The sequence below is a fragment of the Cupriavidus sp. 291-E7 genome (genome assembly GCF_057798835.1).
In genome coordinates this window covers 282,869-338,002 of record NZ_JBYOJV010000002.1, presented here as the reverse complement: position 1 = coordinate 338,002, position 55,134 = coordinate 282,869, and the positions used below count along the sequence as shown (strand labels likewise).

The window sequence follows — 55,134 nt, the reverse complement described above, 5'->3', positions numbered from 1 at the left end:
CTTCCTTCAGCTCGCGCGCCACGCCCAGTTCCGGCGTTTCGTCGCGCTCCATGAACCCGGTAACCAGCGCGAACATCTTCTCAGGCCACGCGGCATTGCGCGCCAGCAGCAGTTTTCCTTCGTACTCGACCACGGCCGCCAGTACCGGCAACGGATTGTCCCAATGCACGAAGCCGCAGCCGTCCTGCACGCAGGCATGACGAAAGCGCCCGGACATGGGCAGGTGTTCCAGCTCCGCACCGCATTGGGGGCAGAATCGATAGGGTTGCATCGTGGGGCTCCTGGGACTTTCTGGTTATCGTCTTTCTGGAAATTCTCGGCCGATGTCAGGTGCAGGCAGCGCGGATATCGGCGGCAAAGGCTTCGACCGTTTCGGGCTGCAGGTCCCACGCGCACATCAGACGGCAACCGCCCGCGCCGATGAACGTGTAGAACAACCAGCCCTTGGCCCGCAGCGCGTCGATAGCCGGCAGCGGCAGTTCGGCGAACACCGCATTGGCCTCGGTCGGGAACATGATGCGCACGCCGGGGATATCGGCAATGCGCTGTTGCAGCAGCGTGGCCATCGCATTGGCATGACGCCCATTCTTGAGCCACACATCGTTTTCGAGCATGCCAAGCCAAGGCGCCGAGATAAACCGCATCTTCGACGCCAGATGACCGGCCTGCTTGACCCGGTACGCAAAATCTTCGGCCAGCCGGCGGTCGAAAAACACCACCGCCTCGCCCACGGGCAGGCCGTTCTTGGTGCCGCCGAAGCACAGCACGTCCACACCAGCACGCCACGTGATCTCGGACGGATGCACACCCAGCGAGGCCACCGCATTGGCAAATCGGGCGCCATCCATGTGCACGCGCAACTGGCGCCGCTTGGCGATGGCCGCAATCGCGCGCACTTCGTCCACCGTGTACACCGTGCCCACTTCCGTGGCCTGCGTCAGCGACACCACGCGCGGCTTTGGATAGTGGATGTCGGACCGGCGCGTTACCAGCGACTCCACGGCATCGGGCGTCAGCTTGCCGTTCTCGCCAGCCGCGGTCAGCAGCTTTGAACCGTTCGAGAAAAACTGCGGCGCGCCGCACTCGTCGGTTTCGATATGGGCCAGTTCGTGACAGATCACCGAATGGTATGACTGGCACAGCGATGACAGCGCCAGAGAGTTGGCCGCCGTGCCGTTGAAGACGAAGAAGACTTCGCAATCGGTCTGGAACAGGTCGCGGATGCGATCGCAAACCTTCTGCGTCCAGCTGTCGTCGCCATAGGCCTTCTCATGCCCGGTGGCATTGGCCTCAAGAAAGTACTTCAGCGACTCCGGGCAAAAGCCGGCGTAGTTGTCGGACGCAAACTGCTGCATGGCGGAAACTGCGGTGGTCATCTGGTCGAACCTTGCTGGGTGTTGTCTGTTCGCGCGTGCTATCGCTTTGCGTTACTTCTTGTCGAGCCAGAGCTCACCACCGGTAGCCCAGTTCTCGCGCTTGATGTCGGTGATGATGATGTCGACGGCCCCGGCCGAGCAGCCAAGCGTATCGCACGTGACGCGCGTGATTTCCTCGACGAACTTGCGCTTCTGCTCGACGGTGCGGCCTTCGAACATCTCTACATGAAACGTGGGCATTGCATGACTCCTTCGGATGTTGTTTTTCAGTCTTTGTAAGCGGGATCGATTTTATCGAGTCGGCGCAGCAGCGCGGGCCATTCCATCACACCCTCGATGGCACCGTTGTCGAACAGCTGCAGCGACGTCTTGTCCGCGATGGCCGGCGCCGGCTGTACGGTCGCGCTGCCGAGCTGGGCGCCCAACTGGATCTCGCAGGCCTTGATCAGCGTGGCCATCAGCACATAAGCCTCCGCTACGGTGCGGCCCACTGTCAGCGTGCCGTGGTTGCGCAGCAGCATGGCGGGATGGTCACCGAGCGATGCCGTCAGGCGCGCGCCTTCGGCTGGAGAGAAGGCCAGACCTTCATAGTCGTGATAGGCCATGCGGCCGTGGAAGCGCATCGCATGTTGCGACAGCGGCAGCAGCCCTTCGGCCTGCGCGGAGACGGCAATGCCGGCGGTGTTATGCAGGTGCATCACGCAATGCGCGTCGGCGCGCGCGGCATGCACCGCCGCGTGCAGCGCGAAGCCGGTGACGTTCACCGGATGCACGGTCTCGCCCACCACTTCGCCACGGCCGTTGATCTTGACCAGGTCCGACGCACGAATCTCGTCGAAGGCGAAACCGAACGGATTGATCAGGAAATGATCCGGCTCACCGGGCACGGTGGCGGAGATGTGGGTGTAGATCAGGTCGTCCCAGCGTTCCAGCGCTGCCAGCCGATAGGCGGCTGCCAGGTCCACGCGCACGCGCGCTTCCTCCGGACTGATGGGCCAGGTCGGGCCGGCGGCACGCCCTGGCTGCAAGGCAAAAGACATGGGGCTTTGGCTTTCGCGCCGCCCTGCAGCGCCGGCGCGAATGCGGCCAGGTCGAGTGAGCGGCGAAGCCGATACTGTAGCGCAGTCGCTAGCGGGGCGTGTGTCCGCCCGCCGGCCATGTGCGCCACATCCACAGGTAGATCACCGCGCCAGCCAGCAGCGCCAGCGCGGCCACGCCCAGGGAGGCGGCAAAGCCGCCCGTGCGCGCCACCAGCGCCGTTGCAAGCGGCGGTCCGGCAATCTGGCCGATGGCATACGCGGCCGTCATCAGGCCGATCAGTTTCGATGCTCGCGTACCCCACAGGCGGCGTGCCTCGCGCATCGCAAACGACACCAGCGCCGTGAACGGCAACCCCACCAGCAAGCTGCTCAACGCAAAGCCAGTCACGGTGGGCCACAGCGCCGCCACGCCCACGCCCGCCGCCTGCAGCGTGTACAGCACCATCATCATGCGCCGGTTGTCGTGATGCATGCCGACGCGCGTCGCCAGCCATGCACCCACCGCCACGCCAGCGCCGAGGATCGGCCAGAACAGGTCGGCCCAGACGGTGCCCGGCATCGCGTGCCGGGCAATGACCGGCAGGAACGTGGCCGTGATGATGTAGCCAAACCCGGCCAGCCCATAAGCGAGCGTCAACGCCCAGGTTTCCAGATCCAGGCGCGGCGTCGGGGGCGTCCCGTTCGCCGCCGCATGGCCGGTGGCATGCTGCGCCGCCGGGGCTGGCGACCCATAGACACGCCATACGGGCACCAGCAACAGCAACCCGAGGACGGCAAACGTGATCCATCCCCAGGTGGCCTGCCATTGCGCGGCCACCATGCCAAAGGCTGAAAGGCCGGTCACGACGATGCCAATGCCTGGGCCGCAAAACATGAGGCCGCCCAGTGTGGGGTGCCCCAGCTCGGCCAGGCGTTGCATGCACCAGGCCGTGCCGTAGACCATTACCAGCGCGCTGGCGATGCCGGCCACCGTGCGCCATGCCAGCCAGGCCGGCATGCCGCCAGGCAGCGCCATTGCGAGCGTGAGAACAACCGTCAACGCCAGCGCGCCGCGCACCATCCGCACCGGGTCTGGCCGAATGAACAGGCACAGCACCGCGCCCACCAGGTAACCGATGTAGTTCATCGTGGCCAGCGCGCCGCCCTCGGCCAGCGTCAGCGTGCCGTCGTGCAACATCATCGGCAGCAACGGCGTGAACGCGAAACGGCCAATCCCCATTGCCAGGGCAAGCGAGACCAATCCGGCCAGCGCCACGGCCAGCGGACCAGCCGTGTCCCGGCCGGCCTGTGCGGCGGAAGCCTCAGCGTTGACCAGGGGCATAGGGAGAAAAGGAAACGGATCGGAGCGTCATCGGGGGCGACTGGAGAATTCTTGCGTTGTTGACTATGCTATGCGCGAACGATCCATCACGAAAAATGAATAATTAAGATGAGACCCATCTTGATTCGAGGGGATAACGCAAATGGACCTGGCCGCACTTGAGATTTTCCGCACGGTGGTGGAAGCCGGCGGCATCACGCGGGCGGCTGAGCGCCTCCATCGCGTGCAATCGAACGTGACCACCCGGATTCGACAGCTCGAACAATCGCTCGGCGTCGAATTGTTTGTCCGCGACGGGCGCCGCATCGTGCTGACGCCGGCCGGCCAGACGCTGTTCGATTACGCCTGCCGCATCCTGCAGTTGTCCGAGGAGGCGCGTCACGCGGTGCAGCCTGCCCACCCGCACGGCCGGCTGCGGATCGCGTCGATGGAAAGCACGGCCGCCAGCCGCCTTCCCAACATCCTGGCCGCCTATCACCAGCAGTGGCCAGACGTGGAGCTGGAACTGGTGACGCTGATCACCGGCAAGGCGCTCGACGCGGTGCGCCGCTTCGAGGTGGACTGCGCCTTCGTGGCCGAGCCGCTGGGTGACCCGGATCTGGCAAGCCTGCCGGCGTTCGAGGAGGAACTGGTGATCGTATCGAGCACCAGCCACCCGCCGATCCGCACACCGGACGATATCGCGCGCGCCACGCTGCTGGCCTTCGAGAGCGGGTGCAACTACCGCACGCGCCTGGAACGATGGATTGGCCAGTGCGGCCGGAGCGCCAACCGCGTCATCCAGCTCGGTTCGTATCACGCCATCGTGACCTGCGCCGCCGCGGGCATCGGCGTGGGCATCGTGCCGCGATCGGTGCTGGGGCTCTACCGCAACCTGCCGCGGATCGGCATTCATCCGCTGGGCGAAACGGGGCGCGTGACCACCGTGCTGGCGTGGCATCCGTCGATGGGCGGCGCGGCCCTGTCTGCGCTGGCGGGCATGCTCGCCGCCGTGCCGGCCGATGGGCCAGGTACGCTCGACGACACACGCGCGGCGGCCTGAGAACGCGCATCGCCATGCAGGATGTGCCCGGTCGCCTACACTGAAAGTGGCGCGGCCACGGCATCCACGGCGGGCCGCGCCCCGCCATGACATATGCATTTGCGTCGCATCGGCAGCTTCATGCCGGACCCTGGGCGCACTGGCTGGCGCTAGCCTGCGTGAGCCTGGCATTGCTTGCCATCCCGGGCGTGCTCGCCCAAACGCCGGCACAACCGCCGGCCGCATCCGCACCAGCGGCCTCCCCCATCTATGTCATTCCCGTGCAGGGAGCCATCGGCCCGGCCAGCGCCAGTTTCGCCGTGCGCGGCATGGAGCGGGCCCGCAAGCAAGGCGCGCAGCTGATCGTGCTGCAAATGGACACGCCGGGTGGACTCGACAAATCGATGCGTGACATCATCCAGGCCATCCTGGCATCGCCGGTGCCGGTGGCCACCTATGTCTATCCGGGCGGCGCCCGGGCCGCCAGTGCCGGCACCTACATCCTCTACGCGAGCCATATCGCCGCAATGGCGCCCGGCACGAACCTCGGCGCCGCAAGCCCGGTAGCCATCGGCATCGGCGGCCCCAAGCCAGAGGCCGGCCCCGCGCCGGCGTCGGCGCCCGCCAGCGCGCCGGCCGCTGAAGACACGATGACGCGCAAGCAGATGCACGACGCCTCGGCCTATATCCGCGGACTGGCGCAGTTGCGGCACCGCAATGCCGAATGGGGCGAACGGGCGGTGCGCGAAGCGGTCAGCCTGTCCGCCGACGAAGCCGTGGCGCAGAAGGTGGCGGACATCGTCGCCGCCGATCTGCCCACCCTGCTGCAGCAACTGGACGGCAAGCAGTACACCGCGGCGGGCGCGGTGCGCACGCTGCACACATCGGGCGCGCCGATCGTCACGCTGGAGCCTGACTGGCGCAGCCGCCTGCTGGCGGTCATCACCGATCCCAGCGTGGCCTTGATCCTGATGATGATCGGCATCTATGGACTGATCTTCGAATTCTCCACGCCGGGAATGGTGGTGCCGGGCATCGTCGGCGCGATATGTCTGCTGCTTGGCCTGTTCGCGCTACAGATGCTGCCCGTCAACTACGCCGGACTGGCGCTGATCGCTTTTGGCGTGGCATGCATGGTGGCGGAACTGTTCCTGCCGACATTCGGCGCCGTGGGCATCGGCGGCATCATTGCGTTCGCGTTTGGGGCCGTGATGCTGATCGATACCGACGTGCCCGGCTTTGGCGTGCCGCTGTCGCTGATCGCCGGACTGTGCGGCATTTCGGCGGTGTTTCTGTTCGGCATGTCCACGCTGCTGTTACGCGCGCGCCGACGGCCGGTGGTCAGCGGCGCCGACACACTGGTGGGTAGCGTCGGGGTGGTGGTCGACCATGTCGAACATGGCGACGGCAATCCCGCCGATGGCTGGGCGATGGTACGCGGCGAGCAATGGCGCATCCACAGCAATCGCCCGCTCGCGCGCGGCCAACCGGTCCGCGTGACCGGGCGCCACGGCCTGGTGCTCGACGTCACCTCGATTCACGATGCCTGACACAACAAGGAGCCCAACATGGCATTCGGATTCAGCTTCGGCGGACTGATCTTCCTGCTCGTCCTGCTGGTGGTATCCGCGTTTCGCGTGCTGCGCGAATACGAGCGCGGCGTCGTATTCATGCTGGGCCGCTTCTGGCGCGTCAAGGGGCCGGGCCTGGTGCTGATCATCCCGGCCGTGCAGCAGATGGTGCGCGTGGACCTGCGCACCGTGGTGCTCGACGTGCCGCCACAGGACGTGATTTCGCACGACAACGTGTCGGTCAAGGTCAATGCCGTGGTGTACTTCCGCGTGGTGGACCCGGAGCGCGCGATCATCCAGGTGGCCAATTTCCTGGAAGCCACGAGCCAGCTGGCGCAGACCACACTGCGCGCGGTGCTGGGCAAGCACGAGCTCGACGAGATGCTGGCGGAGCGCGAGAAGCTCAACCTCGACATCCAGAAGGTGCTCGATTCGCAGACCGATGCATGGGGCATCAAGGTATCGAACGTCGAAATCAAGCACGTCGATATCAACGAGTCGATGGTGCGCGCGATTGCTCGCCAGGCCGAGGCGGAGCGCGAGCGCCGCGCCAAGATCATTCACGCCGAGGGCGAGCTGCAGGCATCGGAAAAGCTGCTGGAAGCCGCGCAGATGCTGGCGCGCCAGCCGCAGGCGATGCAGCTGCGCTATCTGCAGACGCTCACCCAGATCGCGGGCGACAAGAGTTCGACGATCGTGTTTCCGCTACCGATCGATATCGTGTCGGCCTTGACGGGGGGCGGAGGGAAGTAGATCCGGACTTCCACCCCGGGTCGGCACGATTGGCGCCACACCGCCGCCGGAGTTTCTTGCGCGCGGTTTCAGAACCGTCTCATTTGCACGGGGTGGCAGCGCACTTAGGATAGGCAATCCACTGCATTGCCTTGCGTATCCGTACGTCGTGCACCCGGCCACGACGTACCCCACTTCTCTTCATCACTGCAAAAGGAGACAACGTGCCGCGATTCATAAAACGCTTCCTGGACAAAACCCCACGGCACTGGAAGTTCCTGACGGCCGCTATGACGGCCTATTTCTGTTACCTGGTCTATTTGATGTACTCGGTGTTCTCGACCGCATCGAACCAGGCCTAGGACACGCACGGCACAAAAGAAAAGCGCCTGCATGGCAGGCGCTTTCCTCACGGCGACGTCAGGGTGTCGGTATCAAACCTTTGCCGATACCCACTCCGTCACACCAGCCAGTGCCTTCGGCAGACCCGTCGGATCGGTGCCGCCGGCCTGTGCCATGTCCGGACGGCCGCCGCCCTTGCCGCCAACCTGCTGGGCGACGAAGTTGACGAGTTCACCAGCCTTGACCTTCGACGTGGCGTCGGCGGTCACGCCGGCGATCAGGCTTACCTTGCCGTCGGCGACCGCGGCCAGCACGATGGCAGCGCTCTGCAGCTTGTCCTTGAGCTTGTCCATCGTTTCGCGCAGCGTCTTCACGTCGGCGCCTTCAAGCTGGGCAGCCAGAACCTTCAGGCCCTTGACGTCTACTGCCTGCGACACGAGTTCATCGCCTTGCGACGAAGCCAGCTTGCTCTTGAGCTTCTCAAGTTCCTTTTCCAGTGCACGGACCTGGTCCTGGACCTGGCCGATACGCGGCACCAGTTCCGACGGCTGGGCGCGCAGCGCGGCAGCCGCTTCGTTCAGGCGCGCGTCGAGCGACTGCAGGTAGTGCAGCGCGTTGTCGCCGGTGATGGCTTCCACGCGGCGGATGCCAGCAGCGACGCCAGCTTCCACGACGATCTTGAACAGGCCGATATCGCCGGTGCGTGTCACGTGAGTGCCACCACACAGTTCCTTCGAGGTGCCGATGGAAAGCACGCGCACATCATCGGCGTACTTCTCGCCGAACAGTGCCATTGCACCGCTCTTGACCGCATCGTCGAACGGCATGACGGCTGCCACGGTCGGAGCATTGGCCAGGATCTCGGCGTTGACGATTTCCTCGATCTGGCGGATCTGGTCGTCGGTCACCGGTGCGTTGTGCGAGAAGTCGAAGCGCGTCTTGTCGGGATCGACCAGCGAACCCTTCTGTTGCACGTGGCTGCCCAGCACTTCGCGCAGCGCCTTGTGCATCAGGTGGGTAGCCGAGTGGTTGCGCACCGTGCGTGCGCGACGGATCGCGTCGACCTGCGCCGCAACCTTGTCGCCCACCTTCAGCGCGCCGTTGGCCAGCGTGCCCTGGTGGCCGAACACATCGGCCTGGATCTTCGTGGTGTCGGCCACGGTGAAGACGGCGGCGCCCGCCACCAGCGTGCCCTGGTCGCCAACCTGGCCGCCGGACTCCGCGTAGAACGGCGTGTTGTCGAGCACGACCACGCCGGTCTGGCCCGGCTGCATCGTGTCGACCGATGCGCCATCGACGTACAGTGCCGCCACGCGAGCGCCTTCCATGCTCAGCGCGTCATAGCCGTGGAACACGGTCTTGTCGCCCGTGTATTCCAGGCCAGCGGCCATCTTGAACTTGCCCGCGGCACGCGCCTGTTCGCGCTGGCGCGTCATCGCCGCGTCGAACGCGGCTTCGTCCACCGTGATTTCCTGCTCGCGCGCCACGTCCTGCGTCAGGTCGAGCGGGAAGCCGAACGTGTCGTGCAGCTTGAACGCCAGTTCGCCGTCCAGCACCTTGCCGCCGCGCGTCTTCAGTTCGGCCACGGCGCTGTCCAGGATCGACATGCCGTTTTCGATCGTCTCGAAGAAGCGCTCTTCCTCGGCCTTGAGTACTTCCACCACGCGGCTCTGAGCTTCGGCCAGTTCCGGATAGGCTTCACCCATCTGCGCCACCAGGTCGCCCACGAGCTTGTGGAAGAACGGCGTCTTCTGGCCCAGCTTGTAGCCGTGGCGGATCGCGCGGCGCACGATACGGCGCAGCACATAGCCGCGGCCTTCGTTGCCGGGGATCACGCCATCGACGATCAGGAACGAGCATGCGCGGATATGGTCGGCGATGACCTTCAGCGAATTCTGGTTCAGGTTGTCGCAATGCGTTTCGCGCCCGGCGGCCTTGATCAGCGCCTGGAACAGATCGATCTCGTAGTTGCTGTGCACGTGCTGCAGCACGGCCGCAATACGCTCCAGGCCCATGCCGGTGTCCACGCACGGCTTCGGCAGGCGCGTCATATTGCCCTGCTCGTCGCGGTTGAACTGCATGAACACGAGGTTCCAGATCTCGATATAGCGGTCGCCGTCTTCCTCGGGCGATCCCGGCGGGCCGCCCCACACGTCCGGGCCGTGGTCGTAGAAGATTTCCGAGCACGGGCCGCAGGGGCCGGTATCGGCCATCTGCCAGAAGTTGTCCGATGCGTAGCGCGCGCCCTTGTTGTCGCCGATGCGCACAATGCGCTCGGTCGGCACGCCAACTTCCTTGGCCCAGATGTCGTAGGCCTCGTCATCTTCGGCGTACACGGTCACCCAGAGCTTTTCGGCCGGCAGCTGGTAGACCTTGGTCAGCAGCTCCCAGGCGTACTGGATGGCATCGCGCTTGAAGTAATCGCCGAACGAAAAATTGCCCAGCATTTCGAAGAACGTGTGGTGACGTGCGGTGTAACCCACATTCTCGAGGTCGTTGTGCTTGCCGCCGGCGCGGACCGAGCGTTGCGACGACGTGGCGCGCGAGTACGGGCGCTTGTCGGTGCCCAGGAACACGTCCTTGAACTGCACCATGCCCGAATTGGTGAACAGCAGCGTCGGGTCGTTCGCCGGCACCAGGCTGGACGAGCGGACCACGGTATGGTCCTTCGACTCGTAGAACTGCAGGAACTTGCTGCGAATGTCGGAGACTTTCATGTTGTATCGGGCGCCTCCCGCGTCGTGGCAGGGCGCAGTCAGTCAGGTTGGATTTGCAAACCGTTGATTATACGGGGAAGCCCCGTCCCGGGGCACTGGCGCGCCGTGCCCATGTTGGGCCGATGCACGGCCTGGCGCCGGTTGTCCGGTTATCGCCCACGGAACACCCGCCGGCGCCCCGCCCAGGTGCATCGGCATGTTGGGCGGGTGATAGAGTGCTGGCTCCTCAAGACCTGCCAGCCTTGTACCGCTATGGGAGCTTTAAGCCATCTTCGCGTCCTCGACCTGACCCGCGTGCTCGCGGGACCTTGGTGCGCCCAGAATCTTGCCGATTTCGGCGCCGACGTGATCAAGATCGAGCGGCCCGGCGCGGGCGACGACACGCGCATCTGGGGCCCGCCCTGGCTCAAGACGCCCGATGGCCGCGACACCGCCGAGGCCGCCTACTACCTGGCCGCCAACCGCAACAAGCGCTCGGTGACCTGCGACATCAGCACGCCGGAAGGCCAGCAGCTGGTGCGCGACCTGGCCGCGCAGAGCGACGTGGTACTGGAAAACTACAAGGTCGGCCAGCTCAAGAAGTATGGCCTCGATTACGAATCGCTCAAGGCGGTGAAGCCGGACATCATCTACTGCTCGGTCACCGGCTTTGGCCAGACCGGCCCGTACGCGCAGCGTCCCGGCTACGACTTCATCATCCAGGGCATGGGCGGCTTCATGAGCCTGACCGGCGAGCGCGACGACCTGCCCGGCGGCGGCCCGCAGAAGGCCGGCGTAGCGATTTCCGACCTGATGACCGGCCAGTACGCCACGATCGCCGTGCTGGCCGCGCTGGCCCACCGCGACCGCACGGGCGAAGGCCAGTACATCGACATGGCGTTGCTCGATGTGCAGGTGTCGATGCTGGCCAACATGAACACCAACTACCTGGCCAGCGGCCAGGCGCCCAAGCGCTGGGGCAACGCCCATCCGAACATCGTGCCCTATCAGACCTTCCACGCCGCGGACGGCTGGATCATCGTCGCGGTGGGCAATGACGGGCAGTTCCGCAAGTTTGTCACCGCCGGCGGCCGTCCCGAGCTGGCCGACGATCCGCGCTTTGCGACCAACCCGCAGCGCGTGGCGCACCGCGACGTGCTGGTGCCGATCCTGGCCGAGATGGTGGCCCCGCGCACCCGCGAGCAGTGGATTCTGGACCTTGAGCGCGCCGGCGTGCCCTGCGGCCCGATCAACACCCTCGACGAGGTGTTCGAGAACGAACAGGTGCTGGCGCGCGGCCTGCGCGTGGACCTGCCCCACCCAACGGGCGGCACGGTCAAGCTGGTGGGCAGCCCGATGAAGATGAGCGTCACGCCGCCCGAGGCGCTGCGCCACCCGCCGTTGCTCGGGGAGCACACCGATATGGTGCTGGACGAGACACTCGGCTACAGTGCCGAACACATCGCCGCCCTGCGCGCCAAGGGTGTGGTCTGACGTCGAGACCTGACCAGAACTTGACCGCGCCCGCCTCTGGCGGGCGTCGGGGCCGGTGATCATGACGTTTCCCCATTCCTAGGAGAATGCATGCTGACCGATGCCCTGCTCGCGTTCCTGCACTTCACGGCCATCTTCGTCCTGATTACGCTGATGGCCGCCGAAGCCGTGGTCCTGCGCCCGGACATGACCCCGGCCGCCGTACGCCGCCTGTCGCTGTACGACCTGTTCTACTTCCTCTCGGCGATGGCCACGCTTGCCACCGGCCTGCTGCGGCTGTTCTATGGCGCCAAGGGCATGGACTTCTACATCCATAACCCGTGGTTTCACGCCAAGATGACCGTTTTTGTCGTGATTGCGCTGTGCTCGCTGCCGCCCACGTTCGCGTTCGCCAACTGGCGCAAGCAGGCCAAGCGGCTGCCCGAATTCGTGCCCACGCCCGCCGAGATCAAGAAGGCCCGCCGCTGGGTCATGATCGAGGCCCACCTGGTTATCCTGCTGCCGCTGTGCGCCGTGATGATGGCGCGCGGCATCGGCATCCGCTGATTCGTCCGCCGTACATGAAGGCCGGGGCGCAACGTACGCGCCGGCCCACAGATTCCCGAAACACATCCACGCTGACATGCTGAAGACCCTGCTCACGGCCGTCCTGGCTGGCACCCTGGCCCTGACCGCCCCGGCGCATGCCGCCGCCGGCAACTGGCCAAACAAACCGATCCGATTCGTGGTGCCTTACCCCGCGGGCGGCCCCCTGGACACCGTGGCGCGCGCCATTGGCGAGAAGCTGCGCGACAGCCTGGGGCAACCCGTCGTGGTGGAAAACAAGTCCGGCGCCGGCGGCAACCTGGGCGCGGACTACGTGGCCAAGCAACCGGCCGACGGCTACACGATCGTGATGGGCGCCGTGGCCACCCACGCGATCAATCCGACGCTGTTCACGAAGATGCCTTACGACCCGGTCAAGGACTTCGCGCCAATCACGCTCGTGGCGGATGTGCCCAACGTTCTGGTCATGCATCCGGGCAAGGCCGCCGAGCTGCATATCAATAACGTGCGCGACCTCGTGGAATATGCGCGCAAGCACCCGGGCAAGCTCGACTACGCATCCGGTGGCAACGGCAGCGCGGGACACCTGTCCGGCGAGCTGTTCAAGAGCATGGCGCACGTCAGCATGGTCCACATTCCGTACAACGGCGCCTCGCCGGCACAGCTATCGGTGCTGTCGGGCCAGACCGACCTGATCTTCGATAACCTGGCGTCGGCATCGGCCAACATCAAGGCTGGCAAGCTCAAGGCGTTCGCCGTCACCACGGCGGGCCGCGCGGCCTCGTTCCCCGAACTGCCGACGATTGCGGAGGCCGGCAAGGGCCTGGGCCTGGAAGGCTTCGACATCTCCACGTGGTTTGGCGTCCTGGCTCCGGCCGGCACGCCGCGCGAAATCGTCGACCGGCTCAATCACGATATCGTGGCAATCCTGAAGACCGACGACATGAAGGCCCGCCTGGCACGCATCGGCGCACAGCCGGCGCCGACCACGCCGGAGCAGTTCGGCGCGCTGATCCAGCGTGAGCTGAAGAAGTACGGCCAGGTGGTCAAGGTTTCCGGCGCAAAGGTCGACTGACCGATCCACGCGCCTTGTCCCGCATACGCCAGAGACGGTCCTTGCCGTCCCTGGCGTCTTCCGCGGCATTGCGCGGCAGCAGCAGGCCCACCTGCACGATCTGCGGCCCCTCCATCCGCGTGACGGTCAGCCGCAGGCCGGCGATCTCCACCGCATCGCCCTCCACCGGCGGCGACGGAAAGACGGCCAGCATCGCTTCCTCCAGCGTCCGATCCTGCTCCTCCGGCTTCAGCGCGCGCGTGCCATAGAGCGCCGCCACGTCGGCAAGCCTGGCACGGGCATCCAGCAGAAAGTCGTGCGCCACCTGGTCCCACGCGGGCGGCGTGGCCGGCTTCAGGAACAGGCGCGACAGGCGCGGCATTGCCGGAGTGGGCGCGACGATCGATACGATGTCTCCCGCTCGCAGCACCACCTGGTCCAGCGGCACCATCGCACCCTCCCGCACTACCGTCACCAACCGGCTGCGCGCGGGTAATTCCACCTGGTCGGCGCGCAGGTCTTCCATTGGCGAATTGGCGGCCACCGCGAACTGCATCAATTCCATGCCCGGCGCGTGAACGCCGCGCAGACGCTCCCGCGACAGCGGTTCGTCGTAGGTCGGCCGCAGCACGCGCGCCAGTTGCGCGGCCAGCGCCACCGTGGTGCCCTGGCACAGCAGGCTGGCCAGCACCACGGCAAAGGCCACGCGAAACAGCAGGCCCGCGTCCTCCATGCCCTGCAGCAGCGGAAACAGCGACAGCACGATCGGCACCGCGCCGCGCAGGCCCATCCAGGCCAGAAAACCTTTTTCGCGGACGCTGAACCGAAACGGCAGCAGCGAGACGAAAACCGCCAGGGGCCGCGCCACGCACATCAGGAACGCGGCCACCGCCAGCGCCGGCCAGGCAATCTCCCAGATCCGGTGCGGCGTCACCAGCAAGCCCAGCAGCAGGAACATCGCCGACTGGGCCAGCCACGCCATGCCGTCCATCGCGCGCAGCGTGTCCTCGCTCACCGCACGGTCGCGGTTGCCGACGATCACCCCGGCCAGGTACACGGCCAGAAAGCCGCTGCCGCCGAATGACTGCACAATGGCCCAGATCATGCAGCCGGCGGAGCAGATCAGGATGGCCTGCAGCCCCTCGGCCACATTGATGCGCTCCATGATGTTGGCCATGCAATAACCGAGCCCCACCCCGAGCAGTCCGCCCACCCCAAACTGCACCACGAGCCTCAGCCCCAGCGCGCCGGGGGATAGACCCTGGGGCGCCGTGATCCATTCGATCAGCGTCAGCGTCAGAAAGATGGCCATCGGGTCGTTGATGCCCGATTCGATTTCGAGGACGCTGGCCACGCGGTCCTTGAGCCGGATGCCGCTGCTGTTGAGCAGCGAGAACACGGCCGCCGCATCGGTGGACCCGACGATGGCACCCAGCAGCAGCCCGAGCTTCCAGTCGAGACCGAGCATCCATGTTGCAAACAATCCCACCAGCACGGCGGTCAGCGCCACGCCGACGGTGGCCAGCGACAGCGACGGCTTCAGCGCCACCCGAAAGGTGGCAAAGCGCGTGCGCAAGCCGCCATCGAGCAGGATCACGGCCAGCGCAATGTTGCCTACCAGGAAGCTGAGCCAGGTATTGGAAAAGCGGATGCCGCCCGGCCCGTCCACGCCGGCAGCCATGCCCACGCCCAGGAAGACCAGCAGGAACGGCACGCCAAAACGCGCCGAGAACACCCCAAGCAGAATGCCCAGCGTCATCACCAGCGCGCCAATCAGGATGGCATGGTCGATGGCTTCCAAGCGCGCTCCTCTCGTGGTTCTTGTTCGGGGTTATCCGGTCATGCGAAAGCTTTCACGTCAGCTTTCGATCATAGGTTGCGGCAAGCCGCCGGTCTGTCCGCTTTCGTCCTGCCAGACACCAGTTCCGCACCGGCTTCCATCCGCGTATTCCCTGCAATTTCTCTTGCGTCGTCAACGACTTACCGAATCCTTTCAGACGTCTGCGTAGGGACATACCCTGAGGTTGCCACTTTATGCAGACATATGAAAGGTAGCTGAAAGGATGCGCTTTTACCTTCCACCCTGCCGCGATTGGGGAGCCTTTGTCGCGGCGATTTCAAAGAGTCATATCGAGGAGAATCATTTTGCGCATACGTAGCCAAAAGGACTTTGCCTCCGGCCTGATGTTTATTCTGGTCGGTCTGGGCTTTTCCTTCGTCGCCCGTGGCTATTCCATGGGAACAGCCGCCAAGATGGGACCGGGATACTTCCCGTTCTGGCTCGGCATCGTGCTCGCCCTGCTGGGCGCGCTGGTACTGTGGGGTTCGCTGTCTTCCAAGGCAGAACAAGATCACCTGGCCCGCTGGGACCTGAAGATCCTGCTGTGGATCCTGGGTGCCGTGGTGCTGTTTGGCCTGCTGCTCAAGCCGCTGGGCATGGTGCTGTCGGTCGTGGTACTGGTGCTGGTTTCCTCGATGGCCAGTCATGAATTCAGCTGGAAGGGTGCTGTCCTCAACGCGATCATCCTGGTGCTGATCAGCATGGGCGCATTCGTGTACGGCATTAACCTGCAGATGCCGGTGTGGCCGGCTTTCCTGGCAAGCTAAGGAGACGGCCCTCATGGAACTGTTAGCCAACCTCGGACTGGGCTTCTCGACCGCCCTGTCCTTCCAAAACATCGCCTACGCGTTTCTGGGCTGCGTGCTCGGTACGCTGATCGGCGTGCTGCCGGGCCTGGGCCCGCTGGCCACCATCGCGATGCTGCTGCCCGTGACCTACACGCTGCCCCCGGTGGCCGCGCTGATCATGCTGGCCGGTATCTACTACGGTGCCCAGTACGGTGGTTCCACCACCGCCATTCTGGTGAACCTGCCTGGTGAATCGTCGTCCGTGGTCACGACCATCGACGGCTACCAGATGGCACGGCGCGGCCGGGCTGGTGTGGCACTGGCCACCGCCGGTCTGGGTTCGTTCTTCGCCGGCTGCGTGGCCACGCTGATCCTGGCTGCCTTTGCTGCCCCGCTGTCGGAACTGGCGTTCAAGTTCGGTCCTGCCGAATACTTCTCGCTGATGATCCTGGGCCTGATCGGTGCCGTGGTGCTGGCTTCCGGCTCGCTGGTCAAGGCGATTTCGATGATCGTGCTGGGCCTGCTGCTAGGCCTGGTCGGTACCGACGTGAACTCGGGCGCGGCGCGCTTCTCGTTCGACGTACCTGAACTGACTGACGGTCTGAACTTCGTGTCGGTGGCAATGGGTGTGTTCGGCTTCGCGGAAATCATCGCGAACCTGGAACAGAAGGAAGCCCGCGAAACCTTCACGGACCACGTGACCAACCTGTTCCCGACCAAGGAAGACTTCAAGCGCATGATTCCGGCGGTGCTGCGTGGCACGGCGCTGGGTTCGGTGCTCGGTATTCTCCCGGGCGGCGGTGCGGCACTGGCTTCGTTTGCAGCGTACTCGCTGGAAAAGAAGACGTCGAAGTACTCGCATGAGTTCGGCAAGGGCGCCATCGAAGGCGTGGCAGGTCCGGAATCGGCAAACAACGCCGCCGCACAGACCTCGTTCATCCCGCTGCTGACGCTCGGTATTCCGCCCAACGCCGTGATGGCGCTGATGGTGGGTGCGATGACGATCCACAACATCCAGCCGGGTCCGCAGGTCATGACCAGCAACCCCGCGCTGTTCTGGGGCCTGATCGCCTCGATGTGGCTGGGCAACCTGATCCTGATCGTCCTGAACCTGCCGATGATCGGTATCTGGGTAAAGCTGCTGAAGGTGCCGTACCGTTACCTGTACCCGGCCATTCTGACGTTCTGCTGCATCGGCGTGTACTCGGTTCAGAACACCACGTTCGACGTGTTCCAGACCGCCGCCTTCGGCGTGATCGGCTACCTGTTCATCAAGCTCAAGTGCGAACCGGCTCCGCTGCTGCTGGGCTTCGTGCTGGGACCGATGATGGAAGAAAACTTCCGCCGCTCGCTGCTGCTGTCGCGTGGTGACTTCAGTGTGTTCGTGACGCGTCCGCTGTCGCTGGGCCTGCTGATTGCCGCTGCCGTCCTGGTGCTGATCGTGGCCATGCCGTCGATCAAGGCCAAGCGCGAAGAAGCGTTCCAGGAAGAGTAAGAACGTTTCATCGCAGTACAAAAAAGGGCGCCCTTGCGGCGCCCTTTTTCATTGCCGCGCGCGGCTCAGTCGCCAAACAGATCGGCGCAGGCAGCGCGAATCGCCTCGGTCACATGAACGCGGCCGTGGTCGCGCCGTTCCAGCATGCCGATGGTGCGCACCGTGGGTTCTCCGCCGGCCCGCAGCGGCAGGATGCGCAGCGCCTTGTCGTCGCGCCAGCGGGCACGCTTGAGCAGTGGCACCACGGTCACTCCCACTTCCTGCCGCACCAGCTCCACCAGCGCCTCGATCGAGTTCAACTCCAGGTATTCGTTGGTGCGAAGGTGCGCGCGGCGCAGGGCACGCTCCACCAGCGCTCCGGTGCGCTGGCTACGGTCGAAACGCAGGAACGGGTTGGCAGCAAGTGCCTGCCGCGCATCGTCGCCCTGGCTGCCACGGGCGGCAATCGCCACCAGCGGCTCGTCATAGAGCGGCGTCCAGTGCAGCGTGCCGGCCAGGCGAGCGGAGCCTTCCACCACGAACGCTGCATCGAGCTCTCCACTTTCCACCATTGCGGCCAATTCGAAAGACTTGGCGCCGATCAGCCTGACATCGAGCGCCGGATAGGTCCGCTTCATCTGCGCCACCACGTGCGAGAGACCGCCCATGACGGAGACCACCGCACCCACGGCCACGGCGCCAGCCATCGCTTCCGTGTCGGCCAGCGGCACGCGCATGTCGTCATAGAGCGACAGCAGGCGGCGGGCCTGGGGCAGCAGCGCACGCCCGTCGGCATTGAGTACGGCCACGCGGCCGCTGCGATCGAACAACTCGCGGCGCAGCTCCTCCTCCAGCGACCGCATCTGCAGGCTGACGGCCGCCTGCGTCACCGCCACCTGGCTGGCGGCAGCCGCAAAGGACCCGTGCTCGGCCACGGCCACGAAGGTTTTCAGGAAGCGAATCGTGCTCATTGTTGGTGCATGTTTCCGGGCTGCCGGCGGGGGCGCCGATCGACAATGTTTTCTTGTTAATCAAGCAAGGAATATTAACTTTCATTATGGACGCTGGCGCGGAATAATTTCAATTTCCTGCCGCAGTTCCACGACGTACCCATCCGTACCGGAGAAGCACAAATGAACCACTGGCTACGCCTTCTTGGCATTGGCCTTGCCACGAGCCTGACCCTTGCTGCCGCGCCGTCGCACGCCGACACATACCCGAGCAAGCCGATCCGCCTGATCGTGCCGTTCCCGGCCAGTGGCGCCACCGATCTGCTCGCGCGTGCGATTGCCCAGAAGGTCGGCCAGAACATGGGCCAGCAGCTCGTGGTGGACAACCGGCCAGGCGCCGGCGGCGCCATCGGCTCGGACATGGCTGCCAAGGCAGCTCCGGACGGTTACACGATCCTGATCGCTACCACGAGCACGCACTCGATCGGTCCGTTCATCAATACGCATCTGCCGTACAACACCGAGACCGATTTCACGCCGATCGGCCAGGTTGCCACGGCCACCAACGTGCTGGTGGTGCCGAACCAGCTGCCGGTCAAGAACGTCAAGGAACTGATCGACTACGCCAAGAAGCATCCGGGCGAATTGAACTATGCGTCGAGCGGCAACGGCACCGTGGTTCACCTGACCGCCGAGGCCTTCAAGGCCCAGGCCGGCGTGTTCATCACGCATATTCCGTATCGCGGCACCGCGCTGGCCGTGCCCGATCTGATTTCGAATAAGGTGCAGGTGCTGTTCGACAGCATCGTCTCGGGCATGCCGCATGTGAAGGATGGCAAGCTCAAGGCGCTGGCCGTGACCAGCCTCAAGCGCTCGCCGTTGGCGCCGGAACTGCCCACCGCCAGCGAATCGGGCCTGCCCGGCTTTGAATCGGATACCTGGTTCGGCATCTATGGCCCCAAGGGACTGCCGCCCGAAATCGTCAGCCGCCTGAATGCCGAGTTCAACAAGGCCATCCAGTCGCAGGACGTGAAGGACCGTCTGGCCAAGCTTGGCGCCGAACCGATCGGCGGCACGCCGGCCCAGTTTGCCGCGATGGTCAAGAAGGACAGCGCGCGCTGGGGCAAGCTGATCAAGGATCGCAAGATCCAGGTGGACTGATCGTCTCCACCGCGCGCTTTGGCTCCCCTCTCCTGCTGGAGAGAGCGCTTGGTGGATAGGGCGCGGCGGTTCAGACTCTGACAATGGCAGCCTGAGCCGTCCGCACTTTCCTCGCCCCTCCCCCGCCATGCGGCGGCAGGAGAAAACAGAAACACATCGAGACCGACCATGCAGAACTTCAACTGGACCAATCCGTATCCCACCGTGCGCATTCCGCTGTTTGCGCGCAACGTCGTGTCGACCTCGCACCCGCTGGCGGCGCAGGCTGGCCTGCGCATGCTGCTGAAGGGCGGCAATGCCGTGGACGCGGCGATCGCCGCCGCCGCGGCCATCACGCTGGTGGAACCGGTCTCTTGCGGCCTGGGCAGCGATGCCTTTGCCATCCTGTGGGACGGCAAGGAACTGCATGGCCTGAACTCGTCGGGCGTGGCACCTTCCGCCTGGAACACCGATTACTTCAAGAACAAGTACGGCGTGGATGGCAACGGCCTGGCCAACCGTCCGATCCGTGGCTGGGATTCCGTGACCGTGCCGGGCGTGGTCGCCGGCTGGGCGTCGCTGCATGAGCGCTTCGGCAAGCTGCCGTTCGAAGACCTGATGGAGCCGGCGATCGAGATCGCCGAGCGCGGCTACGCCGTGCCGCCGGTCGTCGCGCACAAGTGGGCGGCCGCCGTGCCAGACCTGAAAAACCAGCCCGGCTTTGCCGACACCTTCATGCCCAACGGCCGCTCGCCGCATGTGGGCGAGAAATTCACGTTCAAGGCGGCCGCCGACACGCTGCGCAAGATCGGCGCCACCAAGGGCCGCTCCTACTACGAAGGCGAGATCGCCGAGAAGATCGCCGCATTCAGCAAGGAATGCGGTGCCGCAATGACGCTGGACGACCTGCGCAACTATCGCCCTGACTGGGTGAAGCCGATCAGCAAGTCGTATCGCGGCTATGAAGTGCACGAGATTCCGCCGAATGGCCAGGGCATTGCCGCGCTGATGGCGCTGGGCATCCTGGATCAGTTCGACGTGGGCGCGCTGCCCGTGGATTCCGTCGATTCCCAGCATCTGCAGATCGAGGCGATGAAGCTGGCGTTTGCCGACCTGTACCGCTACGTGGCCGACCCGCGCAGCATGGAAGTCACGCCCGAACAGATGTTGGACGAGGCTTACCTGAAGTCGCGCGCCAAGCTGATCGACATGCAGCGTGCCACGCATTTCAACTTCGGCATGCCGCGCACGGGCGGCACGATCTATCTGACCGCCGCCGACGAGAACGGCATGATGATCTCGTTCATCCAGTCGAACTACATGGGCTTTGGCTCGGGCGTGGTGGTGCCGGGCACCGGCATCAGCCTGCAGAACCGTGGCGTGGGTTTCTCGATGGACCCGAAGTCGGCCAATGTGGTGGAAGGCGGCAAGCGCCCGTTCCACACGATCATCCCGGCCTTCCTGACCAAGGATGGCAAGCCGCAGATGAGCTTTGGCGTGATGGGCGGCGACATGCAGCCGCAGGGTCATCTTCAGACCGTGGTGCGCATGCTCGACTACAAGCAGCAGCCGCAGGCCGCGTGCTGCGCCCCGCGCTGGAAGGTCAACCGGGACTTCACACTGGACGTTGAAGGAACTATGGACCCGAACACCGTGGCCGGCCTCAAGGACCGCGGGCATCAGCTCAAGTCAGTGAACGACCCGTATATGGATTTCGGCTCGGGCCAGTTCATCTGGCGCCTGTCGGAAGACGCCGAGCAAGGCTATGTGGCGGCCAGCGACAGCCGCCGCGATGGTCAGGCCGTCGGCTTCTGAGTTCGCTCTATCGCGTTCCGTAGTACCGAAGTAGTACCGCAGTAAGCAGTACGAAGTCCTGTAAGGCGCCACGAATACACCCGTGGCGCCTTTTTACGTCCGCTGCCCGCAAGCCGGTCAGTGGATTGGCAGGCTCAGGAACAGCTTGATGACCACGGCGTTGACGATGTCGATGAAGAACGCCCCGACCATCGGCACAATCAGGAAGGCCAGGTGCGACGCGCCAAAGCGATCCGTGATGGCCTGCATGTTGGCGATTGCCGTGGGCGTCGCGCCCAGGCCAAAGCCGCAATGCCCCGCGGCCAGCACGGCGGCATCGTAGTTGCGGCCCATCACGCGGAATGTGACGAAGATCGCGTAAATCGCCATCGCCGCCGTTTGCAGCAGCAGGATCAGCAGCATCGGCAACGCCAGCGATGCCAGCTCCCACAACCGCAGGCTCATCAGCGCCATCGCCAGGAACATCGACAGGCTGACGTTACCGAGCACCGACAACGCGCGGTCGAATACCGTGTACCAGCCAAGCATTGCCAACCCATTGCGCAGCACCACGCCAACGAACAACACCCAGACAAAGGTCGGCAATTCCAGCCAGCTACCCTTGAACAGGTCCGCCAGCGCGTGGCCCGCGGTCAGGCAGACCAGGATCAGCGCCAGCGTCTCGATCAGCGCCGATGCCGTGATCTGGCGAACCGCCTGAGGACTCTCGAAGTTCAGTACCTGATCATCCGCGGTCACGCCGGGCTTTGCCACGTTGCGCAGCAGGTAGCGTGCCACCGGGCCGCCGATCAGTCCGCCGAGCACCAGGCCTAACGTTGCACACGCCACACCGAGTTCGGTGGCATAGGTCATGCCGAACTGCTCCACGAAGGTCTTGCCCCAGGCCGCGCTGGTTCCGTGCCCACCGGACAGTGAGATCGAACCCGCCAGCAGCCCGGTGGCCGGATGCAGACCCAGCGCGCTGGCCAGACCCACACCGATCGCATTCTGGATCACGAGCAGGCCTGCCACCGCGAACAAGAAGATGCCGATCGACTTGCCGCCCTGCTTGAGGCTGGCCAGATTGGCGCTCAGACCCAGCGACGCGAAGAAGGCCAGCATCAGCGGCGTCTGCGCGGATGTATCGAATTTGACCTGAACATCGGCCGCGAAGCGGGCCACAACCAGGCAAAGCGCAACCACCAGACCGCCGACCACTGGCTCGGGAATATTGAAGGTGCGTAACGGCGGCGTGACCTTTAGCAGCTTGCGCCCGACCAGCAGCACCAGCGATGCCGCGACGAGCGTTTCGTAATTATTCAGTTCTAGCATGGCAAGCACCGAGGAAAAAATTCCGATTCTTGGTGCGCGCCTGACAATCGCCAATCGCTGTCTACTGAAAAGCGAGGAACGCAACTGTTCTGCTCCACATGCGCGAAACTGTGCATGGCGTCCCTATGCTGCTTCCGTACACTGACCGTTTTCACTGATGCTCGCGGTACGACCATGACCACCTACGCATATCGAATCGTCAACGTCTTTGCCGAATCCACGTTCGGCGGCAATCCCCTTTGCGTATTCGAGGATGCGCGCGGCATGGACGATGCCACGATGCAGGCCCTGGCGCTGCAGTTCAACCTGTCGGAAACGACCTTCGTCTTTCCGTCGGACAACGCCAACGCCGCCGTGCGCATCTTCACGCCCGGCTACGAGATGCGGTTTGCCGGACATCCCACACTCGGCACCGCCCAGGTGGTGCGCGACCTGGCGAACACCCGGGATGCGTTGACGCTCGAATTCAAGGCGGGCGTCGTACCAGTGACCGCCACGGGCGACCGCTGGACGCTGACCGCGCCTCATCAGGGCGCACCAAAGACGGCGCCCGCCGGGCTGCCCGATGCCGACATGGCTTCACTGCTGGGCCTGCAGGCGGACGATCTGGCAGGCTCACCGATGTGGGTGGATACCGGCGCCGATCAGCTGCTGGTACCGCTGAAATCGCCCGATGCCGTACGTCGCGCCCAACCGGACAGCAGCCGCCTGGACCAGTGGCCGCAAAGCAGCCTGGGCCGCAAGACGGCGTACGTGTTCGCGTTTGATACCGAGCAGCCGGGCAAGGTGCTGGTTCGCTACTTCTTCACCAAGCAGGGTGGCGGCGTGGCCGAGGACCCGGGCACTGGCTCGGCCTGCGCCAACCTCGGCGGATGGCTGATTGCCACCGGACACGCACTGCCCGCGCGCTATGAGGTCGACCAGGGCGAATTTGTCGACCGTCGCTGCCGGCTGGACCTGGCCGTCACCGCCGAAGGCGCGATTCGCGTCGGCGGACGAGTGATCGAACTGGGCCGTGGCACGATCACGATCTGAAGCGTCCCGATTTTCGTAGTCTTGGCGATGTGCGTCATACTGGCGCTCATCGCCCGCCTATCGTGAGCCGCCCCCATGCCATCGCACGACATTGCCACGCTCGCTGACCTCGAATCGCTGTACGACGAGCCTCGTCCCGCATCGCTGACCAAGGAAGTCGACTACCTGCATCCGCACTATCGCGCCTTCGTCGAGGCTTCGCCCTTCTGCCTGTTGTCAACGATGAACGACAAGGGTGGCGATTGCTCCCCGCGTGGCGACGCCCCTGGCTTCGTGCAGGTTCTTGACGACCGGACGTTGCTGTTGCCGGACCGGCGCGGCAACAACCGCATCGACAGCCTGCGCAATATCCTGTCCGATCCCCGCATCGGCCTGCTGTTCCTGGTACCGGGCATCAACGAGACGCTGCGGATCAGCGGCACGGCAACCATCAGCACCGACCCGGCGCTGATCGCACGCTGTGTGGTCCAGGACAAAGCGCCCACCACGGTGCTCGTCATCCGCATCCACTCCGTTTTCTTCCAGTGCGCCCGCGCGCTGCTGCGCTCCCGTCTGTGGCATGCCGACGCACAGATATCGCGCGACGCACTGCCAAGCACCGGCACGATCGTGGCCGCGATGAGCCAGAATACGATCGATGGCGCCGCCTACGACCGCGAACTTCCCGAGCGCATTCGTACCACGCTCTACTAGCGCATCAGCCTTTCTGGCGCGGCAACCACTCAGCAGCGTGCGTGCCTAGCGGCACCGACGGCAGCGTCCAATGCGCCGGTGTCTCCGACAGCTTTGCCGCGTGCCGTACCACGGTCAACTCGCCAAAGCCAGACTCGGCCACTTCGAGCAGATCGGAAATTTCGTCGATATGCTGGTCTGGCACCGAGAGGCCATCCGGCACACGCCCGAGGCTGCGCAGCCACTGGCCAACCTGCGCCAGCGACACCCGCACCAGCCAGCTACCACCCTCCGTTGCGCGGCGATGCAATGCAGCCATCGCGCCAAATGCCAGCAGATAGCCTGTCGCGTGGTCCAGCACCTGCGCCGGCAGTGGCCGGGGTTCCGTGCTGCCGGCTGCCTGCGCCTCGTCGGTATTGATACCGGTGGCCGTCTGCACCAGCGAATCGAAGCCCCGCTTGCCCGCCCACGGGCCGACATGACCATAAGCGGACAACGAGACATAGACGATGCCAGGCCGCGCCCGTGCGGCGGCCTCGGGACCGACGCCCAATTCCGCCAGCCCGTTCGGGCGATAACCCTGCACCACCACGTCGGCACCGTGCAGAAGCTTGTGCAGCGTGCGCTTGTCGTCGGGGTCGCGCAGATCGAGCTGGCATGATCGCTTGCCTCGGCCCGTATCGATGACGAGCGACGGCATCGACGGCAGATGCGCGGCCGTCACCAGCAAAACGTCCGCACCGTGCGCCGCCAGCGTGCGGCCGGCCACCGGCCCGGCAATAATTCGCGTGAAGTCGAGCACGCGCACCCCGGAGAGCGGCCGTGCATCGACGTTGATCTCGGCGTGCGGCGGCAAGGCCGGCAACGGCTCCGGCGGAGCGTCACCGATTTTCTCGATGGTCACTGGAGGCAAACCCTTCAGCGCCAGCGCCTGCGGGTGTTGCTGCCATGCTTCGAGCGTCCGCTGCGCCGCCACCACCATCCCGGCGTCCGACGCCACGGTCTCGAAATCCTCGGCCTTCCAGTTCGCCAGGGCCTTGCTGACGGCGTCCTTGTCGTGCGCGCACTTCAGGATGCGCAGCACGCCATCGCGATGATGCGGAAAATTCGTATGCAGGCGCACCCAGCGCCCGTCACCGCACGGATACAGCCCCGCGATCTTTTCCCATAGCTCGGGCGCCGGCCCGCCGTTGACACGCAGATAGCGCTCGCTACGGAATTCCGCCAGCGCATGGCGCATGTCGACCGAAACCGACTGCCAACGGCCCGTGCGCTGCGCCCATAGCGCGGCGGCCGCAAGTGCCGACGCACCCAAGCTGGCCTGGGCCGCCGTGCCCACGGCGAAACTCGACGGCAGGGCGGGATCGTCGCCGGTCAGGCTCAGGTGGGACAGCGCCTCGGGCGGCAGGGCGGCTTCGTGCCAGAGCGCGGCAAGCGCGTCGGCGGGCGCCTGATGGGTCATTTCGGCAAGGCTGGCAGAACTGGCGGCATTCATGGCGTGTTTTCCTGCGGCAAGAATGGATGCGGCATGCGACGATGGCGTCGCACGGGAGCAAGCGCGGCAATGGATACTGTGCCGTGGATTCTGCACCACTTCGGACCCCGGCGGTATGAGACGATTCGGAAATTGCTCCGGCCTTGCCGGGTCGTCCCGCAAGCACGGTAAAATCGCCCCATTCGGCGCAGTCTCTGCGCACCAAACCCAGGGAACACAAGGATCGCGGCCGGGTCAATCCTGTCCAGGCCGGTCCTTCCAGCTATCGAGCCGCATGTAGTGCGGCGCCACCATGAGCCACGACAACAAGCCTACCGACACGCCCGCCGCCTCCAATTTCCTGCGGAGCATCATCGACCAGGACCTTACCGCCGGCACCTATGCCGGCCGTGCGGACAAACAGGGCGAGCCGCTGCCGACGGTCATCACGCGCTTTCCGCCGGAGCCGAACGGCTACCTGCACATCGGCCACGCCAAGAGCATCTGCGTGAACTTCGGCCTGGCCCGCGACTACGCCGGCCGCTGCCACCTGCGCTTCGACGATACGAACCCGGTCAAGGAAGATACCGAGTACGTTGATTCGATCATCGACGCCGTGCACTGGCTCGGTTTCTCGTGGGATGCAAAGCAGCCCAACGCCGAGCCGCATCTGTACTATGCGAGCGATTACTTCGATCGCTTGTACCAGTTTGCCGAAACGCTGATCGAGCGCGGCGCTGCCTATATCGACAGCCAGACCGCCGAGCAGATTGCCGCCATGCGCGGCAACTTCTCCGAGCCGGGCAAGCCCTCGCCGTTCCGCGACCGTTCGGTCGAGGAAAACCTGAAGCTGTTCCGCGAGATGCGCGACGGCAAGTACGGCGACGGCGAGCACGTGCTGCGCGCGAAGATTGACATGACCGCGCCGAACATCGTGATGCGCGACCCGGTGCTCTACCGTATCCGCCACGCGCATCACCACCGTACCGGCGACAAGTGGTGCATCTATCCGATGTACGACTTCACGCATTGCATCTCGGACGCGATCGAGAACATCACGCACTCGCTGTGCACGCTCGAATTCGAGAACAACCGTCCGCTCTATGACTGGGTGCTGGAACACCTGCGCGACGCCGGTGTGTTCGCCAACCCGTTGCCGCATCAGTACGAGTTCGCGCGCCTGAACCTGACCTACGCCATCACGAGCAAGCGCAAGCTCAAGCAGCTTGTCGACGAAAAGCGCGTCGACGGCTGGGACGATCCGCGCATGCCGACCATCGTCGGTATCCGCCGCCGCGGCTATACGCCGGAATCGATCCAGCTGTTCTGCGACCGCGTTGGCGTATCCAAGGCCGATAGCTGGATCGACATGAGCACGCTCGAAGGGGCCGTGCGCGACGATCTGGACGCGCGCGCGCCGCGCAGCGTGGCCGTGCTTGATCCGGTCAAGCTGATCCTGGACAACTACCCCGAAGGCCAGAGCGAGGAATGCTCGGCACCGGTGCATCCGAAGCAGCCTGAAATGGGCCGCCGCGTGTTCCCGCTGTCGCGCGAGCTGTGGATCGAGCGCGAGGACTTCAACGAGAACCCGCCCAAGGGTTACTTCCGCCTGTTCCCGGGCAACAAGGTGCGCCTGCGCTATGGCTACGTGATCGAGTGCACGGGCGTGGACAAGGACGCCGACGGCAACGTCATTGCCGTGCACGCGAACTACCTGCCGGAAACCAAGAGCGGCACGCCGGGTGCGGACAGCGTCAAGGTCAAGGGCAACATCCACTGGGTCAGCGTCGCGCACGCCTGCGAAGCGGAGGTCCGCCTGTACGACCGTCTGTTCAACGATCCGAACCCCGATGCCGGCGGCAAGAACTTCCTGGAAGCGCTGAACCCGGATTCGAAGAAAGTGGTCACCGCTTACCTGGAACCGGGCCTGCGCGATGCCATGCCGGAAGACCGCTACCAGTTCGAGCGGCACGGTTACTTCGTGGCGGACCGTAGCGATTCGAAGCCGGGCAAGCCCGTCTTCAACCGCACCGTCGGCCTCAAAGACAGCTGGGGCAAGTGAAATGGCGCAGACCATCACGTTTCCGCTGGAAGGCGAGTTCATCGCGCTGAACGATCTGCTCAAAGTGGCGGGTGTCTGCGAAAGCGGCGGCGCGGGCAAGGCGCTGGTCGCCGCGGGCGAAGTCACGGTCGATGGCGCGGCGGAGTCGCGCAAGACCGCCAAGATCCGCGCCGGCCAGGTGGTAATTGTTGGCGGCGCCGGCGGCGTACGCATCAAGGTAGTGGCGGCCTGATGCTGGCGGGAGGTCATAGCGGCGCATCGCCAATATGATCCCGTCAGTGGCTGAAAGGAGGCGACGGCCATGTCGCCTCCGCACCGAAGCACGCAAGGAGGGTTCATGCCGATCGCGTTCTGGTGTGTGTTGCTGGCGGGATTATTGCCAGTGCTGACCGTTTCGATCGCCAAGACAGGTGGCCGAGCCGGATTCGACAACCACGACCCTCGCGCGTGGCTGGAAAAACAGAGCGGCCGCGCCCGGCGCGCGGACATGGCGCACCGCAATCATTTCGAAGCGTTCCCGTTTTTTGCCGCAGCCGTCTTTACGGCGACTTACCTCGCGGCACCGCAGGCGCGCATTAACGAACTGGCGATGGTCTTCATCCTGGTTCGGGTTCTCTACACAATCTGCTATCTGACCGATCGCGCCACGCTGCGCACGCTGTGCTGGACCATCGGCTTCCTGACGGTGATCGGCATCTTCCTGCTGCCTGTGTTTGTTCACTGACGAGTTGGCTCTCATGCCTGTGCAACGCCTCGCCGCCACGGTTGCGCTTACGCTGGCCGCGCTGTCCTGCGCCCCCGCCGGGGCCGCGCCCACCAACTACGTGATCGACCCCACGCATACCAGCGTCTACTTTGGCGTCAGCCACTTCGATCGAACGCTGGTGCGTGGCAGGTTCGGCAAGATCGACGGCCGGGTGGTCTACGATCCCACTGCCGGTGTGGGATCGATCGACTTTACTGTCGACACAGATTCCGTCGACAGCGGCAATCGCAGCCTTGACGGCGTGCTGCGCTCACCCCAGTTCCTCGACGCCCAGAATTTTCCGGTGGCACGACTGCAGGCCAACCGCTTCATCGTGGAAGGCGGCAGGCTCGTTGCCGTAGAGGGCACGTTCTCACTGCATGGCGTCACGCAGCCACTAAGACTCGAGGCAGACCGCTTCACCTGCGGTCAGACCGTCCTGTTCGGTATCCGGCGCGACGTATGCGGCGGCGACTTCCATGCCACATTCGCCCGCAGCGCATTCGGCATGACTCGTTTTCTTCCCGATGTTGGCGACACCGTCACATTACAGATCTCGATCGAGGCGTCCCCTGCCGGACCTGTCCCATAGCGCGCCAATTGCGCGTCGATATCGGAAAACTACGACGTGCGATGACGACCCAGCATCACCAATTCCGGCAAGAAATTCCGTAAAATCAGCGCCTTACGCATTCCCATCCTGCCGCGTTTCGCCTCAGCGTACCGGCCAGACGCGAGTCAAGATGAGCCTGATTTCCCCGAACGACGTCGTCGCGGCGTCGCTGGCTGCCGCGGGCGCCTGCCTGGCGTGCAGCATTCCCGCCAACTTCCTTCGCCGGTTTCCGCTCTGGGCCTTCAAGACCTACGGTCGTGGCGCCCTGCTGCTTCCCTTGCTCGCTGGCCTGGTGGGCGTTCTGCTGACCCGCGTGGCCCTGGCCGGCCAGATCAACAGCAACGGCGGCCTGGCATTGGTGGCCGCCGCGGCATTTCTGGTGCTGGTGCTGGTGTCGGCCCTGCTGCGCTTCTGGCTCGGCGACTACCGCAAGTCCTGAGCCGCAAAACCCTGAGCGCTACGCGCGTCGCCGCACATACCCGCGCCGGTTTTCCATCGCACCGACGCGTGGATCACGTATGATTCCGCCTTTCGCGTGCCGGGCACTGTTGCGGGCACGCGTCGCTTTCCGGATCTTATGGCGCTCAAATCCACGATCTTCAAGGCCGAACTGTCCGTATCGGACATGGACCGGCCGTACTACGGCAGTCACACGCTCACCATCGCCCAGCATCCTTCCGAGAACGATGCGCGCATGATGGTCCGCCTGCTCGCGTTTGCCTGCGAGGCCACCGAAACGATGGCGTTCACGCGCGGGCTGGACGAACCGGACGAACCCGACCTCTGGGACAAGACGCTGACCGGCGATATTGCCCACTGGGTAGACCTGGGCCAGCCCGACGAAACGCGCCTGAAGCGCGCCGCATCGCGCGCCGACCGCGTCACCGTCTATACCTACCAGAGCGCCAGCGCGCGCGAGTGGTGGAAGGGCATGGCCGGCAAGGCCAGCAAGCTGCGCAACGTGACGGTCTACAATGTGCCGTCCGAAGCGGTCGATGCACTGGCGCAGATGGCTCAGCGTGCCATGCGCCTGTCCGTCACCATTCAGGATGGCGATATCTGGGTCAGCGACGACGATCACAACGTGCAGCTGACGCGCGAAGTTTTGCAGCGCGCCGACGACTAGATCCGCCATCGGACACCATTTACAGCCACACAGATAAGGATGACTGCGATGCAAACCACTCCCTCCGGCCTGCAATACGAAGACACCGTCGTCGGCTCGGGCACCGAAGCCACGGCTGGCAAGCACGTGACCGTGCACTACACCGGCTGGCTGTACGAAAACGGCCAAGCCGGCCGCAAGTTCGATTCGAGCAAGGATCGCAACGACCCGTTCGTGTTCCCGCTGGGTGCTGGCCACGTGATCCGCGGCTGGGACGAAGGCGTGCAAGGCATGAAGGTCGGCGGCACGCGCCGCCTGGTGATCCCGGCGGACCTGGGCTACGGCGCCCGTGGTGCCGGCGGCGTCATTCCGCCGAACGCCACGCTGCTGTTCGAAGTGGAACTGCTGTCGGTCTGAAATGGCCCCCGCCGGCCTGAAACCGGCTCGGTGAAGTAAAAAACGGACGCCCAGGCGTCCGTTTTTCGTTGCTGCGGGAGCAAGCGCGCTCAGAATCCGATCGCCGCATTACCCACGTCGATGCGAACCTTGTCCCGGTCCAACAGCTTGCCCGCATGCCGGGCGAAGTCCTGTGCCCATCCGGCATTCTCGGCAAAGCGGCCCTCGCCGGAAAATTTGGCAACGTTAAGGATCTTGTCGATCACAAGCACCTTCCCAACCGGGCTCGACGCCTGGCAGTCCAGCTCGGCGTATTCGCGGTCGAACCATCGCCATGCGGCATCCTCGGTCACCGCCGCCAGCTCGCTGTCTGCCAGCGTGAATTCAAATTCCTTGCCGCTGCCAAACACCACGGTCAGGGTATGCGCCATGTCCGAATCTCCGAAGGTCGCCAGTTGTGCGCCAGTTGAAAGGCGTTAGGGTCCCTATTGTAGTGACTTGGCACGCGATCCGGCCAACATGGGCGCATCGGCACAGCGTTCCGACCGTTGCCTGTTGCACACACCTTTCTGCGGATCTGTGGTTTGCTTGCGACGCATCAATGCGCTTTGGATTATTCTTTCAGGCATGGCCATTACAAGACAGGACCTCGAAGCAAACCGGCTGCGCACCACGCTGTGCAGTACGCCGGTCGCGTCTTCGCTGCTGCCTGAGGCCGATGTGGAGCGGTCGCTGTGCCAAACCCTGGCCGGCCGCCCCGACAATTCCGGCCTGAACGGCGATGTGTGGGTCTTTGGCTACGGATCGCTGATCTGGAATCCGATGATCGTCCATACCGAAAGCCGCCTGGCGACGGTGCATGGCTACCATCGCGGGTTCTATCTCTACTCGAAAATCAATCGCGGCACCTGGGACAACCCCGGCCTGGTCCTTGGGCTTGACCGGGGCGGCAGTTGCACGGGCATGGTATTCCGCGTTCCAAGCCACGTGGTCGAGCAGGAATTCCGCGTGCTATGGCGCCGTGAAATGATGACCGGCGCCTATCACCCCCGCTGGCTGCGCGTAAAAATGGACGCCGTTCCCGGTGCGCCGGAACAGCGTGCGCTCGCTTTCACCATGAATCGCGCGCACGCTGGTTACGCCGGTCGGTTGCCCGACTCTCGCGTGGTGGACTGCCTGCGTCACGCCTGCGGCCTTTATGGCCCGGCACGGGAATATCTGCACCAGACGCTGCTCGGGCTCGCCACGCATGGCGTCGACGATCCGTACCTGGGCCGCCTCTGGCGCCAGCTCCAGGAAAGCGATGCCGTCGAGGCCGCCAACGCGGCCTGCGCCATCGCCTCACCGTTGGCTACCTCGGCTTCGGCGGCAACCTGCCCCGACGATGCCGTCGCCGCCACCATCCACCCTCACGAAACCGTCTGACGAAGCTTCCGCACATCATCATGACGCGCTCCCAGACCCGCCCCCGCCGCCAGGCACTTGCCGAAATGCTCGGGCTGATGGGATTGCTGATGGCCGGTGGGCTGCTGGCCGGCCAGGGCGGCCAGACGCTGGCGCGTTCGATCGGCGGCATGCGCGATGCATCGGCGCCCGCCCCCACGCCGCGCGGGTCTCAGGCCAGCCCGCCGCCGCACAGCGAAGGGATATCCGCGCTCGATCGCAATCTGATCACGGCCGCCAGTATTGGCGATCTCGAACTTGTGAACCGCCTGCTGGGCGCGGGTGCATCCGCGAGGGCGGTGGACGAGCGCGGCCGGTCGGCCCTGCTGGCGGCGGTGTACAACCGGCGTGGCGACGTGGCGCGCGCCCTGATCATGGCCGGCGCCGACGTCAATCAGAAGGACGGCGAATCGAACAGTGCTTTCCTGCTGGCATCGGCCACCAACCAGATCGATGTGGTGCGGCTATCGCTGTCGCATGGCGCCGACTTGCGCAGTACCGACCGCTACGACGGCACCGCGCTGATCGCGGCCAGCCAGCATGGCAATGTGGAAGTGGTGAAGCTGCTGCTGAAGGCCGGCGTGCCGGTCGACCGCGTCAATCAGCTCGGCTGGACGGCGCTACTGGAGGCAATCATCCTCGGCGACGGCAGCTCCCGCTATGAAGAGATTGTGCAGTTGCTGCTCGACGCGGGCGCGGACGCCAACCTGGCCGACCGCGAAGGCATCACGCCTTCGCGCCATGCGCGCGAGCGCGGCTACAAGACGATGGTAAAAGCGCTGATGCGGGCGCGGGGGCACTAGGCCCCCTGCCCTGCAATCAGGCGGCCATCAGGACGCCGCGGCCGGCTGCCTGGCGTTCTCCGTTTCCTGAAGGTGGCGCCACATCACCTTGCCGGTTCCCGACTTCGGCAATGCATCGACGAACTCGACGACACGCGGGTACTTGTAGGCCGCCATATTCTCCTTGGCCCACTCGATGATGTCCTCGGGCGTGGTCTTGCCCTTGGCGTCGGCGCGCAGCACCACCACAGCCTTCACGGTCTCGCCGCGATACTTGTCGCGCGTGCCGATAATGCAGGCTTCCTGCACGGCGGGATGCTTGTACAGCAGATTCTCCACTTCCGCCGGCCACACCTTGAAGCCCGACGCATTGATCATGCGCTTGAGGCGGTCCGTGATGAAGTAGTAACCCTCTTCGTCCATCCGGCCCAGGTCGCCGGTGCGGAAGTACGTGCGCCCCTCGAACTCGATGAACGCTTCGCGCGTGGCATCGGGCTTGCCCCAGTACCCCTTGAACACCTGCGGTCCGCGCACGATGATCTCGCCCACTTCATTCGGCGGCAGTTCCTGCAGCGTGACCGGGTCCACCACGCGCGCATCCGTGTTGAACGTCGGCACGCCCAGGCATTGCAGCTTGGCACGCTCCGACGGATTGCTGTGCGTCGGAGCCATCGTTTCGGACAGGCCATAGCCTTCCAGATAGCTCAGACCGAACTGCGTCTTCAGACGCTCGGCCACGGCCTGCGGCATCGCGGCGCCGCCGCCGCCGATATAGCGCAGGCTGCTGACATCGAAGCTCGCCAGGTTCGGGCTGCCCAGGAAATCGATCACCATCGTCGGGATGTTGGTCCAGTGCGTGACCTGGTAGCGCGAGATCAGGCGCCCGGCCACTTCGCGGTCCCAGCGCGGCAGCATCACGACGGTGGCGCCGGTGTAGATCGGGCCGTTCATGCCGTACTGCATGCCGGTCACGTGGAACAGCGGCAGCACCGACAGGATCACCGATTCCGAGCCGCTGCCGGACCACGTGGCGCCGCCAATCACGTTGTGCATGACCGAGCGGTGCGTATGGATGCAACCCTTCGGAAAACCGGTGGTGCCCGACGTGTACGGCATCACGGCCATGTCGTCCGGTCCGGCCGTATGCGGCCCCGGTTGCAGGCCGGCGCCGAGCGCCTCCGCCCACGGCGTGGCGTTCGCGGGCAGCGGATGCTGCGCCGTCAGCCATGCGGGCGGTGCGTCTTCGGGGAATTCGTACGTTGCTGGCAACGCGTCGGCGTACTGGGTCACCAGCAGATGCTGCAGGCGCTGGTCGGCGGGAATCTCGCTATCTGCCTGCATCGCGCCGGCCGCCAGATCCGCCGTGCAGATCGCCACGCGCGCCTGGGCGTCCGTGATGTAGTGCTTGAACTCTTCGGCGCGGTTCATCGGATTGACCGGCACCACCACGGCGTCCGCGCGCAGGATGGCGTAGTAGCTGACGATGAACTGCGGGCAGTTCTGCATATAGAGCAGCACGCGATCGCCCTTCTTCACACCCGCCTTCTGTTGCAGCCAACCTGCCATCGCGGTGGCCTGCGCCTCCAGCGCGCGGAACGTGATGGCGTTGCCGAAATATCGGATGGCGGCCCTGTCCGCGTAGCGGTGCGCCGAGACTTCGAGGTTGTACCAGAGCGAGGTCTCCGGCAGAACGATCTCGGTCGGCACTCGCTTGGGCCAGAACTGGAAGTGCGGGCGGGCGGGCGAATTGGTCATGGTGTCTCCTGCGGATGGTCTTCAAGGACCCGTTTCTGGAAAGCGCGTGTTCGCGGGTTGATCCCGCGTATTGGTCAAGCAATATAACTGAACGACCGTTCTATTTTCAACAGGAGGTTTTCCCGCCCATCGCGGGGTGCCCATCGCCAGCCCTGGTTGCAATTTGGGGCGTCGCCCTCACAATAGGGTCATTCGGCCACAGTGCTGGCCAGTCCGATTCCAAGGTGCAGAACATGAGCGACGTCACCCTGCAGAACTTCGAAGCCGAAGTCATCAACAGCCCAGTCCCCGTGCTGGTCGATTTCTGGGCACCGTGGTGTGGTCCCTGCCGCACACTTGGCCCGATGCTGGAAAAGCTGGAAGCCGAAGCCGGCGGCACCTGGAAGCTCGTGAAGGTCAATGTCGACGAGAACCAGGAGCTTGCCGCGCACTTTGGCGTACGCAGCATTCCGCACGTGGTGGCGTTTGCCGGAGGCCAGGCCGTCAACCAGTTCGTCGGCGTACTGCCGGAATCGCAACTGCGCGATTTCATCGGCACGCTGGGACCCAACGAGGGCGATGTCGCATTGCAGACCGCGCAGGAACTTGCGGCAGCCGGTGATCGCGAAGGCGCCAAGGCTGCATGGCAGGCCGCGCTCGCGCACGAACCGGAAAACGACCTGAACCGCCTGGCGTATATCAGCTTCCTGCTCGATGGCGATGCAATCGATGCCGCGGATGCGGAGTTCGGCCGTCTGTCGCCGCGCGCCCCGCAGGAGGACGGCTATGCCGCGCTCAAGACGCGTCTGGAGGCAATGAAGGGCCTGGACGATCTGCCCGATGGCGCGGAACTCAAGGCACAAGTGCAGGCCGATCCGGCCAACCTCGCCGCCCGGCTGGATCTGGCGAAAGTGCTGATCGCACGGCGCGAGTACGAGCCTGCGCTGGAACAGTTGATGGAAATCGTGCGCCGCGATCGCGGCTTTGAAGATGACATCGGCCGCAAGACGATGCTGTCCGTCTTCGATCTGATGGTTGATTCGCCGGAGCTGGTGTCGAAATGGCGTCGGCAGTTGAGCACGACGCTGAATTGATGCGGCCAGGGTGTTCGCTCGGCAGGGCGAATACCCTCGCGCGATTACGCGGCCGGCGCTTCGACCAGCGAGAACCCGTTGGCCTTCATATGCTCGACCATCATCGCGTCCATCGACTTCACGTGATTGTCGAACCAGCCTGACAGTTCATCGACCAGGCGGCGGCCCAATGACAAGCCACCCTTGCCCGGGCCCGCGGGGTCTTCCATTTCCTGCGCGATCTTGTCGCGCACGGCCTGCACCACCTGCAGCACGCCCTTGTGCTCGTTCGTATGGCAGAAGCGCGGCCCGAACTGCATCGCTTCCATCCACTGTTCTTCCTGTTCGAAATGATGGCGCGTATGTTCGATCCATTCGTCATACGCGGCCAGGAAGCCGGCATCATCCGATCTGGCCACGGCACCGAGCAACTGCAGGAATTCCGCGTGCGTGGAGTCGGTCACGGGTTCGCCCAGACGCAGTTCGTCCGGCAAGCCTTCCGAGGAAAGCCCTTCGTAGGGATTCTGTGCTGCAGACATGGAATCGGAAATTTTTCCTTGAGATAAGCGGCAAGGATACCGATTTCGCGGCTCGCCGATCTGATTTTCCGCAAACAACGGTATGCTTGGCCTTCGCGCCTCTGGCGGTACCCGTTAGTCCAAGCCATTGATATGCCCAGACTGATCTTCTTCTGCGGTCACGCCGGTACCGGCAAGACCTCGCTCGCGCACCGGCTGATCGGGCCATTGATGAAGGCCACCGGCGAGCCATTCTGTCTGCTCGACAAGGACACACTCTATGGGCGCTACAGCGCCGCCGCCATGCGCGCGATCACGGGCGACCCCAACGACCGCGACAGCCCGGCATACCTGGACAACCTGCGCGATCCCGAATACGAAGGCCTGCTCGATACCGCACGCGAGAACCTGATGCTGGGCATCAGCGTGATCGTCATCGGCCCGCTGTCGCGCGAGATCCGCGCGCATCTGCTGACCGATCCGCAGTGGCTGCATGTGCCGGAAGGCACCAGCACGCAGATCGTCTGGGTCCATCTGCCCGAAGACGAGGCGCACGCGCGCATCATCAAGCGCGGCAATCCCAACGATGCATACAAGCTCACGCACTGGGACGCCTATCGTCAGCGTCGCTTCTCGCCGAATCCGGCCGAGTATCCCGAACTGATCTTTTTCGACAACCTCGCGCCGGACGACGCCGCCATCGGCGGCCTGCTGAAGACCCTGGCCGCGTGACGCTCAGCCGGCGGCCAGCGTGCCGATGACGGCCGACGCGGCGACGAAGCCGAACACCGCCGTCACCGCGACCGATGAGCCAAAGCCGGCACACGCCAGCCCTTGCGGGCCACGGCGGGGCGCGGGCGGGATTTCGTCGATCTCGCACGCCTGCTGTTCCGGCTCCGGGTATTGCAGCGGCTCGTCGGAATACACGGCCTGGATACCGAACTTCTTCTTTGGATCGCGCGGAAAGCCCCACTGACGCCGCAGATTGCCGCGCACCTTCGCCAGCAGCGGGTCTTGAATCGTGCGCGCCAGATCCTCGATCCGCACACGCGTCGGATCGAGCTGGCCACCCGCACCGCCACACGTGATCACTCGCACGCCTTCACGACGGGCCCATCCCAGGATGGCGGTCTTGACCTTCACGGCATCGATCGCGTCGATCACATAGTCGAAGCCCGACAGTAGCGCCGCTACGTTGTCCTCGGTCACGAAGTCGTCCACAGCCGTGACGCGGCAGCGCGGGTTGATCGCCACGATGCGCTCGGCCATCGCATCAACCTTCGCACGTCCATAGGCATCGCCGAGCGCATGGATCTGACGGTTGGTGTTGGACGCTGCAATGTGATCGAGGTCAATCAGCGTAATGCGACCCACCGCGTTGCGCGCCAGTGCCTCGGCTGCCCAGCTGCCAACGCCGCCGATGCCGATCACGCACACGTTCGCCGCCTCCAGCCTGGCCAGCCCTTGCGCGCCGTAAAGCCGCGCAACACCGCCAAAGCGGCGATGGTAGTCGTCGTCGGCGGAACTCTCATGTGACAGGGATGCGGGCAGGTCCTGCTCCGCCATTGGCGTGGAGGCGATCGTCATGGTGAATTTCTGAAATCTGCCGGCATTCTATGCCAGAGGCCGAAATCCAACCGGACTGACTGACAGCAAAAAATAGGTTTCCCGACGACCGAAATGTCAGCCGAAGGCCGACAACCTCACGTCGCGCCCTTCCCTACAATACCGTTGCAGTGGTTGATTCGCCGCATGGCCGCCGACAGGAGTCAAACCCTTTATGCCCGCCTCGCGTCGCCAGAAAATCGTCTTTTGGAGCGCATTCACGCCATTGGCGTTGATCGCGCTCATCGTCATCGTCATCCTGACCTTCGACTGGAACCGGCTCAAGCCGTGGCTCAACGACAAGGTTTCGGAGTCGATTGGCCGCCCATTTGCCATCAACGGCGATCTGACCGTCACATGGAAACGCCCGCAGGGTGAAACCGGCTGGCGCACGTTCGTGCCCTGGCCGCGGCTATCCGGCAAGGACATCACGGTGGGCAACCCCGACTGGGCCCAGGCGCCCAACATGGGCACGATCCGCGAGCTGATCTTCATCCTGCGTCCGCTGCCACTGATGGCGCACGAGATCAGCGTGCCGACCATCGTCGTCGACAGCCCGGCCGTGTGGCTCGAGCGGCTCGAAGACAAGCGCAACAACTGGACGTTCGACTTGCGCAAGCAGACCGACACCGGCAAGTCGAAATGGCACCTCGACGTCGGCGAGGTCGTGCTTCAGCGCGGCAACCTGGCCCTGAACGACGCCGCCGAGAAAATCGAGTTGCAGGCCACGCTCGACACCGTCGGCGACCAGGGTATCTACGACAAGGCCCGCGATGGCGCGTTGATGCCATCCGACGCCTCGGCCGTGGCGGCATCGCAGGGCGCCGCCGCCTCCACGCCAGACGCGAAAGCCAGGGACAACAAGGCGAGCAACGACAACCGCTACGGCATTCGCTGGAAAGCGGTGGGCCACTACAACCAGGCGACGATCAACGCCAACGGCAAGGCCGGCACCGTGCTGAGCCTGCGCGATGCGAACACGCCCTATCCAGTGCAGGCGGACGTCCGCGTAGGCGCCACGCGCGCGACCATCGAAGGCACGGTCAGCAATCCCGCGCACCTGGGTGCAATGGATGTGAACCTGACGCTTTCGGGTGACAGCATGGCGTCGCTCTACAAGCTGACGGGCATCGTGCTGCCGTCGACCCCGCCGTATGAAACGCGCGGCCGCTTGATCGCCACGCTGAAGAAGGGCGCGTCGACGTACACCTATCGAGATTTCACCGGCAAGGTGGGCGGTAGCGATCTGGGCGGCACGCTGACGTTTTCCCAGCGCTCGCCGCGACCCATGCTGTCGGGCGAGCTGGTGTCGAAGCAGTTGCTGTTCGCCGACCTGGCGCCGTTGATCGGCGGGGGCGCCAAGCCCGGCCAGGCCGCCAAGGACAGTCCGGTCAAGCAGCCCGCCGACAAGGCGCTGCCCGTGGCACCGTTCCGTACCGAGCGCTGGGACGAAATCGACGCTGACGTGAAGTTCACGGGCGAGCGCATCGTGCGCGACGAAGACCTGCCGATCACCAACCTCACCACGCACTTGAAACTGACCGATGGCGTGCTGCTGCTCGACCCGCTCAACTTCGGCGTGGCCGGCGGCAACCTGGTGTCCACGATCCGGCTGGACGGCAAGCGCGAGCCAATGGGCGCGATGGTCGACATGACCGCGCGGCATCTGAAGCTCAAGCAGCTGTTCCCGAAGGCCGAAAGCGCGCGCGCCAGCGTCGGGGAAGTTAATGGCAGCGCCAAGTTTTCAGCGACCGGCAATTCGGTCGCGGCGCTGATGGGGTCTTCCAACGGGGAGGCCAAGCTGCTTGTCGAGAATGGCACGGTCAGCAAGTTCATTCTCGAAGCCATCGGGCTGAATGTGGGCAGCGTGGTGATCTCCAAGCTGTTCGGCGACAAGCCCGTGCAGATCAACTGCGGTGTCGCCGCCTTCGGCTTCCAGAACGGCATCGCGCGGGCGCAGACTTTCGTGCTCGATACGCAGGACGCCATCATCAACACCGAGGGCGCGATCGACTTCAAGGATGAGCGGCTGGCGCTGACCATCCACCCCGACTCGAAGGGGCTACGCATCATCTCGCTGCGCTCACCGCTTTATGTCGGGGGTTCGTTCAAGAATCCGTCGGTCAGCCCGAACATCGCCATCCTGGCGCTGCGGGCCGGCGGCGCGCTGGCGCTCGCGCTGACCGCACCGGTGGCGATGCTGGTCCCGCTGCTTGATATTTCGGGTGGCGAGGAAAGCCAATGCGGCAAGATGCTTGCGGCACTCAAGAAGCGGCCAACCGCTCCGCCGCCGGGCAAGACCTACCAGGGGCCGGCCGCGCCCAAGGGTCAACAGCAGGCGGGGCCAGCCATCCCTGAGCCGCCGACGAAGTCCGACGCGGCTCGCGGCGAACCCGCGCCGCCCCCCACCACGCCGCGCATTCCCGCGCCGACGGTCCAGCAGAATCCGTTGCGACCGGACAACGAGAAGCAGCTCTACCAGGGCGGCTGAACGCCAGCTTCCCTCCCCCATTGGTGTCACAGCAACGGGCCTGTGCCGATTGTGTTGCGGATTTGGCACGCCCCTTCTTCACCGATGTTGTGCACATCCCACTGGCAGTCGCATAATCGACCAGTCGTTGATTAAGCAAGCAATTAATGAACAACGACACGCAACACCATCGGTGGCAGGCCAGTCTGGCTACCGATGCTTTGTAAGGTGCGGCTTCGGCCGCACTGATTTTCTTTTTCGCGCGTCTTATCGTCCGGATCCGAGACCCTTGCCGGCGGCGCGAACCACCTCCCTGCCCCGCCCCTGCCATGACGTTGCCTCACGCCGCCGTCCCTCCGATCAGTTGGCTGATCGCGCTGACGGTGTGCAACCACGTGGCGTTCAACGCCAGCCGCGTCGTCGTTTCCCTTTTTGCCATTTCGCTCAAGGCGTCCACCGTGACACTGGGCATCCTGATGTCGCTCTATGCGCTGCTGCCGATGTTCCTGGCAATTCGCGCCGGAAAGCGCATCGACGAAATCGGCCCACGTCTGCCCATGACGGCCGGTTCGCTGATGGTGGTGGGCGGCACGCTGCTACCGGCGGTGTGGCACGACATTGCGTCGCTGTATGCGGCTTGTGCGCTGATCGGGGTCGGCTTCATGCTGGTACAGGTGGCGATGCAGCTGCTGATCGGCCAGGTGTCGACCAACGAGACCCGGCTGCGCAACTACACGTGGCACGCGCTGGGGCTGTCGATCTCGGGGACGCTAGGGCCCGTGGCAATGGGCTACACGATCGAGCATGCGGGTTTTCGCGCTGCGTTCTGCATTCTGGTGGGCGTGGCACTGCTGGGCCAGGCCGGCCTGCAGTACGTGCGCCCGCGCCTGCCCGCCACGGGCGGCAATGCGGGGCGTATCGCCATCGAGGACGGCTCGCGCCATTCCACGCTCGACCTGCTCCAGCATCCCGAACTGCGGGCCGTCTTTGTCGCCAGCGCAGTGCTTTCCGCCGCCTGGGACCTGCACGCTTTCCTGATCCCGATTCAGGGCACGCGCATCGGCCTGTCACCATCGATGATCGGCTGGGTGCTTGGGGCGTTTTCCATCGCCACGCTGGCCATTCGTGTGGCCATGCCGATGGTGTCGCGCCATTTCTCGGAATGGAGAATCATCCGCCTGGCCTTGCTGGTCGGCGCGATGGCATACATCGTCTACCCCTTCGTCTCGCACTTCTGGCTTATGTGCGGCCTCGCCTTCGTGCTGGGCCTGGCGCTGGGCAGCGCCCAGCCCAATGTGATGAATATCCTGCACACCGCGTCGCCGTCCGGCCGCGCTGGCGAGGCAATGGGCCTGCGGTCCGCCGTGCTCAACACAAGCCAGGTGGTGTGGCCGCTCACGTTCGGGGTCGTGGGTACCGCGCTGGGCATGCTGCCGATCTTCCTGTCGATGGCCGGCGCGATGGGCATGGCCAATTACTACTCTCGCCGGCAGACACGCAAGGTGGCGGCACCGGAACTTACCGAGTAGAAATAGGAAAACAGCCATTGCTGTTTGCCATCGCGCAAATGCGGTGTGCGGCGCATTCGCTATACTCGAAGCATCCTCGTCCGCGTGCGCCGCGCGCGGACCGACTCTTCGATACGCGATATGACCCAACTCGCTGACTTGCGCCGCAACTACATGCTGAGCGCACTTTCCGAAACCGATGTGGCCAACGACCCGCTGCGCCAGTTCCAGAACTGGTTCGACGAGGCCATGCAGGCAAAACTGCCCGAACCCAATGCGATGACGCTGGCCACGGTCGGCGCCGACGGCCAGCCGTCCGCCCGCATCGTGCTGCTCAAGGGCATGGATGCAAGCGGCTTCACATTCTTTACCAACTACGAAAGCCGCAAGGGGCTGGACCTCGAGGCGAATCCGCGCGCGGCGTTGCTGTTCCATTGGGTGCAGCTGGAACGCCAGGTACGTGTGGAAGGCATCGTCGAGAAAGTGGCCGATGCCGAAAGCGATGCCTATTACGCGTCGCGCCCGCTCGGCTCGCGCCTGGGCGCCTGGGCCTCGGAACAAAGCCGTGAAGTCGCCGGCCGCGATGTGCTGGAAGCCCGCGAAGCCGACTTCCGCAACAAGTTTGGCGACAACCCGCCGCGCCCGCCGCACTGGGGCGGCTACCGTCTGCTGCCGACGTGGATCGAATTCTGGCAAGGCCGCCCGTCGCGCCTGCATGACCGCATCGCGTTCCGGCGACAGGACGATCACAGCTGGCAGATCGTGCGACTGTCGCCTTGATACATGCGGGCTGAATGACGGTGCGCGCGGGCTGACGCCGCATCGTCAATATCTGCATACGCAAGCGGGTTCCATCGTCGCGGGGACCTGCACTGCACAATTTTATTTTTTGGCGTAAAGTTCTTGCGTCGCCGCACCGGCCATGCATCGGTGCGCCCCCAAGGCCAGTGCTGCGTTCCAACACGCAGTATTCGCAGCCGACCGTGGGGCATTTCATTCGAGAGGGAATACCAACCAATCGGGAGAAAGCCGCATGTTCTTCAAGCAAGCGATCGACAAACAGCTCGACAGCTGGATTTCCGATGTGCGCGAGCACGCCAACCTTCCAGTCAGGCTTCGGCTCTGGAACGGCAACGAATACCAGCTGGGCAACTTCGACAAGCCCGCCGTCACGCTGACGGTGCGCGAAGCCTCCGCACTACCGATGCTGCTGGCGCCGAGCCTCGACAATCTCGGCGAGGCATATGTTCAGGAGAAAATCGACCTGGACGGCCGACTGGCAGACGTCATCAAAGTGGCCTACGGGCTATCGTCCGCGGCGGCACGCAGTGCGGGCGGCGCACTGGCCAAGGTGGCACAGCACTTCACGCATAGCCGGGCCGAAGACAAAGCGTCGATCCAGTACCACTACGACGTCTCCAACGAGTTCTACCAGCTCTGGCTCGATCCGCGCATGGTGTATTCGTGTGCGTACTTCGAGGAAGGCAACGAAGATCTGGCCACCGCGCAGCTCAAGAAGATCGACCACATCCTGACCAAGGTCCGGGTGCAGCCGGGGCATACGCTGCTCGATATTGGCTGCGGGTGGGGTGCGCTTGTGATCCGCGCCGCGCAGAAGTATGGCGCGCGGTGCGTCGGCATCACGCTGAGCCAGAATCAATTCGACCTGGCCACCGAGCGCGTGAAGGCCGCCGGGCTACAGGACCGTATCGAGATTCGCCTGCAGGACTACCGTGACGTCCAGGGACAATTCGACCGCATTACCAGCGTCGGCATGTTCGAGCACGTCGGCAAGGACAACCTGATTGACTACTTCGGCCGCATCAGCGAACTGCTCAAGGACGATGGCGTGGCGATGAACCACGGCATCACGGCCACCGACCCCGACAGCGGCGCGGTGCCACTGGACGGCTCGGGCTTCATGGACCGCTACGTGTTTCCGCAAGGCGAGCTGCCTCATATCAGCATGGTCCTGAACACGATGGCCAAGGGCGGTCTCGAAGCGTTCGACGTGGAGCTGATGCGCCGGCACTATGCGCAGACGCTGCGCCACTGGGCCGACAATTTCGAGAGCAATTCGGACAAGATCCGCGACATGGTCGGCGAGAAGAAGTACCGCATCTGGCGCGTCTATCTGGCCGGTTGCGAGCATGCGTTCACCAACAGCATCATGTCGTTGCACCAGGTGGTGTGTCAGAAGTCCGATCACGCTGCTGACACGTTTCCGATCTCGCGGCGCTATATTTACGCCTCTCCCATTGGTAACGCCGTCTGACGCTTGACTGACAACCTCGACCTGTTCGGCGATGCACTGGCATCGCCGGATTCGCCTCCCGGGCCCGCGCAAGCGGCCCCACCCGAAAAGAAGAAGCCCGCCGGCAAGCTCGTCCAGCCCTGGACGCCCGACGCCGCGTTGACGGCGCTCGCCGGCCGCCTGCCCGCGAACCTGTATTTCGGTACCTCATCGTGGTCCTATCCGGGCTGGCATGGCATGGTCTACGACGGCCAGTACACGGAAAGCCTGCTGTCACGCAAAGGCCTGCGCGCCTGCGGCCAGCATCCGTTGCTGCGCGCTGCCGGGATCGATCGCGGCTTCTATGGCCCGATTCCGCTGGCCGATTACATGAGTTACGCCGCGCAGGTGCCGGAAGGCTTCCGCTTTCTGGTCAAGGCGCCGGCCAGCGTCTGCGATGCCTGGCTACGCGGTCCCGATGGCGCGGGTCGCCTGGCCAACGCGGCGTTCCTCGATGCCGACATCGCAATCCGCGACTTCATCGTGCCGGCCACCGGCGGCCTGGGCCAGCGCTGCGGCCCTTTGCTGTTCCAGCTATCGCCATTGCAAAGCGTGGCCGACGATGGCCCCGCCTTCCTTGCCCAGCTCGATGCGTTTCTGGCGGCGCTGCCACCGCTCGACCCGGCATTGACCCCGCACGCCTGCTATGCGGTCGAAATACGCGACCCCGCTCTGCTCACACCGCGCTACATCCGCATGCTGCGTGAGCGCGGCGTGCGCTTCTGCCTTGCCGCGCGCGACCGCCTGCCACCGGTCCCGCGCCAGGCGCAGGCACAGGCGCTGATGGACGACGGCGCACCGGGTCCGCTGGTGTTGCGCTGGATGTTGCGTGAAGGCCGGTCCTATGCGATGGCCGAGAAGGCCTATACGCCGTTCGACAAACTCGTCGATCCGGACGACCAGACACGTGACGCGATCGCCGACGTGGTGGTCCGCACGCTGCGCGCCAACCAGCCCGCCTACGTCATCGTCAGCAACAACGCAGAGGGCTGCGCGCCACTCAGTATCGGCCGGCTGGCCACAGCCATTGCCGACCGACTGGAAGCACCACCCGTCTAGCGCCGCATGCGGTGCGCGAAATCGCGCCGGAATTTCGCCAGCTTGGGTGTAATCACGAACGCGCAATAGCCTTGCGCCGGATGCTCCTGGTAGTAGTTCTGATGGCTCATCTCGGCACGCCAGTAAGGCTGCTCCGGTTCAAGCTGCGTCACGATGGGCGCGTCGAACACCTTGTTCGCCACCAGTTCGCCAATCACATACTCGGCCACGGCGCGCTGCGCCTCGGAATGCGTGAAGATGATCGAACGGTATTGGGTGCCCACGTCATTGCCCTGGCGATTGAGCTGCGTCGGATCGTGAATCGAGAAAAAGATCTCCAGAATCTCGCGGAACGTGATCGTGGCCGGGTCGAACGTCAGGCGCACGACCTCGGCGTGACCGGTGTCGCCCTCGCATACCTGGCGATAGGTGGGATGACCGATATATCCGCCGGTGTAGCCCGACTCCACGGCACGCACGCCGTGCACCTGCTGGAACACCGCTTCCAGGCACCAGAAACACCCGCCACCGAGCGTTGCAATCTCAAGTTCGTGGTCCATCTTGCTCGCTCCCTCCCCTTTGGGTACCCGATACCGCGCCGGCTCAAAGCGGGCATCGTTTTTCCAGCATAAGCAATGACAAGGCGGGTTGCCGTTAAAAATGAAACAACTACTATCAAGACCCCGATAACGTCACTCGGGAGCGAATGTCCTGAGTCCGCTACAATCGCGCAGTGGCAGGACGCACTTTATGTGTGCCAAGCCACCGAAATTACGCCCGCCGCGGATTAGGTTTGGCGTGTTGAACGCGCGCCTTCCGTCCCGAAATGAAGATCATGGATTTGTGTGGAGCCCGAGACATGGGCATGCCTGAGGCCGAAGCCCTCGTCACCGAGCGCCGCAAGGCCGCCGCCCCCGATTTTGACAGCCGGCATTTCAAGCGCGCGCTGTCGCAGTTCGCCACCGGCGTGACGGTGATCACCACGCGCGCGGCGGGGCATCCGCATGCCAATGGCGCGCCGTTCGCGGGCATTACGGCCAGTTCGTTCAACTCGGTATCGCTCGATCCGCCGCTGGTGCTGTGGAGCATGGCCACGCGCGCCAACAGCCTGCCGATGTTCCGCGACGGGTCGCACTACATCATCAACGTGCTGGCCGCATCACAGATGGATCTTTGCCAGCGCTTTGCCACGCTCAAGGGCGACCGCTTTGCCGGCGTGGACTACCGCCTGTCCGAAACCGGCCTGCCGATCCTGGCCAATGCGCTGGCCTGGTTCGAATGCCACAATCGCAGCCGCTATGACGAGGGCGATCACGTGATCTTCGTCGGCGAAGTGGAACGTTGCGGCATTCTCGACGCCGCCGGCCAGCCCCTGGTGTTCCAGGGCGCCCAGTTCTCCACGCTCTGCCCGCTGGACCGCTAGGCCGGCTGCCCCGCATCCTTGAGGATCGCCAGCGGCGATCCACCAGTCTTGATCCGCTGCAGCACGATGTTCGAGCGGATATCCATCACTCCCGGCGTGCGATACAACCGGTTCACGATGAAATCGGAGTAGTGCTTCAGGTTGCGCGCCTGTACCCGCAGGATGTAATTGCTGTCGCCCGTGATCACATAGGCGGTCAGCACCTCGGGCCACGTCTGCACCACTGCGTTGAACGTGTCGTGCCACCCCTCCACATCGTGCCGCATCGATACCTGCACGATTGCTTCGATCTCCAGCCCTAGAAGCTCGGCATCGAACCACGCCTTGTAGCCGCCGATCACGCCGTTTTCCTCCAGCAGCCGCACCCGTCGCAGACACGCGGATGGCGATAACGCCACCCGGTCGGCCAGGTCCTGATTGCTGATGCGACCGTTCTCCTGCAGGGCGGTCAGGATGCGCAAATCAATCGGATCGAGTGTCATTTCGCAGAATCCACGGTTTTCGTTTTCGTTCGCACAATTTTATGCGAAAGATGCGGGTCTGGACGGCCCATTTCGCAAGCCTCTTCTCGGCGCTTTTGACTATGATCCCCACACGCACCGCGTCTACAGAAACGCGCCCCGGAGACCCGATTCCACCATGTCGAACGCCCCCATTACCCAACGCCGCGTCTGGGACATCAGCCCACCGGTTTGGAATGCCACGCCTGTCTGGCCCGGCGACACACCATTTCGCCATGAGCCTGCCTGGCAGCTGGACGAGCACTGCCCGGTCAACGTTGGCCGCATCACCATGTCGCCGCACACTGGCGCGCATGCCGATGCACCGCTGCACTACGCTGCCGACGGCGCGCCGATCGGCGAAGTGCCGCTCGACGCCTACCTCGGCCCCTGCCGCGTGATCCACTGCATCGGCGCATCGCCGCGCGTGGAACCGCACCATATCGAGGCCGCGCTGACCGGCGTGCCGGAGCGCGTGCTGCTGCGCACGTACGCAAAGGTGCCGCTGGCCGCGTGGGACTCATCGTTCTGCGCCGTCGCGCCAGACACGATCGCGCTGCTGGCACGCCGGGGCGTGAAGCTGATCGGCATCGACACGCCGTCGCTGGACCCCGAGACCTCGAAGACGATGGACGCTCACCATGCCGTGCGCGATCACCGCCTGGCCATCCTGGAAGGGATCGTGCTCGACGACGTGCCCGCTGGCGACTACGAACTCATCGCGCTGCCGCTGCGCCTGGCCACGCTCGACGCAAGCCCGGTGCGCGCGGTGTTGCGCGAACTCTGAATCTTCCGAACCACCTGAACACGGCAAAGCATGACCAACCTGACACGCGAACGCTGCCAGGCGCTGGACCGGGACGACCCGCTCCGCGCGCTGCGCGAACAATTTGCCCTGCCCGAGGGCGTGATCTATCTCGATGGCAATTCGCTCGGCGCCCGGCCGCGCGCCGCCGCGGCATGTGCCGCCGAGGTCGTCAGCAACGAATGGGGCGAGGGCCTGATCCGCAGCTGGAATACCGCCGGCTGGTTCGACATGCCGGGCCGCCTGGGCAACCGGCTCGCCCCGCTGATCGGCGCGGGCCACGACGAGGTAGTGGTCACCGACACCACGTCGATCAACCTGTTCAAGGTGCTGGCCGCCGCGCTGCGCGTGCAGCAGCAGCGTGATCCGTCGCGCCGCGTGATCGTGTCCGAGTCCAGCAATTTCCCGACCGACCTGTATATCGCGCAAGGACTGGCCGATCTGCTGCAGCAGGGCTACGAAGTGCGGCTGGTCGACAGTCCCGCCGAAATCGATGCCGCCGTGGGGGCCGACACCGCCCTGCTGATGCTCACGCACGTCAACTACAAGACTGGCGAAATGCTCGACATGGCCGGCCTGACGGAACTGGCGCATGCCCGTGGCGCGCTGACCGTATGGGACCTGGCCCACTCGGCAGGCGCCGTGCCCGTCGACCTGACCGCGGCAAAGGCGGACTACGCGATCGGATGCACCTACAAATACCTGAATGGCGGCCCCGGATCACCCGCCTTCGTGTGGGCCGCCCCGGCGTTGCGCGACCAGTTCTGGCAACCGCTGTCGGGCTGGTGGGGCCACGGCTCGCCGTTCGCGATGTCGCCGCAGTATCGGCCGGCCAATGGCATCGGCCGCTTCCTGTGCGGCACCCAGCCGATCACGTCGCTCGCCATGATCGAATGCGGTCTCGACATCTTCGCGCAGACCAGCATGACGGCGCTGCGAGCGAAATCGCTGAAGCTGACGGACTTGTTCATCGAACTCGTGGAAGCACGCTGCGCCGCGCATCCGCTCGAACTGGTCACCCCGCGAGCGCCTGAAAGGCGCGGCAGCCAGGTCAGCTTCGCGCATCCGGATGGCTATGCGCTGGTGGCCGCGTTGATCGAGCGCGGCGTGATTGGCGACTACCGTGAGCCGGGCATCGCACGTTTCGGCTTCACCCCGCTGTACACGAGCTTTACTGAAGTGTGGGACGCCGTCGAGATCATGCGCGACGTACTCGACAGCGGCGCCTATCGCGACGCGCGCTTTGCCGTGCGGACGGCGGTGACCTGAGCGGAGCGCATCATGAGTGAATTCAAGGGTTGCCCGATGGGGCACGGTGCCAAGGCGGCCGAAGGCGCGGGCGAGGATGGCTGGCATGGCGCGCAGATGGATTTCGAGCGCGACATGAGCTACGGCGACTACCTGGGCCTGGACCAGATCCTGAGTGCCCAGCATCCGCTGTCACCGGACCATAACGAGATGCTGTTCATCGTTCAGCACCAGACCACCGAGCTGTGGATGAAGCTGATGCTGCACGAATTGCGCGCCGCGCGCGATGGCGTCAAGAACGATGCGCTGCGTCCCGCGTTCAAGATGCTGGCTCGCGTGTCGCGCATCATGGACCAACTGGTGCAGGCGTGGAACGTGCTGGCCACGATGACGCCGCCCGAGTATTCGGCAATGCGGCCGTATCTCGGGGCATCGTCGGGCTTCCAGTCGTACCAGTACCGCGAGATCGAATTCATCCTCGGCAACAAGAACGCGGCGATGCTGCGCCCGCATTCTCACCGGCCCGAGCATCTGGAGCTTGTGGAGACCGCCCTCCATACGCCGTCGATGTATGACGAAGCGATCCGGCTGATGGCGCGGCGCGGGTTCAAGATCGACGCCGACGTGGTGGAACGTGACTGGACCCAGCCGACGCAGTACAACGCATCGGTGGAGGCCGCCTGGCTGGAGGTCTACCGCGACCCGTCGGCGCATTGGGAGCTGTACGAGCTTGGCGAGAAGTTCGTCGATCTCGAAGACGCCTTCCGTCAATGGCGCTTCCGTCATGTGACGACGGTGGAGCGTGTGATCGGCTTCAAGCGTGGCACCGGCGGCACCGAGGGCGTCAGCTATCTGCGCAGGATGCTCGATGTGGTGCTGTTCCCGGAGTTGTGGAAACTACGGACGGATCTTTGATCCGGTCAGCGGTTCGGGCTCCCTTCCCCCTTCTCCCGCGCCGCGGGAGAAGGGAGAAAACGCCCGCTACCTTCCCGCCGGGTCCGACAACCGCGCCCCCAGCGCCTGCAGCGCGGGCGCCAGCTTCTCGCGGAAGGTTTCCTCGCTGACCGCACCGTACGATGCACTGCAACTGAGCAGGTGCAGATCCTTCTCCCCTACTGGCTTGAAAGCCACCGCGCAGGCGTGGATCGCCGGATGCCAGTCGCGGAACGATGCGGCGTAGCCGTCGCGCTCCGCCTGCGCCAGCGCCGCGCGCATCGGCGCTTCCTGCTGCTTCCATTGCTCCGGGTAGGCCTGGGCAAATTCGGCCAGTACGCGATCGCGCTTTGCGGCCGGCAACGCGGCAAGATAGGCGCGCCCCATCGAACTCGACACCAGCGACAGGCGCGACCCCACGCCAAGACCCAGCATCACGCCCGCGTCGTTCCGGATCGATTCCATATAGATGACTTCCAGGCGTTCGCGCTTGCCCAGCGACACCGACACCCCGTAGCTCTGCGCAAACGCCAGCATGTGCGGGCGCGCCAGCGCCACCACATCGGATGCCGCCAGATAGGAGAAACCAAGCGCCAGCACGCCGGCGTCGAGCGCGTACTTGCCCAGGCTGTCGTCGTAGCGCAGGTACCCCAGTTGCACGAGCGTGCCGGCCAGCCGGCTCACGGTGGCCTTGGGGAATCCGGTACGGCGTACGAAATCCTGGTTGCCGAGCATGGCCTCGCCAGTGCGGAAGCAGCGCAGCAGTTCCAGGCCGCGCGCCAGGGCGGTGACGAAGTTCGGGTCGCTCTCCCGCTCCTTTTGCGCGGTGACTACGGCGGTGGCGGATGTGGCCAAGGCAAGGCTCCAGTCTGGATGGTCGATTGTCGAACGCAAATCGCGGGGGTCCGGTTTTCCCCTGTTGCAGCGCGAACCGGTTCAGCTATACTAGCTCATCGGAACAAGGTTCCGCAATGCGGAACCTAAAATTTTTGATTGACCGGACCCAATGAAGGCGCGCAGCCTTCATCGCCCCACCCAAAGAAGGAGACATTCATGGCTGCCAACGCCGAATTCCACTGGGCCGACCCGCTGCTGATGGACCAGCAACTGACCGACGACGAGCGCATGATCCGTGACGCCGCCGCGGCCTATTGCCAGGACAAGCTGATGCCGCGCGTGCTGCAGTCGTTCCGCAACGAGAAGACCGATGTGGAGATCTTCCGCGAGATGGGCGAACTGGGTCTGTTGGGACCGACCATTCCCGAGCAGTACGGCGGCCCGGGCCTGAACTACGTCAGCTACGGCCTGATCGCGCGCGAAGTGGAGCGTGTGGATTCCGGCTATCGCTCGATGATGAGCGTGCAGTCGTCGCTGGTGATGGTGCCGATCTACGAATTCGGCAGCGAAGCACAGAAGCAGAAGTACCTGCCCAAGCTCGCCACCGGCGAATGGATCGGCTGCTTCGGCCTGACCGAACCTAACCACGGCTCGGACCCGGGTTCGATGGTCACCCGCGCCAAGAAGGTGGACGGCGGCTATTCGCTGACCGGCGCCAAGATGTGGATCACGAACTCGCCGATCGCCGACGTATTCGTCGTCTGGGCCAAGCTGCCCGGCGAAGACGGCAAGGAAGACATCCGCGGCTTCATCCTGGAAAAGGGCTGGAAGGGCCTGAGCGCCCCGGCCATCCACGGCAAGGTGGGCCTGCGCACGTCGATCACCGGCGAAATCGTGATGGACGAGGTCTTCGTCCCTGAAGAAAACATCATGCCGGGCGTGAAGGGCCTGAAGGGTCCGTTCACCTGCCTGAACTCGGCCCGCTACGGCATCGCCTGGGGCGCGCTGGGTGCCGCCGAATTCTGCTGGCACACCGCCCGCCAGTACACGCTGGACCGCAAACAGTTCGGCCGCCCGCTGGCCGCCACGCAGCTGGTGCAGAAGAAGCTGGCCGACATGCAGACCGAAATCACGCTGGGCCTGCAAGGCTGCCTGCGCCTGGGTCGCATGAAGGACGAAGGCACGGCGGCGGTGGAAATCACCTCGATCATGAAACGCAATTCGTGCGGAAAGTCGCTGGACATCGCCCGCGTGGCGCGCGATATGCTGGGCGGCAACGGCATTTCGGACGAATTCGGCGTGATCCGCCACGTGGTGAACCTGGAAGTGGTCAACACGTACGAAGGCACGCATGACATCCACGCGCTGATCCTGGGCCGCGCTCAGACCGGCCTGCAAGCCTTCTTCTGATCGGCCGCACTGTCGACGCACATAAAAAAGCCCGGCTGAAAAGCCGGGCAGAAGCACACTACCAAGGAGACGACGGGCACGACCCCGCCGTTTTACGACACCGGTAAAGCAGTACTGAGCCGGGCCGGGACCTGTTCCCGCGCCCGGCTTTTCTTTACTTGTTCGGCTGCGGCGTCAGACGCAGATACGGACGCACCGCCTTGTATCCCTTCGGGAATTTCTGGCGGATTACCTCTTCGTCCTTCAGCGACGGCACGATGACCACGTCATCGCCATCCTGCCAGTTGCCCGGCGTGGCCACGCTATGGTGATCGGTCAGCTGCAGCGAATCGATGACGCGCAAAATCTCATTGAAATTCCTACCTGTGCTTGCAGGATAGGTAATGATCAGGCGCACCTTCTTCTTCGGGTCGATCACGAACAGCGAACGCACGGTCAGTGTCTCATTCGCATTCGGATGAATCATGTCGTACAGCTCGGATACCTTGCGGTCGCCATCGGCCAGGATCGGGAAATTGACCGACGTGGATTGCGTCTCGTTAATGTCCTGGATCCAGCCGCGGTGCGATTCCACGCTGTCCACCGACAAGGCGATTGCCTTGACATTACGCTTGCCGAATTCTTCCTTGAGTTTGGCGGTCAGGCCCAGCTCCGTGGTGCAGACCGGCGTGTAGTCAGCCGGGTGCGAGAACAGGACACCCCAACCCTCGCCAAGCCATTCGTGGAAGCGGATGCGGCCCTCGCTCGATTCTTGCTCGAAGTCCGGTGCGATGTCGCCAAGACGCAGTGCCATGAAAGAAGTCTCCAGAAAACTTTACGAAAGTAAGGAAAGGTAAAAGCCGGTGAACCAGCTTAGTTGGATTGCCATCCAACCCAAACGAATATAAAGTCACTACAAAATCACTCGAAGTCATAAAGACTTTGGTGACCGGGCCTTGGTTCCCGTTTTCCGGGCGATGAATGCCGGGGTTTCAAGGCCCGTTGCGTGACATATATATGGCGTGGCGCCGCCAGGCTTGAAACGATGAGCTTGAAACGATGGCAGGCCGCCACATATGCTACGTGGAAGACAAGAAATGCCACAAGGCCGAGCCGGCAAGGCAAAATGTCACCCACTTGAACCTAACCGCCCGCAAACAGGAGAAACTGATGAGCGATGTCAAGACCGTTCTGTCCGACGCCGAAGAACTGCTTAAGCAAGCGGCCTCGACCACCGGCGAAAAAGCCGCCGAACTGCGCGAGCGTGGCATGGGCCTGCTGAAGCAGGCAAAAGAGAAGGCCCAGGACTTGCAAGACGCTGTCGTGACAAAGAGCAAGGCGGCCGCGCGCGCTACCGACGATTATGTGCACGATCACCCGTGGCGCGCCGTGGGCGTGGCAGCCGGCGTGGGCCTGCTGATCGGCCTGCTGCTGAACCGCAAGTAAGACAGCGCACGTCGCAACGCATTAAGTCATACCGGCCCCGGCTGCGCATCTGCGCCGGGTGCATGAAGTTTGAAGACGGACGGCAGCGGCCCCATTTGCCGCTGCTGCCCATCCCCCGCAGATGCCGCCCATGCCGGCGCATCGCTTTTTCGCCGGAGCCGCATGAGCGAATCCCATTCCCCCAAGTTCCTGGAGTCCCTTCGCAACCTCGCCGGTTCCGTGGTGTCGATGCTGCAGACGCGCCTGGAACTTGCCAGTGTGGAGCTGGCCGAGGAACGCACGCGGCTGATGAAGGTGGCGCTGCTGGCCTGCTTCGGCCTGGTGTTCTTCAGCATGGCGCTGATGACGTTCACGCTGCTGGTAGCCATCCTTTTCTGGGAAACCTATCGCTGGCAGGCCATCGGCACCATCGTCGTGTTCTATCTGGCCTGCGCCGCAATTTGCCTGCTCGTGGCCCGGCACAAGGTGCGCAGCGCCCCGCCGCTGTTCGAAGCCACGCTGGCCGAGCTTGATAAAGACCGGGAGATGCTGCGCCAATGACCACGCCCGAAGACGATTCGATCGATCGCCGCCCGCGCAGCGAACATCCCCGCCCGGTCCGCTTCACGCGCGAAGTCCGGCTGCCGCTGGAAGTCCGCAAGGAATTGCTGATCACCCGCGCCGCGCTGGAACGCTACGACGCCGTTCAGGCCCTGCGGCAAGTCAAGGGCGGCGCGCGCCGCATGACCAATCTCGGCGCGTGGCTGCCGCGCGTGACCCGGCCATCGGGCTGGCTCAAGCTGTTGGGAATCACGCGCGACTATCCGATGCTGAGCACGGCGATCACACTGGCCCTGCCCTTGCTGCGCAAGACGCCGGTTGGCCGCGTCGCCTGGAAGCTGTCGAAGGTTGGCATGCTGACGGGTGCCGGATACTGGGCATACAAGACCTGGAACGCCTCGCAGGCGCCAGCGCGAGGCGCCTATTCCGCACCGGTGCCGGCGCATGCGCCAGAGTCCACGCGCCCTATCGACACGGGCTTCCGCGATCCGCTGGTACCGTCGCCGCCCGCCTCGCAACCCTGATTCAGCCGACCTGCACGCGATTGCGGCCGTCGCGCTTGGCGCGATAGCAGGCCAGGTCGGCCGCAGCCAGCGCATCTTCGCGGCTGGCCGTTCGCTCATCCACCGTAATCAGGCCGATGCTGACCCCGATCGAGAATTCATGATCGCGGCAGCGATAGCGATAGGCTGCAATCGCGCCGCGCAGACTCTCCGCCACGCGCTCGCCGTCCGCGCCGGCACAATATTCCAGCAGTACCGCGAATTCGTCGCCGCCCAGCCGGGCCAGCGTATCGCTGCGCCGTAGCTGCTGGCGCATGACGTCGGCAATCTGACAAATCAGTTCATCGCCGGCCGCATGCCCGCAGGTATCGTTGACAGCCTTGAACTGGTCGAGGTCCAGGTACATCAGCGTGTGGATGCTGCCCTCATGCTG

At 64.4% G+C, this 55,134-nt stretch carries 56 protein-coding genes (2 of these 56 only partly in view); 37 read left to right on the top strand and 19 right to left on the bottom strand.

The window, feature by feature from the left end:
* The 5 genes from AC3FLX_RS04495 to AC3FLX_RS04475 all read right to left on the bottom strand — a co-directional run.
* Positions 1 to 271, bottom strand: partial view of an NUDIX domain-containing protein gene (locus tag AC3FLX_RS04495; protein WP_488694235.1) — the 5' end (the start) only. 326 nt of this gene lie to the left of the window's left edge; the window shows 271 of its 597 coding nt (coding positions 1-271); its start codon is at positions 269 to 271; its stop codon lies beyond the left edge, outside the window.
* Positions 272 to 326: 55 nt separating this feature from the next.
* Positions 327 to 1,355, bottom strand: coding sequence for a threonine aldolase family protein (locus AC3FLX_RS04490; RefSeq protein WP_488694710.1), 1,029 nt, complete (start codon positions 1,353 to 1,355; stop codon positions 327 to 329).
* Positions 1,356 to 1,427: 72 nt separating this feature from the next.
* Positions 1,428 to 1,616, bottom strand: a complete 189-nt coding sequence (locus tag AC3FLX_RS04485) for a 4-oxalocrotonate tautomerase (RefSeq protein WP_066731596.1) — start codon at positions 1,614 to 1,616, stop codon at positions 1,428 to 1,430.
* A 26-nt stretch (positions 1,617 to 1,642) separates the two neighbouring features.
* On the bottom strand, positions 1,643 to 2,416 hold the full coding sequence (locus AC3FLX_RS04480; RefSeq protein ID WP_488694234.1) for a class II aldolase/adducin family protein: 774 nt from the start codon (positions 2,414 to 2,416) through the stop codon (positions 1,643 to 1,645).
* An 88-nt stretch (positions 2,417 to 2,504) separates the two neighbouring features.
* The gene (locus AC3FLX_RS04475; protein WP_488694232.1) at positions 2,505 to 3,737 is read right to left on the bottom strand and encodes a YbfB/YjiJ family MFS transporter; all 1,233 of its coding nucleotides are present in this window, start codon (positions 3,735 to 3,737) and stop codon (positions 2,505 to 2,507) included.
* A 142-nt stretch (positions 3,738 to 3,879) separates the two neighbouring features.
* Between AC3FLX_RS04475 and AC3FLX_RS04470 the strand changes: the two genes are divergently transcribed.
* The 4 genes from AC3FLX_RS04470 to AC3FLX_RS04455 all read left to right on the top strand — a co-directional run bounded on the left by AC3FLX_RS04470 (position 3,880) and on the right by AC3FLX_RS04455 (position 7,423).
* Complete coding sequence (locus tag AC3FLX_RS04470) at positions 3,880 to 4,779, top strand: LysR family transcriptional regulator (protein ID WP_488694230.1); 900 nt, start codon at positions 3,880 to 3,882, stop codon at positions 4,777 to 4,779.
* 86 nt (positions 4,780 to 4,865) lie between these two features.
* The gene (locus tag AC3FLX_RS04465; RefSeq protein WP_488694228.1) at positions 4,866 to 6,308 is read left to right on the top strand and encodes an NfeD family protein; all 1,443 of its coding nucleotides are present in this window, start codon (positions 4,866 to 4,868) and stop codon (positions 6,306 to 6,308) included.
* A gap of 18 nt (positions 6,309 to 6,326) precedes the next feature.
* Entirely contained in the window at positions 6,327 to 7,082 is a 756-nt protein-coding gene (locus AC3FLX_RS04460; RefSeq protein WP_488694226.1) for a slipin family protein, read from the top strand.
* A 203-nt stretch (positions 7,083 to 7,285) separates the two neighbouring features.
* The gene (locus tag AC3FLX_RS04455) at positions 7,286 to 7,423 is read left to right on the top strand and encodes a hypothetical protein (protein WP_488694224.1); all 138 of its coding nucleotides are present in this window, start codon (positions 7,286 to 7,288) and stop codon (positions 7,421 to 7,423) included.
* A 72-nt stretch (positions 7,424 to 7,495) separates the two neighbouring features.
* Here the strand turns inward: AC3FLX_RS04455 and alaS are convergent, their stop codons facing one another.
* Positions 7,496 to 10,120: an alanine--tRNA ligase gene (alaS, locus tag AC3FLX_RS04450; RefSeq protein ID WP_488694223.1), complete on the bottom strand. Its 2,625-nt coding sequence runs from the start codon at positions 10,118 to 10,120 to the stop codon at positions 7,496 to 7,498.
* Between the two features lie 252 nt (positions 10,121 to 10,372).
* On the opposite strand from alaS, the gene AC3FLX_RS04445 reads away from it, so the two are divergent.
* The 3 genes from AC3FLX_RS04445 to AC3FLX_RS04435 all read left to right on the top strand — a co-directional run bounded on the left by AC3FLX_RS04445 (position 10,373) and on the right by AC3FLX_RS04435 (position 13,214).
* Positions 10,373 to 11,593, top strand: a complete 1,221-nt coding sequence (locus AC3FLX_RS04445; protein WP_488694222.1) for a CaiB/BaiF CoA transferase family protein — start codon at positions 10,373 to 10,375, stop codon at positions 11,591 to 11,593.
* Between the two features lie 90 nt (positions 11,594 to 11,683).
* Positions 11,684 to 12,139, top strand: coding sequence for a DUF2214 family protein (locus AC3FLX_RS04440; protein WP_488694220.1), 456 nt, complete (start codon positions 11,684 to 11,686; stop codon positions 12,137 to 12,139).
* 76 nt (positions 12,140 to 12,215) lie between these two features.
* On the top strand, positions 12,216 to 13,214 hold the full coding sequence (locus AC3FLX_RS04435; protein WP_488694218.1) for a tripartite tricarboxylate transporter substrate binding protein: 999 nt from the start codon (positions 12,216 to 12,218) through the stop codon (positions 13,212 to 13,214).
* On the opposite strand, the gene AC3FLX_RS04430 is transcribed toward AC3FLX_RS04435, so the two are convergent.
* The gene (locus AC3FLX_RS04430; protein WP_488694216.1) at positions 13,186 to 14,994 is read right to left on the bottom strand and encodes a potassium/proton antiporter; all 1,809 of its coding nucleotides are present in this window, start codon (positions 14,992 to 14,994) and stop codon (positions 13,186 to 13,188) included. The genes AC3FLX_RS04435 and AC3FLX_RS04430 overlap by 29 nt on opposite strands.
* Before the next feature lie 344 nt (positions 14,995 to 15,338).
* Here AC3FLX_RS04430 and AC3FLX_RS04425 point away from each other — a divergent pair, with 344 nt between their 5' ends.
* Positions 15,339 to 15,800: a tripartite tricarboxylate transporter TctB family protein gene (locus tag AC3FLX_RS04425; RefSeq protein WP_488694215.1), complete on the top strand. Its 462-nt coding sequence runs from the start codon at positions 15,339 to 15,341 to the stop codon at positions 15,798 to 15,800.
* A 13-nt stretch (positions 15,801 to 15,813) separates the two neighbouring features.
* Positions 15,814 to 17,316 carry a tripartite tricarboxylate transporter permease gene (locus tag AC3FLX_RS04420; RefSeq protein WP_488694213.1) on the top strand — a complete coding sequence of 501 codons (1,503 nt, stop codon included), beginning with the start codon at positions 15,814 to 15,816 and terminating at the stop codon, positions 17,314 to 17,316.
* 65 nt (positions 17,317 to 17,381) lie between these two features.
* Here AC3FLX_RS04420 and AC3FLX_RS04415 read toward each other — a convergent pair whose 3' ends face one another.
* Entirely contained in the window at positions 17,382 to 18,266 is an 885-nt protein-coding gene (locus AC3FLX_RS04415; RefSeq protein WP_488694211.1) for a LysR substrate-binding domain-containing protein, read from the bottom strand.
* A gap of 162 nt (positions 18,267 to 18,428) precedes the next feature.
* On the opposite strand from AC3FLX_RS04415, the gene AC3FLX_RS04410 reads away from it, so the two are divergent.
* Entirely contained in the window at positions 18,429 to 19,406 is a 978-nt protein-coding gene (locus AC3FLX_RS04410) for a Bug family tripartite tricarboxylate transporter substrate binding protein (protein ID WP_488694209.1), read from the top strand.
* A 168-nt stretch (positions 19,407 to 19,574) separates the two neighbouring features.
* A complete protein-coding gene (gene ggt / locus AC3FLX_RS04405) occupies positions 19,575 to 21,200 on the top strand; it encodes a gamma-glutamyltransferase (protein ID WP_488694207.1) in 1,626 nt (541 codons plus the stop codon).
* Between the two features lie 117 nt (positions 21,201 to 21,317).
* Here ggt and gltS read toward each other — a convergent pair whose 3' ends face one another.
* Positions 21,318 to 22,511: a sodium/glutamate symporter gene (gene gltS / locus AC3FLX_RS04400; protein ID WP_488694206.1), complete on the bottom strand. Its 1,194-nt coding sequence runs from the start codon at positions 22,509 to 22,511 to the stop codon at positions 21,318 to 21,320.
* Positions 22,512 to 22,685: 174 nt separating this feature from the next.
* Here gltS and AC3FLX_RS04395 point away from each other — a divergent pair, with 174 nt between their 5' ends.
* Entirely contained in the window at positions 22,686 to 23,546 is an 861-nt protein-coding gene (locus AC3FLX_RS04395) for a PhzF family phenazine biosynthesis protein (protein ID WP_488694205.1), read from the top strand.
* A 75-nt stretch (positions 23,547 to 23,621) separates the two neighbouring features.
* Positions 23,622 to 24,239, top strand: coding sequence for a pyridoxamine 5'-phosphate oxidase family protein (locus AC3FLX_RS04390; protein WP_488694204.1), 618 nt, complete (start codon positions 23,622 to 23,624; stop codon positions 24,237 to 24,239).
* 4 nt (positions 24,240 to 24,243) lie between these two features.
* On the opposite strand, the gene AC3FLX_RS04385 is transcribed toward AC3FLX_RS04390, so the two are convergent.
* On the bottom strand, positions 24,244 to 25,713 hold the full coding sequence (locus AC3FLX_RS04385; RefSeq protein WP_488694203.1) for a CoA transferase: 1,470 nt from the start codon (positions 25,711 to 25,713) through the stop codon (positions 24,244 to 24,246).
* 292 nt (positions 25,714 to 26,005) lie between these two features.
* Between AC3FLX_RS04385 and AC3FLX_RS04380 the strand changes: the two genes are divergently transcribed.
* From AC3FLX_RS04380 to AC3FLX_RS04350, 7 genes are all read left to right on the top strand, one after another.
* Complete coding sequence (locus AC3FLX_RS04380; protein ID WP_488694201.1) at positions 26,006 to 27,754, top strand: glutamine--tRNA ligase/YqeY domain fusion protein; 1,749 nt, start codon at positions 26,006 to 26,008, stop codon at positions 27,752 to 27,754.
* Between the two features lies 1 nt (position 27,755).
* Positions 27,756 to 27,986: an RNA-binding S4 domain-containing protein gene (locus AC3FLX_RS04375; protein ID WP_488694199.1), complete on the top strand. Its 231-nt coding sequence runs from the start codon at positions 27,756 to 27,758 to the stop codon at positions 27,984 to 27,986.
* A gap of 105 nt (positions 27,987 to 28,091) precedes the next feature.
* Positions 28,092 to 28,478 (top strand): MAPEG family protein, encoded by a 387-nt coding sequence (locus AC3FLX_RS04370; protein ID WP_488694198.1) that lies wholly within the window; start codon positions 28,092 to 28,094, stop codon positions 28,476 to 28,478.
* Positions 28,479 to 28,491: 13 nt separating this feature from the next.
* Positions 28,492 to 29,091 carry a YceI family protein gene (locus tag AC3FLX_RS04365; protein WP_488694196.1) on the top strand — a complete coding sequence of 200 codons (600 nt, stop codon included), beginning with the start codon at positions 28,492 to 28,494 and terminating at the stop codon, positions 29,089 to 29,091.
* Between the two features lie 151 nt (positions 29,092 to 29,242).
* Positions 29,243 to 29,551 carry a hypothetical protein gene (locus AC3FLX_RS04360; RefSeq protein WP_488694195.1) on the top strand — a complete coding sequence of 103 codons (309 nt, stop codon included), beginning with the start codon at positions 29,243 to 29,245 and terminating at the stop codon, positions 29,549 to 29,551.
* A 138-nt stretch (positions 29,552 to 29,689) separates the two neighbouring features.
* Positions 29,690 to 30,238 (top strand): YaeQ family protein, encoded by a 549-nt coding sequence (locus AC3FLX_RS04355; RefSeq protein ID WP_488694194.1) that lies wholly within the window; start codon positions 29,690 to 29,692, stop codon positions 30,236 to 30,238.
* A gap of 48 nt (positions 30,239 to 30,286) precedes the next feature.
* Positions 30,287 to 30,634: an FKBP-type peptidyl-prolyl cis-trans isomerase gene (locus AC3FLX_RS04350; RefSeq protein ID WP_488694192.1), complete on the top strand. Its 348-nt coding sequence runs from the start codon at positions 30,287 to 30,289 to the stop codon at positions 30,632 to 30,634.
* 89 nt (positions 30,635 to 30,723) lie between these two features.
* Here AC3FLX_RS04350 and AC3FLX_RS04345 read toward each other — a convergent pair whose 3' ends face one another.
* Complete coding sequence (locus tag AC3FLX_RS04345) at positions 30,724 to 31,044, bottom strand: hypothetical protein (protein WP_488694191.1); 321 nt, start codon at positions 31,042 to 31,044, stop codon at positions 30,724 to 30,726.
* 196 nt (positions 31,045 to 31,240) lie between these two features.
* Between AC3FLX_RS04345 and AC3FLX_RS04340 the strand changes: the two genes are divergently transcribed.
* Positions 31,241 to 32,038, top strand: coding sequence for a gamma-glutamylcyclotransferase (locus AC3FLX_RS04340; RefSeq protein ID WP_488694190.1), 798 nt, complete (start codon positions 31,241 to 31,243; stop codon positions 32,036 to 32,038).
* 20 nt (positions 32,039 to 32,058) lie between these two features.
* Positions 32,059 to 32,859: an ankyrin repeat domain-containing protein gene (locus AC3FLX_RS04335; RefSeq protein WP_488694188.1), complete on the top strand. Its 801-nt coding sequence runs from the start codon at positions 32,059 to 32,061 to the stop codon at positions 32,857 to 32,859.
* A 27-nt stretch (positions 32,860 to 32,886) separates the two neighbouring features.
* Here the strand turns inward: AC3FLX_RS04335 and AC3FLX_RS04330 are convergent, their stop codons facing one another.
* Positions 32,887 to 34,593, bottom strand: a complete 1,707-nt coding sequence (locus AC3FLX_RS04330) for a long-chain fatty acid--CoA ligase (protein WP_488694187.1) — start codon at positions 34,591 to 34,593, stop codon at positions 32,887 to 32,889.
* Positions 34,594 to 34,826: 233 nt separating this feature from the next.
* Between AC3FLX_RS04330 and trxA the strand changes: the two genes are divergently transcribed.
* Entirely contained in the window at positions 34,827 to 35,666 is an 840-nt protein-coding gene (gene trxA, locus AC3FLX_RS04325) for a thioredoxin (RefSeq protein WP_488694185.1), read from the top strand.
* A 44-nt stretch (positions 35,667 to 35,710) separates the two neighbouring features.
* On the opposite strand, the gene AC3FLX_RS04320 is transcribed toward trxA, so the two are convergent.
* Complete coding sequence (locus AC3FLX_RS04320) at positions 35,711 to 36,184, bottom strand: bacteriohemerythrin (RefSeq protein ID WP_488694183.1); 474 nt, start codon at positions 36,182 to 36,184, stop codon at positions 35,711 to 35,713.
* A 132-nt stretch (positions 36,185 to 36,316) separates the two neighbouring features.
* Between AC3FLX_RS04320 and AC3FLX_RS04315 the strand changes: the two genes are divergently transcribed.
* On the top strand, positions 36,317 to 36,895 hold the full coding sequence (locus AC3FLX_RS04315; protein ID WP_488694182.1) for a P-loop nucleotide/nucleoside kinase family protein: 579 nt from the start codon (positions 36,317 to 36,319) through the stop codon (positions 36,893 to 36,895).
* A 3-nt stretch (positions 36,896 to 36,898) separates the two neighbouring features.
* On the opposite strand, the gene tcdA is transcribed toward AC3FLX_RS04315, so the two are convergent.
* Entirely contained in the window at positions 36,899 to 37,750 is an 852-nt protein-coding gene (tcdA, locus tag AC3FLX_RS04310; protein ID WP_488694181.1) for a tRNA cyclic N6-threonylcarbamoyladenosine(37) synthase TcdA, read from the bottom strand.
* 193 nt (positions 37,751 to 37,943) lie between these two features.
* On the opposite strand from tcdA, the gene AC3FLX_RS04305 reads away from it, so the two are divergent.
* The 5 genes from AC3FLX_RS04305 to AC3FLX_RS04285 all read left to right on the top strand — a co-directional run bounded on the left by AC3FLX_RS04305 (position 37,944) and on the right by AC3FLX_RS04285 (position 45,098).
* Positions 37,944 to 40,259 carry an AsmA family protein gene (locus AC3FLX_RS04305; RefSeq protein WP_488694179.1) on the top strand — a complete coding sequence of 772 codons (2,316 nt, stop codon included), beginning with the start codon at positions 37,944 to 37,946 and terminating at the stop codon, positions 40,257 to 40,259.
* 308 nt (positions 40,260 to 40,567) lie between these two features.
* A complete protein-coding gene (locus AC3FLX_RS04300) occupies positions 40,568 to 41,767 on the top strand; it encodes an MFS transporter (RefSeq protein ID WP_488694177.1) in 1,200 nt (399 codons plus the stop codon).
* Between the two features lie 120 nt (positions 41,768 to 41,887).
* Positions 41,888 to 42,526, top strand: coding sequence for a pyridoxamine 5'-phosphate oxidase (gene pdxH / locus AC3FLX_RS04295; RefSeq protein WP_488694176.1), 639 nt, complete (start codon positions 41,888 to 41,890; stop codon positions 42,524 to 42,526).
* 253 nt (positions 42,527 to 42,779) lie between these two features.
* Positions 42,780 to 44,021 (top strand): class I SAM-dependent methyltransferase, encoded by a 1,242-nt coding sequence (locus AC3FLX_RS04290; protein ID WP_488694175.1) that lies wholly within the window; start codon positions 42,780 to 42,782, stop codon positions 44,019 to 44,021.
* A 3-nt stretch (positions 44,022 to 44,024) separates the two neighbouring features.
* Positions 44,025 to 45,098, top strand: a complete 1,074-nt coding sequence (locus AC3FLX_RS04285) for a DUF72 domain-containing protein (RefSeq protein WP_488694173.1) — start codon at positions 44,025 to 44,027, stop codon at positions 45,096 to 45,098.
* On the opposite strand, the gene msrA is transcribed toward AC3FLX_RS04285, so the two are convergent.
* Positions 45,095 to 45,637: a peptide-methionine (S)-S-oxide reductase MsrA gene (gene msrA / locus AC3FLX_RS04280; RefSeq protein ID WP_488694171.1), complete on the bottom strand. Its 543-nt coding sequence runs from the start codon at positions 45,635 to 45,637 to the stop codon at positions 45,095 to 45,097. The two genes, AC3FLX_RS04285 and msrA, sit on opposite strands and share 4 nt — an antisense overlap.
* Positions 45,638 to 45,936: 299 nt before the next feature.
* On the opposite strand from msrA, the gene AC3FLX_RS04275 reads away from it, so the two are divergent.
* Positions 45,937 to 46,500 (top strand): flavin reductase family protein, encoded by a 564-nt coding sequence (locus AC3FLX_RS04275; RefSeq protein ID WP_488694170.1) that lies wholly within the window; start codon positions 45,937 to 45,939, stop codon positions 46,498 to 46,500.
* Here the strand turns inward: AC3FLX_RS04275 and AC3FLX_RS04270 are convergent.
* Positions 46,497 to 46,982 (bottom strand): Lrp/AsnC family transcriptional regulator, encoded by a 486-nt coding sequence (locus AC3FLX_RS04270; RefSeq protein ID WP_488694169.1) that lies wholly within the window; start codon positions 46,980 to 46,982, stop codon positions 46,497 to 46,499. The two genes, AC3FLX_RS04275 and AC3FLX_RS04270, sit on opposite strands and share 4 nt — an antisense overlap.
* A gap of 157 nt (positions 46,983 to 47,139) precedes the next feature.
* Between AC3FLX_RS04270 and kynB the strand changes: the two genes are divergently transcribed.
* The 3 genes from kynB to kynA are packed head-to-tail and all read left to right on the top strand — an operon-like array spanning position 47,140 to position 49,968.
* On the top strand, positions 47,140 to 47,787 hold the full coding sequence (gene kynB, locus AC3FLX_RS04265; protein ID WP_488694167.1) for an arylformamidase: 648 nt from the start codon (positions 47,140 to 47,142) through the stop codon (positions 47,785 to 47,787).
* A 30-nt stretch (positions 47,788 to 47,817) separates the two neighbouring features.
* The gene (kynU, locus tag AC3FLX_RS04260) at positions 47,818 to 49,074 is read left to right on the top strand and encodes a kynureninase (protein ID WP_488694165.1); all 1,257 of its coding nucleotides are present in this window, start codon (positions 47,818 to 47,820) and stop codon (positions 49,072 to 49,074) included.
* A gap of 12 nt (positions 49,075 to 49,086) precedes the next feature.
* Positions 49,087 to 49,968: a tryptophan 2,3-dioxygenase gene (kynA, locus tag AC3FLX_RS04255; RefSeq protein WP_488694163.1), complete on the top strand. Its 882-nt coding sequence runs from the start codon at positions 49,087 to 49,089 to the stop codon at positions 49,966 to 49,968.
* A gap of 66 nt (positions 49,969 to 50,034) precedes the next feature.
* Here kynA and AC3FLX_RS04250 read toward each other — a convergent pair whose 3' ends face one another.
* Positions 50,035 to 50,841 (bottom strand): IclR family transcriptional regulator, encoded by an 807-nt coding sequence (locus tag AC3FLX_RS04250; protein ID WP_488694161.1) that lies wholly within the window; start codon positions 50,839 to 50,841, stop codon positions 50,035 to 50,037.
* Positions 50,842 to 51,039: 198 nt separating this feature from the next.
* Here AC3FLX_RS04250 and AC3FLX_RS04245 point away from each other — a divergent pair, with 198 nt between their 5' ends.
* Positions 51,040 to 52,233, top strand: coding sequence for an acyl-CoA dehydrogenase (locus AC3FLX_RS04245; protein WP_488694159.1), 1,194 nt, complete (start codon positions 51,040 to 51,042; stop codon positions 52,231 to 52,233).
* Between the two features lie 154 nt (positions 52,234 to 52,387).
* Here the strand turns inward: AC3FLX_RS04245 and AC3FLX_RS04240 are convergent, their stop codons facing one another.
* Positions 52,388 to 53,026, bottom strand: coding sequence for a peroxiredoxin (locus tag AC3FLX_RS04240; RefSeq protein ID WP_488694157.1), 639 nt, complete (start codon positions 53,024 to 53,026; stop codon positions 52,388 to 52,390).
* A 356-nt stretch (positions 53,027 to 53,382) separates the two neighbouring features.
* Between AC3FLX_RS04240 and AC3FLX_RS04235 the strand changes: the two genes are divergently transcribed.
* The 3 genes from AC3FLX_RS04235 to AC3FLX_RS04225 all read left to right on the top strand — a co-directional run bounded on the left by AC3FLX_RS04235 (position 53,383) and on the right by AC3FLX_RS04225 (position 54,722).
* Positions 53,383 to 53,658, top strand: a complete 276-nt coding sequence (locus AC3FLX_RS04235) for an ElaB/YgaM/YqjD family protein (RefSeq protein WP_006162945.1) — start codon at positions 53,383 to 53,385, stop codon at positions 53,656 to 53,658.
* A gap of 162 nt (positions 53,659 to 53,820) precedes the next feature.
* Entirely contained in the window at positions 53,821 to 54,198 is a 378-nt protein-coding gene (locus AC3FLX_RS04230) for a phage holin family protein (protein ID WP_488694155.1), read from the top strand.
* Positions 54,195 to 54,722, top strand: coding sequence for a DUF3318 domain-containing protein (locus AC3FLX_RS04225; RefSeq protein WP_488694153.1), 528 nt, complete (start codon positions 54,195 to 54,197; stop codon positions 54,720 to 54,722). The genes AC3FLX_RS04230 and AC3FLX_RS04225 overlap by 4 nt, the downstream gene beginning before the upstream one ends.
* 1 nt (position 54,723) lies before the next feature.
* Here the strand turns inward: AC3FLX_RS04225 and AC3FLX_RS04220 are convergent, their stop codons facing one another.
* Positions 54,724 to 55,134 carry the final stretch of a diguanylate cyclase domain-containing protein gene (locus tag AC3FLX_RS04220; protein ID WP_488694152.1) on the bottom strand. 1,602 nt of this gene lie beyond the right edge of the window, so only the last 411 of its 2,013 coding nucleotides appear in the window; the start codon falls outside the window, past its right edge — the gene reads right to left on this strand; the stop codon is at positions 54,724 to 54,726.

Excerpts from the sequence above, each read along its gene's own strand:
- AC3FLX_RS04490 (WP_488694710.1), bottom strand. The coding sequence starts at position 1,355 with ATGCAGCAGTTTGCGTCCGACAACTACGCCGGCTTTTGCCCGGAGTCG.
- AC3FLX_RS04485 (WP_066731596.1), bottom strand. The coding sequence starts at position 1,616 with ATGCCCACGTTTCATGTAGAGATGTTCGAAGGCCGCACCGTCGAGCAG.
- AC3FLX_RS04480 (WP_488694234.1), bottom strand. The coding sequence starts at position 2,416 with ATGTCTTTTGCCTTGCAGCCAGGGCGTGCCGCCGGCCCGACCTGGCCC.
- AC3FLX_RS04475 (WP_488694232.1), bottom strand. The coding sequence starts at position 3,737 with ATGCCCCTGGTCAACGCTGAGGCTTCCGCCGCACAGGCCGGCCGGGAC.
- AC3FLX_RS04470 (WP_488694230.1), top strand. The coding sequence starts at position 3,880 with ATGGACCTGGCCGCACTTGAGATTTTCCGCACGGTGGTGGAAGCCGGC.
- AC3FLX_RS04465 (WP_488694228.1), top strand. The coding sequence starts at position 4,866 with ATGACATATGCATTTGCGTCGCATCGGCAGCTTCATGCCGGACCCTGG.
- AC3FLX_RS04460 (WP_488694226.1), top strand. The coding sequence starts at position 6,327 with ATGGCATTCGGATTCAGCTTCGGCGGACTGATCTTCCTGCTCGTCCTG.
- alaS (WP_488694223.1), bottom strand. The coding sequence starts at position 10,120 with ATGAAAGTCTCCGACATTCGCAGCAAGTTCCTGCAGTTCTACGAGTCG.
- AC3FLX_RS04445 (WP_488694222.1), top strand. The coding sequence starts at position 10,373 with ATGGGAGCTTTAAGCCATCTTCGCGTCCTCGACCTGACCCGCGTGCTC.
- AC3FLX_RS04440 (WP_488694220.1), top strand. The coding sequence starts at position 11,684 with ATGCTGACCGATGCCCTGCTCGCGTTCCTGCACTTCACGGCCATCTTC.
- AC3FLX_RS04435 (WP_488694218.1), top strand. The coding sequence starts at position 12,216 with ATGCTGAAGACCCTGCTCACGGCCGTCCTGGCTGGCACCCTGGCCCTG.
- AC3FLX_RS04420 (WP_488694213.1), top strand. The coding sequence starts at position 15,814 with ATGGAACTGTTAGCCAACCTCGGACTGGGCTTCTCGACCGCCCTGTCC.
- AC3FLX_RS04415 (WP_488694211.1), bottom strand. The coding sequence starts at position 18,266 with ATGAGCACGATTCGCTTCCTGAAAACCTTCGTGGCCGTGGCCGAGCAC.
- AC3FLX_RS04410 (WP_488694209.1), top strand. The coding sequence starts at position 18,429 with ATGAACCACTGGCTACGCCTTCTTGGCATTGGCCTTGCCACGAGCCTG.
- ggt (WP_488694207.1), top strand. The coding sequence starts at position 19,575 with ATGCAGAACTTCAACTGGACCAATCCGTATCCCACCGTGCGCATTCCG.
- gltS (WP_488694206.1), bottom strand. The coding sequence starts at position 22,511 with ATGCTAGAACTGAATAATTACGAAACGCTCGTCGCGGCATCGCTGGTG.
- AC3FLX_RS04395 (WP_488694205.1), top strand. The coding sequence starts at position 22,686 with ATGACCACCTACGCATATCGAATCGTCAACGTCTTTGCCGAATCCACG.
- AC3FLX_RS04390 (WP_488694204.1), top strand. The coding sequence starts at position 23,622 with ATGCCATCGCACGACATTGCCACGCTCGCTGACCTCGAATCGCTGTAC.
- AC3FLX_RS04385 (WP_488694203.1), bottom strand. The coding sequence starts at position 25,713 with ATGAATGCCGCCAGTTCTGCCAGCCTTGCCGAAATGACCCATCAGGCG.
- AC3FLX_RS04380 (WP_488694201.1), top strand. The coding sequence starts at position 26,006 with ATGAGCCACGACAACAAGCCTACCGACACGCCCGCCGCCTCCAATTTC.
- AC3FLX_RS04375 (WP_488694199.1), top strand. The coding sequence starts at position 27,756 with ATGGCGCAGACCATCACGTTTCCGCTGGAAGGCGAGTTCATCGCGCTG.
- AC3FLX_RS04370 (WP_488694198.1), top strand. The coding sequence starts at position 28,092 with ATGCCGATCGCGTTCTGGTGTGTGTTGCTGGCGGGATTATTGCCAGTG.
- AC3FLX_RS04365 (WP_488694196.1), top strand. The coding sequence starts at position 28,492 with ATGCCTGTGCAACGCCTCGCCGCCACGGTTGCGCTTACGCTGGCCGCG.
- AC3FLX_RS04360 (WP_488694195.1), top strand. The coding sequence starts at position 29,243 with ATGAGCCTGATTTCCCCGAACGACGTCGTCGCGGCGTCGCTGGCTGCC.
- AC3FLX_RS04355 (WP_488694194.1), top strand. The coding sequence starts at position 29,690 with ATGGCGCTCAAATCCACGATCTTCAAGGCCGAACTGTCCGTATCGGAC.
- AC3FLX_RS04350 (WP_488694192.1), top strand. The coding sequence starts at position 30,287 with ATGCAAACCACTCCCTCCGGCCTGCAATACGAAGACACCGTCGTCGGC.
- AC3FLX_RS04345 (WP_488694191.1), bottom strand. The coding sequence starts at position 31,044 with ATGGCGCATACCCTGACCGTGGTGTTTGGCAGCGGCAAGGAATTTGAA.
- AC3FLX_RS04340 (WP_488694190.1), top strand. The coding sequence starts at position 31,241 with ATGGCCATTACAAGACAGGACCTCGAAGCAAACCGGCTGCGCACCACG.
- AC3FLX_RS04335 (WP_488694188.1), top strand. The coding sequence starts at position 32,059 with ATGACGCGCTCCCAGACCCGCCCCCGCCGCCAGGCACTTGCCGAAATG.
- AC3FLX_RS04330 (WP_488694187.1), bottom strand. The coding sequence starts at position 34,593 with ATGACCAATTCGCCCGCCCGCCCGCACTTCCAGTTCTGGCCCAAGCGA.
- trxA (WP_488694185.1), top strand. The coding sequence starts at position 34,827 with ATGAGCGACGTCACCCTGCAGAACTTCGAAGCCGAAGTCATCAACAGC.
- AC3FLX_RS04320 (WP_488694183.1), bottom strand. The coding sequence starts at position 36,184 with ATGTCTGCAGCACAGAATCCCTACGAAGGGCTTTCCTCGGAAGGCTTG.
- AC3FLX_RS04315 (WP_488694182.1), top strand. The coding sequence starts at position 36,317 with ATGCCCAGACTGATCTTCTTCTGCGGTCACGCCGGTACCGGCAAGACC.
- tcdA (WP_488694181.1), bottom strand. The coding sequence starts at position 37,750 with ATGACGATCGCCTCCACGCCAATGGCGGAGCAGGACCTGCCCGCATCC.
- AC3FLX_RS04305 (WP_488694179.1), top strand. The coding sequence starts at position 37,944 with ATGCCCGCCTCGCGTCGCCAGAAAATCGTCTTTTGGAGCGCATTCACG.
- AC3FLX_RS04300 (WP_488694177.1), top strand. The coding sequence starts at position 40,568 with ATGACGTTGCCTCACGCCGCCGTCCCTCCGATCAGTTGGCTGATCGCG.
- pdxH (WP_488694176.1), top strand. The coding sequence starts at position 41,888 with ATGACCCAACTCGCTGACTTGCGCCGCAACTACATGCTGAGCGCACTT.
- AC3FLX_RS04290 (WP_488694175.1), top strand. The coding sequence starts at position 42,780 with ATGTTCTTCAAGCAAGCGATCGACAAACAGCTCGACAGCTGGATTTCC.
- msrA (WP_488694171.1), bottom strand. The coding sequence starts at position 45,637 with ATGGACCACGAACTTGAGATTGCAACGCTCGGTGGCGGGTGTTTCTGG.
- AC3FLX_RS04275 (WP_488694170.1), top strand. The coding sequence starts at position 45,937 with ATGGGCATGCCTGAGGCCGAAGCCCTCGTCACCGAGCGCCGCAAGGCC.
- AC3FLX_RS04270 (WP_488694169.1), bottom strand. The coding sequence starts at position 46,982 with ATGACACTCGATCCGATTGATTTGCGCATCCTGACCGCCCTGCAGGAG.
- kynB (WP_488694167.1), top strand. The coding sequence starts at position 47,140 with ATGTCGAACGCCCCCATTACCCAACGCCGCGTCTGGGACATCAGCCCA.
- kynU (WP_488694165.1), top strand. The coding sequence starts at position 47,818 with ATGACCAACCTGACACGCGAACGCTGCCAGGCGCTGGACCGGGACGAC.
- kynA (WP_488694163.1), top strand. The coding sequence starts at position 49,087 with ATGAGTGAATTCAAGGGTTGCCCGATGGGGCACGGTGCCAAGGCGGCC.
- AC3FLX_RS04245 (WP_488694159.1), top strand. The coding sequence starts at position 51,040 with ATGGCTGCCAACGCCGAATTCCACTGGGCCGACCCGCTGCTGATGGAC.
- AC3FLX_RS04240 (WP_488694157.1), bottom strand. The coding sequence starts at position 53,026 with ATGGCACTGCGTCTTGGCGACATCGCACCGGACTTCGAGCAAGAATCG.
- AC3FLX_RS04235 (WP_006162945.1), top strand. The coding sequence starts at position 53,383 with ATGAGCGATGTCAAGACCGTTCTGTCCGACGCCGAAGAACTGCTTAAG.
- AC3FLX_RS04230 (WP_488694155.1), top strand. The coding sequence starts at position 53,821 with ATGAGCGAATCCCATTCCCCCAAGTTCCTGGAGTCCCTTCGCAACCTC.
- AC3FLX_RS04225 (WP_488694153.1), top strand. The coding sequence starts at position 54,195 with ATGACCACGCCCGAAGACGATTCGATCGATCGCCGCCCGCGCAGCGAA.